We start from the raw sequence: 57,671 nt of genomic DNA, 5'->3' as shown, positions 1-57,671 counted from the left end.
CAAATAACTTATTTGCTTGTGGTTTTTACTGTATTTTCTGTAGGTAAATTATTAAATGGTATTGTACCAATATATCTACAATTAATTTCATAATTACCAATATTAGTTTTATCATCGTAAACAGGAACAACATCAGAAAAAACATCTACACTAGCTCCAAGTTGTTTAGCAAATTCAAATACGGCGGGACGTTCTGGGGCATAACCTTTAATTTTGACATTGGTTTTATCAATTGTAAGTTCGCTAAATACAATCCCTTGAGTAATCCTTAAATCAATTTGTTTTAGAACTGTCCTAACAGTTAATTGCTCTTTGCGAATTTCCCCAATGGTTGCAGTACGATCTTTAATAGCAGTAATTTTACGATTATATTCATCATGCTTAGTACGAATATCAACAAGTTGAGCAGCACGAATTTCTTCTTTAGCTAGTTCTTCAATCAGTTTTTTATTTTCTTGGTAGTTGTTATAAAAGCGATAGCCAAAAAGTCCCACAGCTATGATTAATCCAGCAACTAAAATTTTGCTTTGTTCTAATAATAGAGGAATTGTTTTTTTGACAGTGGCTTTTGTAGTATTAGAAATTATATTAACAAGTGTTTGTTCTATTTCTATAACTCGTTCTAATGGTAATTCTTTACGTAACTCTATATCTGTGTCAGCTAAGTTAAGTCCAACATGTTCAAGGATCATTCCAGCACTAGCAATAGCAACTGCAAGTTGATGGCCTTCTAATTGAGCTTCTTTACGTCTTGCGCCTAGGTTACGGCCAAGTTCAAAAGCTCCATTGCGATAAGGGGACATTAATTCTACTTGGCTAGCAAAATTATTCATTTTTTTAACATCATCAGAATCAAATTCACCAGCAAGAATTAATAAATCATAATGAGAAGCTGCAAGTTTTTCATTTGCAGATTGTAAAAGAGCAGAAATCTCTACATAAGCATCCTCTCTTTTATCCGACGTTAGTTCAATAGAACCTTCCCAAACAGGAAGTTCAGTTTGAGCTACTAAAAGAGAAATAAAGTTTCCGGCCCAATGTAGTATCGCAGTTCTTAGTTCAGGCTGTGGTCGATAGCTACGAAGATAAAGATACATCAGCGCGGCCATAGATTGATTAATAGATATTTGAGGAATACTTGGGAATGTATCTCGAACGCTCTTAAGGACTTCTTGCGCCATATCTTTATGAATAGCAGCAAGTATTGAGCTATGAGAAATTTTGAGAAAATCTGAATATTGAGTATCTACAGAAAGGCCGCGTTTGCGTTTTTCCATCTCCAAATTAAAGCTATTTAAGTCTGCAATAGCAAAACATAAGGTGTGTGCGTCTCCAAGAGATACAGTTATTGCTTCTGGTTTAAAGTTTTGTAAAAAGTTGGTATCGCCGCTTTCTTGTTCTGAGTAATAATCCCAACCTTCTAAGTAATACTTTTCTCCATCTGTGGCAATGAGTACAGCTTTAGTTAATAGATCGTTACTTAGGTCAATTGCTACAACTGAGCGAGATTTGTTAAAAATATTAACCATAATGATAAATCCTCAATAGATGCTAAATATAATTATTTTTATTTATGACTATCTAGCTATTGCTATGCCATAAGATTTTTAAGAAAAAATAAATTACCATTTAGCATAGTAAATTATTGGTTTTATAAGATATTAGTTAAAATATTCCTTTATCAAAATTAGTTTACTTTTTACTTGTATCTGCCAAAAGTGACAATATAAATTCTTGTCAAAGATGACAAGAGTTGCCAGAAATGGCACAAAGCAGTATTTTACATCATGGTGTCTAGATGTAAAGCGTCTTACCTAGCAATTTATTAAAATTAGATTTACTAGTAAAAAAAGTTATTTCAAAACAATACTTTTTAGTTTCTAGCTAATTAATTAAAGTTAAAAAGGAAACTCTATGTATATTAAATTATTGTACTTATTTTTAGTTATTAATATTTTATTAAATTTTACTAGTTGTAAAGCCACTGTAAAATCACCTGATAAGATTTCTAGACTTTCAATGCTTGATAAACAAAAAGTGGATGACAAAGTAGAGTTTACTGTTTGGGTAAGCGAGGTTGGAGGGGATGAAAAACTAGGATTAGAACTTGTTAGTAGTGATGCAGCTAATAGCTATCCTATGGCAATTATTACACTTAAAGATGGTCAAAAAGCTCCTGAAAAAGAAAAACAACTTTGTATTCGTGGTCAAATTGCAAGACGTGATGAAGTATCAGGAAATATAATTTATCGTATCAAGGAAGGGGAAGTTATAGATTGTTACTAGTCTACTAGTTTGTTTAATTTTTTATGTTAAAATGTTTTCTCTACCCGTTTAACCATAATTTTTATTAAAAGTAATTTTAGGAGCAGGACTTATGAAACGCTTACTATTAATAACAACTATTATATTGCTAACATTTTCTACAATAATCAATTTATCTAATGTCAATGCTTTCTCACCTCAACTAAATAGAGACAGATTTTCTATTAACTTAGTTGAACCAGATGGTTTTTTAGGGCTACGTTTAGGTGGTAGTTTTCGTTATGCTGAAGATTTATTTGGTGAACCTAGTGTTGTACGTAATGGAAGTATAGAATGGCGTTTTACTAGTGCTGAATATGATCCATATGAAGGCTTAACCGTTCTAGGAACTAAAAAAAGCATTGATGGTTTTGTTGCTTATTTAAGACCTGGTCGGATTCAATTTAAGGAAATGGATTTATACCCTAAGCAAAATAAACTTGGGGCATTTAGTGCTTCACGTCAATATGTTGTAGGTAGTTATAAAGTTCGTTTAATAGTTGAAGGATTAGACTCAAATTATGTTCGTCGAATTATTATGCAGGCTGAGAAACAATAGCTAAGTTATAGTTTTCTTTGACTTTTCTAGCTAAAAGTGTTACAAGTGGCAAAAACTTATTTCTTAGGTTTAGAAAAATGACATCAGAAGATTTTAATAATATTTGTTGGCAATTGAAAACTGGGACTGAATTGGTACTAAAGCTAAATCATTATGAACATGGTGAAAAGCTAAATGGTTTATTTCTTAATTTTACAGAAGCTGGAAAATATCCTGGGATGATGTCTTTAATCACCAAAACAGGTTCTGTAGCTATCCTTTCTGATTGGATTCAAGAGCTTTATATAATTCCTAAAGGAATGCGGCCAGAAGATGTTATAGGCTAATTATTGATCTAAAAAACATCATTTAAGAATTTAGAAATTATATAAAATTAGCTTTTCTTATCCTCATATCTTATTCTAAATTAACATTTTATCTACTCTTTGGCAGGAAATACTTGTCCCGCTGGTCAAAATATTGTTATCATCCCCGTAAAAATTAATCCGTATTTTGCTAAATGGGGGTTTCTTTAATTATGAGTCGGGAGAGAGAAACATTAGAGCTAGACGTAGTGTTTGTTGGCGCAGGGCCTGCAAATTTAGCAGGGGCATACCATTTAAATAAATTAATCAAAGCTCATGATGAGGCAGCTGCACAAGGAAAGAAAAAAGGGCCTAAGCTTGGAGAAATAACTATAGGCGTTGTTGAAAAAGGACGCGAGATTGGCGCACATATTTTGTCAGGTGCAGTAATGGATCCAAAAGCATTAAAAGAATTAATGCCAGACTTTTTAGAACAAGGCGCGCCTGTAGAATCAGAAGTTACCTATGACAAAGTTTTGTTTTTAACCAAAAAAGGCAACTTTGCTCTTCCTATAACCCCACCACCACTAGTTAATCATGGCAACTACATAGTATCGTTAGGAAAAATTGCTCGTTGGCTAGGCAAAAAAGTAGAAGAAGCCGATGTCAATATTTTTACAGAAACTCCTGCATCAGAAATTTTATTTGATGGTGACAAAGTTATTGGTATACGCACCGGAGATAAAGGTATTGGCAAAGAAGGAAAAAAGAAAGGCAACTATGAACCCGGTGTAGATATTATTGCTAAAGTAACTGTTTTAGGTGAAGGTTCTCATGGTTCATTAACCAAAAAACTAAAACCAAGACTACAACTAGATAAAGACTCTAATCCTCAAGTTTATGCTATTGGAGTAAAAGAAATTTGGGAATTGCCTAAAGGTCGTGTACAAAGTGGACATGTTTACCACACTATGGGCTTTCCACTAGATAATTATACATATGGTGGTGGATGGGTTTACCATATGAAAGATGATTTATTAGATATTGGCCTAGTAGTAGGACTAGATTATAAAAATCCATTTTTAGACCCACACGCACAACTACAAAAATATAAAACACATCCTTACTTAAAAGCCTTGTTAGAAGGTGGAAAACTAGTTGCTTATGGAGCTAAAACTATTCCTGAAGGCGGATTATTTTGTTTTCCACAACTTTATGCTGATGGAGTCTTAATAGTAGGAGATTCAGCAGGATTTCTTAACTCTGCTCGCTTAAAAGGCATTCATTTAGCTATGAAATCTGGGATGCTAGCAGCAGAAACTATTTTTGAATCACTACTAGCAGATAATTTCTCAGCAGAGCAATTAAGTATTTATGATAAGAAGTTTAAGCAAAGCTGGGCATATGAAGAGCTTCATCATTCCCGTAATTTCCACCAAGCTTTTAAGGATGGCAATCTAGTAGCAATGCTACAATATGCTAAAACTACTTAATTTTGATAATCCACAACCAGAAAAACACAATTTTGATGGGAAATTAACTTTTGATAAGCTCACAAATGTTTATTACTCATCAACCAAACATGATGAAGACCAGCCTTGTCACTTAAAGATTTTAGAACCAAATATTTGTGTTGATCGCTGTGTAAAAGAATATGGTAATCCTTGCCAATATTTCTGTCCTGCTAAAGTTTATGAAATGACTGAAGAAGGTGATGGTAAAAAGAAATTACATATTAATTTTGCTAACTGTGTTCATTGTAAGACCTGTGACATTATGGATCCTTATCAAATTATTGATTGGGTGACACCTGAAGGTGGCGGTGGGCCAGCTATACAATTATGTAAGCTTATAAAACAAACTAAAATAGCCCAGATGATCTAGTAAATCTCTGGGCTATTTTAATTTATCTTAACAGAAAACACCTAGGTTATTTTCTACTCATCATGTATTGTACGTAATTTTAACACTTCAAAATGGCGCACTCCTTGAGGAGTTTTTACTTCTATCTCATCTCCTTCACGTTTTCCCATTAAGCTTTTACCTATTGGTGAAGTAGTAGAAATATATCCTTTAGTTAAGTCAGATTCTTCAGCAGTGACTAAACGATAAGTTACTTCTTCATCTTTATCTTGGTCTAATAATGTTAAAGTAGAACCATATGCAGCACGATCTTTAGGTAAAGCATCAATGTTAATTAAGGCTAACTCTGATAACCGCTTACGTAAAGCTCCTACACGCGCTTGCAGATATTCTTGTCTATCTCTAGCTGCTTTATATTCAGCATTTTCCCGTAAATCACCCAAAGCCGCAGCTTTTTGTAATTCCCTGGGTAGTTCTATTTTTAGTTCTGTTTCTAATACTTTTAACTCTTCTTCTAATTTCTTTTTAACATCTGCTGGCATAAACCCTCCAAAATATTATAAATATCATTCTTTGTGAGAGTAATGTACAAAGAAAAAACAGCTAGCTTATCAATAAAAGATGATAAAATACTGTTTGATTTTTAATTTAGTTGATTTTCACCTAACTAGCGACTAAAGCTATATCGGGAGGTTTATCAAAATAGTGCTATTGTTAGGCAATGATAAAATTATTAAAGTAGGGGGAAGTGGATATTTCCCCCTACATAAAAAACTATAATTTTAATTCATCAGGTATCGAATCAGGTTCTTTATACCAATCCGCATTGATTTTTAAGTATTTTTCTTCGTTTTTTGGTAAATCATCTTCACGAAAGATAGCTTGTGGAGGACAAGCAGGCTCGCAAGCCCCACAATCAATACATTCATCTGGATTAATAAAAAGCATTCGATATTTTTCAAACTCTGGTTCATCCTTGCGAGGATGAATACAATCAACCGGACAGGCTTCTACACATGCTGTATCTTTGGTATCAATGCATGGCGAAGCAATAACAAAAACTCCCATGATCCGCTCTCCTTATTTTCAGCACTTAATGCTTCGTCCTTTTGTTTAGCATTAAAATTGTTGAGTTATTTGCTTTTGTAGGAAGCAAATTGCACAGGCATTTTAACATATGTTAAAAAAAAGACTACAAATACCTGCATTTAGCCACCTATAGAAAAAGTTTATTAACCCTTGATTAAAATTAGTTACTAGCAACATTGCTAGTAGTAGTAATTGCAGATTTTTCTGTTGATAGTTTCTTAAATTCTGTTAGCACAATGTCTGGAGTAATTACTTCAGGCAAAATAACTGGGTCTTTTTCCTTTGGATTGTACAGCACATATAAAGGAACTCCACTACGACCAAATTTTTCTAACATTTGAGTAATATTTTCATCTCTAGAAGTCCAATCAGCTTTTACAGGAATAATTCCTTGTTTAACAATCTCGTCTTTTACTGCTTGGCTACTAAAGGTAACTTTTTCATTAACTTTACAGCTTAAACACCATGCAGCAGTAAAATCTAAAAATATTGGTTTACCTTGAGCGCGTAAATCATCAATTAATTTAGGAGAGAAAGCTTGCCAGGCAATGCCATCAGGGCTAGGAAGACCTTGGCTTTGTTGAGGGCTAACGGCTTCATTTTTTGCAGTAGAAATAGCAAAAGTTAGACTACTAGCAACTAAAATAAGCATAACAGCTTGAGCAATCCGACGAGTTCGATTAGCATTCATTAAGTTTCCCCAACGTCCTAAAACCCAAACACCTACACCCATTACTACAAAAGCAAGTAGTAATGTAACAACTACATCTACACCCGCTTGAAGACCTAAAACCCGAATTAACCAAACTACTGTAGCCATGAGTAAAAAGCCCATAAATTGTTTAAATGTTTCCATCCAAAGACCTGGTTTGGGAACGAATTTTAGAAGCGAAGGGATAGAAGCAAGGAGAACATAAGGAAAAGCCATCCCTATTCCAACCGCAGAGAAAATCAACATAGAAGCCCAAATAGGTTGAGTTATAGCAAAACCTAAGGCAGAACCCATAAAAGGCGCGGTGCAAGGTGTAGCAACTAAAGTAGCTAAAACTCCGCTAGCAAAAGAGCCAAAAAAACCAGATTTTCCCATAGCACCTTGACCAACACCCATTAAAGATGTGCCAACTTCAAAAACTCCAAAAAGGTTAAGTCCAAAAAGGAAAAATAATGTTGCTAAACAAACTAAAAATACTGGTGATTGAAGTTGAAAACCCCATCCTAATTTTTCACCTCCAGCACGTAGCAACATCAAGGATCCACCTAATACCCAAAAAGAAATTAATACACCTAGAGTAAAAACAACTCCATGTTGCCAAGTTTTACTTTTATCTTCTTCAGCTTGTTTAACAAAACCTAAAACTTTGATTGATAAAACTGGTAAGACACAAGGCATTAGATTAAGGATTAATCCACCTACAAATGAAAATACAACTGCTAACCAAATACTAGAAAGCTTATTTGGATTATTTGTAACAGTAGTCATATTATTGCTACTGCTATCAGTGCTACTAATATTACCTAGTACAGCAATATCTCCTGCAACTGCAACATTAATAGATACAGCTTTTTCCTTACCACCTGTTTTCCAAGAAGTAGAAGAAACCAGTACCCCTTTTAATTCTTTAGGAACTTCTGTAATTTCTGGTGCGCGTTTAATGGTTAAGGTATAGTCATTACCTGTTTTTTGTAAATTTTGACTTCCAGCGTTTTGAATTACCTCTCCTTCAAGTGGAAAAAATGCTAACTTAGTTATTTCATCCTTAAAATTTACTGGTGGAACAACTTTAATTAAGATTTCATCTTTGTTAGTAGCCGCGCTAAACTGCCATTCATTAGAAGTTATTGGGTGTTTAGTTCGAGTATCAGCAAAGGCTTGTGACCATTTAGTATTTAGTTTTGGGGGTTCATTTTTGACAGGTAAGCTTAATTCTACTTTTGCTCCAGCAGGTAAGCATAATTCTTTACAAATCAACCATTTAGAATTGCCAACTAATTTAACATTACTTCCAGAGATGGTTGAAGGAGGGGTAATTTTTACAAGTAAAAAAACTTCCCCATCATAACCAAAACTTGTAAGAGGTGGGACATCTATTCTTTCTGGATAGGGCCATAGAATAGGATCTGCTGAAAAACCTGTTGGTAGTTCCCATTTAATTGAAGTTGCTAACCCTGAATCGCCAGGGTTTTGCCAGTAAGTATGCCAATGCTCTTCAGCTTTTAAGCGTAGAGCTACCCAAAAAGGTTGTCCTGGTTGAATGGATTCTACTTCTGACACTAATTCAGCTTCAGAATGCTGAGATTGTTGTACTTGTGCTAAAACTGGTAGAGAAAAAGCTGTAAAAAGTAGGCTTAAGATTAATATGGTTTGACAAAAAAAATAACTAAACAATTTAGAACTGAATTTTTTCATAAATTAAACCTTACATAAGTAAAACTTTTGTTAATGGTTGAGATGCTACTTTAACGAACTAAATCAATTAAATTACCAAAATTTCTCCCTAAAAATTATAAAAGTATAATTAATTTCAATCTATTCCAAATAGCTTTAATTTAGCAACTAAATCACTTTGAAAAACAATAAATTAAGTATAATCTTTGGGTAGAGTTTACAAAATGTTTAAGGCAAAAATATATGGCAAAAGAAAAAGCTGAAATACAAGAAAGGGTTATGCTTTCTAAAAGTGAAGAATTAAAAGCTTTGTTAGAAGAACATCGCGGTGAACGGCACATAATTGCAATACAAAATTTTCCTGACCCTGATGCGATTTCTGGTGCTATTGCTCATCAAATGATTTCGGCAGAATTTGGTATTACTACAGATATTGTTTATGATGGGCTAATTTCTCATCAAGAAAATTTAGCACTAGTAAGACTCCTAGATATTGATTTAACTCGCTACCATACTCACATGGATTTATCAGTTTATAAGCACTCAGTATTTATTGACAATCAAGGCACTACAACAACTCTTACTAGTAAATTACGTGATATTGGAATCAAGCCGCTAATTATTGTTGATCACCATGAAAAACAAGCAGTTATTGAAGCTAAATTTACTGATATTCGTAAAATTAATGCTACAGCTACAATTTATACAGAATATATAAAAGATAAATTACTTAATTTAGATAAATCTAATCCTCAACATATTAAACTAGCAACAGCCCTAATGCATGGTTTACGTAGTGAAACAGCAGGATTGATTAGGGCAAAAGAAAAAGATTTTCTTGCTGCTGCTTTCTTAAGTAATTATGTGGAGCAATCTATATTGTCAGAAATTTTAAGTGTCAAACGCTCTCGCAGAGTTATTGATGTTATTCGAGCCGCTCTAGAAAACCGGATGATAAGACATAACTTTTCAATTGCTGGAATTGGATTTTTACGCTATGAAGATAGAGATGCAATTCCACAAACCGCAGACTTTCTATTAACAGAAGAAAATATTCACACAGCCGTAGTTTATGGAATTGTTGGAAAAGATGGGGAAAGAGAAGTAATTATTGGTAGTCTTCGGACATCTAAAGTTACATTAAATCCAGATACATTCTTAAAAAACGCTTTTGGTAAAGATTGGCAAGGAAATTACTATGGCGGCGGAAAATATGAAGCAGGTGGGTTTGAAATCCCCATAGGCTTTCTTTCAGGTAACTTTGATGAAGATTTTATGAAAATGAAGTGGAAAGTTTATGACTCTCAAGTTAAACGCTGTATTTTTGAAGAAATTGGTGTTGAAAAAATAGATCAAGTGGATGAATAAAAATAGTTTTTAGGGGGACATTATGTCATTAAGCTGTAGACAATGTGGACTAATTGGAAGTGTAGTAGATACAATTTGCTCAAGTTGTGGAGCAGTATTAACTAATGGTTCAATGCCGGCTATTAATGATTTTAATTCTTTCAGTGCCTCTAATTTTTACCAAAATAACCCATCTGCACAACAAAACTATAGACAGGAAAATAGAGAGCAACCATGGCAAAATTACCCACAACAAAACGAAGTTTTTCACCAACATCCACAACAAAATAATTTGCCTTGGCAAAACCATCCTCATCAACAGCCTATTTATCAACAGCCTATTTATCAACAACCTATTTACCAACAGCCTATTTATCAACAACCTATTAGTTATCCTAATTACCCTCAACAAAGTTATTTACCTCCTCCTCAACCAGGACTTTCAGAACATTGGCAAAATAACCAAAATAACCAAAATAATCCAGGACAACAAGTATTTGTAATTAATAATGTTCATCCTGCTAATATTTATCAGGAAAAGAAAAACCCCGCTGTGTCGCTGCTACTAAGTGTTTTATTAACAGGTGCAGGACAAGTTTATAATGGTCAAATAGTTAAAGGCTTACTAATGTTAGGCTCTTGTATTGTGCTATGGGGTTTTCTATTAGGTTGGATAATCTCCATCTGGTCAGTTTATGATGCTTATACAACAGCTAAAAAAATCAATGTTGGACAACCAGTATAACTAATGGCAAGTATTTAATTTAGTGAAATAAAACGGCAAGTAATCCTAAAACAGGATATATCAAGCTAATATGATAGCTAAAGTAAATTTTACAGCAGCAATATTACTTAATCAAAGTACCAGTTCTATTCCATCTAATACGAGTAAATAGATCATTTAATAAATTGCCTGAAGTGGTGCTTCCTTCTTCATCTTTAGCTAAATTAACAGAATAATAAACAATCCATGCACGTCCAACTATATAGTTTCTTGGAACAGTACCCCAATATCTACTATCTTGACTATTATCTCGATTATCTCCCATCGCAAAATAATGGTCGGGTGGGATTTGAAATGGTGCGCCAACAGCAAATTTTTGTCCTGCTGAAACTTTTTCTATATCTGGCTCTACTTCATTCTCATCACTTGAGTAATATACCTTATAAGCAGAGTCTGGTTTAGGCTCATCTTGTCCAAGAATTTCTAATGGAGCATTAGAATCATCAAAGGGTTGCTTAGCTAAAACAAACTGTTCTGGCAGTTCTTTACCATTAATAAAAACGCTATTGCCTTTTATTTCAATAGTTTCTCCAGGTAAACCTATAACACGTTTAACATAATTTGTAGCTGGATCATTAGGGTACTTAAAAACTATTACATCCCCTCGTTTAATTTGACGATGTGGAGTAAATTTATCCAACATTAAACCATCTTGACCAAAAACAAATTTATTTACTAGTAAGTGATCTCCTACTAAAATTGTATTAAGCATTGATCCAGTAGGCACTTTTACGGCCTGTACAATAAAAGTCATGCCAAACAGAGCCATAATGACTGTAACAAGTAGCGATTCAAAAGTATCTCGAAAAAATCCTTTTTTTATTGCATTTTGGGAAGAATTTTCATCTTTAGGAGTGGTAGTTATTGGTTGGGTTTGTGGTTCTAATGGTTTTTCTTCCACAGTTGACATTGTTTTAATCCTTATATTTATTAATTAATTAGTTTAATAAGTTTTAATTTAGTTAATGCTTCTCGTGCTGCTTGTTGATGTGCAGCTTTTATTGCAGGCCCTGTTCCTTTAGCAACACATTCCTGACCAAGACGAAGTTCTATTTGAAATATTCTTTCATGCTCAGGGCCAAATGTATCGACGACAACGTATTCCGGGCCAGGTAAGTTCATTGCTTGTAAGTATTCTTGCAAAGCAGATTTATAATCGGTTGCTGAAAGATCGTCAATATCTAGTTTCTTTAAGTCATGATAAAGCTCTCTACGAACAAAACTATTAGCAGCCGTTAAACCACCATCTAAAAAAATAGCTGCAATAATAGCTTCATAAGCATCAGCTAAAAGAGTTCTCTTAAAACGTCCGCCTGTTTTTTCTTCACCTCGGTTTAGGCGTAAAAATTGACCTAGCCCTAAAGCTTCGGCTCGACGTGCTAAAGTACGTGAACTTACTAAATAAGCCTTGATTTTTGATAATCTACCTTCATCTAATTGTGGAAACTGCTCAAAAATCCAAAAGCTAACAATAAAACCTAATACAGAATCTCCTAGAAATTCCAAAGCTTCATTATGTTTAGCATCTTCTGTTGAGTGTTCATTAGCATATGAACGGTGAGTAAGCGCACGTTCTAAAATCTCAGGACTGTTAAATTCATAAGCAACGCGCTTTTCTAGTTCTGTTAAACTAGTAAGTTTACTTTTTTTTTCCATTAAGCAAGATAACAAAAGGCAAAATATTTGATTAAGTTTTAACTATTATTAGCTTACTTTGGACAAAAAACCAAGTGCTTATTTGCAGTTAAGACAAAAAAACCAGCATCATTAAAATGCTGGTTTTTTACTTGCACAATAATAGTTACTAAATTAATTTGATGGAGCAGCAGTAGATGCAGGACACTCTGATTTAAACTTTGCTAAAAAGTCTTGTAACCCGTCTGTTGATTGTTCATGACGGAATTTCCAGAAGTTTTCTGTTGAGCCACTAACAGCCGTACGTAATTTCTCATAAGGAGCTTTGCCTTCTGAAACTGCTAACATTCTGCCATAAGTATCTAAAATTTCGTCAACCACAACATTGATTTTTTCTAAAGCTGCTTTACCTTCATCACCAGTTTTTTGTTCATCAGTTAATGCGTCATATGTTTTACTTAATTCATTATAGGTAGCAAGTTTAATTTCACCTATAAGGTAATGAGTAACTGGATCAGAGCAATCTTGTGTAGCAGACTCTTTAAACATATTTAGTGCATCTGCATCGTTTTTAGCTGCTTTCCAAGCAAAAATACCTAAAGTTTGGTATAAGCTTCCTAAAATTACAGGCTTTTTCTTAGCCCATTCTTCGTCTTTAACACCTTGAGGTTTTTTATCAGCTTTAATTAAGTCAATAGTTTTTTTCAAAGCAGCACCACCTTTTTCAGCATAGGTAGTATCATATTTTTTTGCAAAACGCGCGATGGGATCAGACAAGGCTAATAAGTAGTTTAACTCTAGGTCTGGTAGATCTGTAGATACTTCATTTACGACCTTAAACGCTCCTTCCATATTTTCTGAGCCTGCAGGAGCCATACAAGCTTGAAAATTTTCTCCATGAGATTTTATTATTAATTGCTTAAAATAAACAACATATTGGCTTTTTGGATAAAGTTGTAGTGCTTCTTTGACCATAGAGAGTCGCTTATTGGGGTCTTTTTCTGTATTAGCAGCATTGTAAGCGTCATAAGCCTTTTTTTCGCTAGCTGCATCTGGCTTATCACCTTGTTCTTGAATATTTGTTAAAGAGCTAAAAATATTAGTTTTTGCGAAGGTAATAGTTGGATATAAAGATACTGAACCCACCAAACAGGCAGTTGCTAGTAGGGCGTTTAACTTCTTCATTGAAATTTTCTCCTCCTAAGACTAAACTCGGCTTTTAAGTAAAATAAAATTTTTGGATTAAATAAAGTTTTGCCTGAAGCATAAATTACTAGTATTTGATAAGTAGATAGCAAGAATAAATATAGTTCTTAAAAACACTTGGTTTGATAAAGAATTTTAATTTTCAGTTGCTTGGAAAATTGCTAACTGTAAAAAATACTAGCAATAGATTTTTAATTTGAGAATTTTCCATAGTTTACATCATTAGCTTATTTTGTCAAGTTTCTGTATTTATTTGATAAGCCTGTATTAATAGCCAGGTGAATTAGTAAAAAGATGTATATTATTATAAAATATACGTTTATCTTTACAACTAACTAAATTTAGGAGGATAAAATTTTATGTCTGGCGAAGTAGTTTTTGTTGGTATTGCCCCACATCCCCCGCTACTTGTACCAGCAATAGGAAAAGAAAAAATTGCTCAAGTGCAAGATTCTGTTAATGCCTTAAATAAATTTGCTAGCCAAATTATAAGAACAAATCCTGATACTGTAGTAATTATTTCTCCCCATTCTCCAGCAACTTCTGAAGCTTTTGGAGCTTTTAGTAACAAAACCTTAATAGGTGATTTCCATCAATTTGGTTGTAAACAAGTTTCTTTAAGCTTCCCTAATGACTTAGAGCTTTTAGCTGAGTTAGATAAGACTACAAAAGAAAACCAAATTCCTTTTAACCCATTTTTTAATGAGTATTTACTAGATCATTGTGTACTTGTACCAATGTATTATTTATGGCAAGCTGGATGGCAAGGACAAGTTTTAGCATTAAGTTTTTCTGCTCTTTCTATAGAATCACATATCCAATTTGGAGAAGCTTGCCAGCAGGCAGCTAAAAGCTTAGGACGCAAAATTGCTTTTGTTGCAAGTGCTGACCTTAGCCATTATTTATCATTAAACGGGCCTTATCATTTTGAACCTGTAGCACACTTATTTGATAAACAAATCTGTGAAGCTATTAAGCAAAAAAACTTATCATCAATTATTAATGTTGATCAAAATTTACGTCATAAGGCTGGTGAATGCGGCTATCGTTCTATTTTAGTTGCAATTGGTGTGGCAGGAAAAGAAAATCTTTCAACAAAACTACTTGCCTATGAATGTCCCTTTGGTGTTGGTTATATGACAGCAATCCTTAAGGAGAAAATTACTTAATGTCTAGTCTAAATGCTACAGCAATCACACCTATTTTTTTAGCTAAAATGTCACTAGAATCATATTTAAAAAATCAGATTAGAGTAAAGGCACCTGATAATTTACCTAATTATTTGCAACTTAAAGCAGGTTGTTTTGTCTCATTAAAAACAAAGCAAGGTGACTTACGCGGATGTATCGGAACCTTATTTCCAGTATGCAATAATGTGGCTGAAGAAATTATTCGTAATGCAGTAGAAGCAGCAACACAAGATTATCGTTTTAAGCCTGTTACTTTAGAAGAATTAGATAATTTAACTTATTCTGTTGATATTTTATCGCCTTTAGAACCTATTGAAGACCTAAGAGGTCATGATGTACAAATTTATGGTTTGTTAATAGAAGCAATAGGCGGTAAAAGAGCCGTTTTGCTCCCAGCATTACCAGGCATTGATACAACAGAAGCCCAATTAATAGCCCTACATCATAAAGCTGGAATTTCAGCAGATACGCCAGTAAAAATGAGTCGATTTTCTGTTGATCGTTATGGCGATAAATAAAACTCAAGTAAACAAAATATGGAGTCAAAAGGGCTTGACTCGCTTCTACCCTTTTGTTAGCTTCTTATGTCCATAAGTTTTAGTAACAACAGACAATTAAATAATATAAATTATCCTACCTTTTATAAAAATTTAGAGGAGAGCTTACATGTCCTTTGAAGCACTTGGAATGATTGAAACTAAAGGTTTTGTTGGTGCAGTAGAAGCATCTGATGCAATGGTTAAGGCTGCTAATGTAGTATTAATTGGTAAAGAATATATTTGGGCTGGCTATGTAACAGTATTTGTGCGCGGTGATGTTGGAGCAGTAAAAGCTGCAACAGATGCAGGAGCAGCAGCAGCAAGACGAGTAGGCGAATTAATTAGTGTACACGTAATTCCCCGCCCACATTCAGAGTTAGAGCGAGTTTTATCTGACAATGGAATGAGTTTAGAAAAAGCTCTCCCTCCAGCAGATAAAAAAGCCCTACCTTCTGGAAAAGAAGATAATAAAAAATAGTAAAACCTAATAGCTAAATTTTATTTTATCGCTGTGGAGGAATGATGTCTGTCGATAAATATTTGACCTCAGTACAACAAGCACGTGATTTAGTAACGGCTGCTCATTCAGCACAAAAAATTTTTGCTGCCTTTAGCCAAGAACGTGTTGATGAAATTGTTCAGGCTGCTGCCCTAGCAGCTTTAGCAGACAAAGACCGTTTAGGCCAATTAGCCAATCAAGAAACTGGTTATGGTGTGGCAAAAGATAAGGCAGAAAAAAATCGCTTTGCGGCTGAAGATGTTCATAACTTTTTCCGTAACCTAAAAACGGTTGGCGTTGTCTCTGAAACAGATAATTTAATTGAAGTTGCTGACCCACGTGGTGTAGTAGCAGCAATCATTCCTTCCACAAATCCCACATCTACCGCAATTTTTAAGATCTTAATCTCTCTAAAATCAAGAAATGGGGTGGTTTTAAGCCCTCATCCATCTGCTGTACAATGTATTAGTGAAACTACTCAGATAATGCGTAGTGCTGCGCAAAAAGCTGGCGCACCGGCTGGTTTAATAGGTTGTTTAACAGTTTCTACCCTACAAGGAACTGAAGAACTAATGAAACACAAATTAACATCTGTAATTTTAGCTACAGGTGGAATTGGTCTAGTAAAAGCTGCTTATAGTTCTGGAAAACCCGCTTTTGGTGTTGGCCCTGGTAATGTTCCTGTTTTAATAGAAGCTTCTGCAAATATTGAAAAAGCTGTTGCTGATATACTAACAGGTAAAACTTTTGATTATGGAACAATTTGCGCCTCTGAACAGGCTGTAGTAGTAGAAAATAGCATTAATAAACAAGTGCGCCATGCCTTTATTTCTCAAGGTGCTTATTTTTGCAATGAAACCGAGAAAGCAAAACTAGAAAAAATAGTTGTACTTCCAACCAGAGGACTTAATCCTAAAATTGTTGGTAAATCACCTCAAGTAATTGCTGAAATGGCAGGGTTTTCCGTGCCAGCAGATATTAGAGTTTTGATGGTAGATCTTCAAGGTGTTGGACGTGATCATCCGCTTTCAATGGAAAAACTTTCTCCCATACTAGCTTATTACACGGTTTCTAGCTGGCAAGAAGGTAGTAATTTATGTGAGCAAATTCTACGTTTTGGCGGCATGGGGCATACAATCGGAATACATTCACAGAACCGCGATATCATTCGTCAATTTGCTTTACAACAACCAGCATCAAGAATAATTGTTAATTCTCCTACAACACATGGGGCAATAGGTTTAACTACAGGTCTTGCTCCAAGTATGACTTTAGGCTGTGGCAGTTGGGGAGGTAATGTTACTTCAGATAATATTTCTCCATTGCATTTAATGGATATTAAGCGTGTAGCTTTTGAAACGCGCTCTATAAATCAAAAACAAATGCCTTCAGTCACTAAGTCTAATATTTTCAATCCTGATTTAACTAAAAGTATTGTTGCCCAAGTAGTAGAACAAACTTTAACACGCAATGCAATGCTGCAAGCTACCGCAAAACAAGCTAAATCAGAGTCTAAGCAAGATAACCCAACCCCTAGCAATACTATAAGTAAAACTGAAAATAAAGATTCTTCTCTTAGTGATACAGCCGTAAGTAAAATAGTAGATGAATTTTTAGCTGAACGTAAAAAATCTGGTCGTTTAAAAGCTAAAGAAGAAAAACCATTGCCTAAAGTTGATACTGCAATATTGGAACAAATAGTTGCATTAAAAGTTGCAGAAATCAAAAAAGAGAATAAAGAAATTGCTAAAAGTGAAATAGAAAGTAAAGAAGGCAAAGAAAGTAAAGACCAAAAAGTAGAAAGTTCTGTTGCTAGCCCATCGGCAAAAGTAACCGATTTTGCTCCTACGCCCACAACTACAGAAACCAAACCTAGCCCATGCCCACAGGATTTTGTTTGCGAAGATGATGTAAGACGAGCTTTAGAAGGAAAACAAAAAATTTATATTAGCAAAAAAACTATTATTACTCCTTCTGCTCGTGATTTAGGCGAATCTAATGAGATTTTTGCCCCAATAAATTAAATTATTATTAAAAATTCTTCAAAAAAGCTAAGTTTATTAATTTTTCATAAGCTTTTTAAGTAAAATCTTGTTTGCCCCTTAATACTGCCATAGAATGAAAGCTAAAAGGTTAAAAATAAGTTATGCAAGAAAAAGACACAAAAAAACCATTATTAAATTTAGAAGATCCAACAGACTTAGAAGACCTAGAAGAAGATGAGGTAGCTCAAGCAGTAGAAGGACTTAAGGTTGGTCAAGGTAGCGGCGGCGCACCTCATAGCATTATGCCTGACCCAAAAATGGAAGCTGAAATAAAAGAAATGTTTCAGGATATTGTTTCACAATATATTACTCCTATAGGTAAATCGATTAGGCTAATTTCTAATGGTGATCTTTCTGAGCGTAATTTAGACATTTGTATTGGCGCACTTAAGCCATTAATTTTAGCCTGTGAAGAAATTCATTATAATGACATTTATGATGTCTTAAGGTCTATTGAACAACCTTTAATAGCATTTCGAGAAGGCAAAAAACGTCTACTTTCTAAAAAAGATATTCGCAATATTACTACAGACTATAAAGAATTAACTCGTTTGATTTCGCGTAGTGTTGGTAGTGAAATGGTAGAAACTTCTCCTACAGGTACAATGAGAATTGCCCCAGTAAATGCAAGCTTAATGGATAAACCTATTGAAGAATTACAAATCGCTGATGCTCTATCTTATTTTGAAGGCGTAGATCACAAAGATATACAAAAGCTTTATGCAGGAGGGTTGATTAAACTAGGGCTACTTTCTCAGGCAACTGCTCAAGAAATCTCAGAATCTACCGGCATTACAACCGCTAGTGCAGAACTATTAAAGCAATGTGCGGTTAAAGCTTTACTATCTTTAGCAACAAAAGTTAAAACACCTATTAATATTTCAACTGAAAAACCACCTGCTATTGAGCGCAAAGCCTCAAATAAACTTAGTCATGAAGCTGATGAAGATGATGAAATTGACGAAGATGACAAAACTGGCTCAATGTCATTTGAGGATAAAGAATTTGAAGATGATAAACAGAAATGGTCTTATGCAATAGAATCTATCTTAGGAGAAGCTACTAATTATCTTAACTCCACAGATTCAGTAATAAATGAACTAGCACGCGCTCATCGCTCTTTAGTTAGAATGAGAGTTGCAAAAGAGCGTTTTAATGGTGAGGTAGAATTTTATCAAGATGATTTAGCTAAAATGTTAGAGTCTGAAACTTTTCTTAATGAAGAATTAGGTACAACTAGCAATGCTCAACGCTATTTGCTAAAGCATATCCAAAAAATTATTGACTCCATAAATTCAGCAATGAAAAAGACAGACCTGCTTTATTCACAAATGCATGAAGCAGCAGAAAATTTACAAGATATCGAATCACAAATAATTTCTTTGCGTCGTCGTCGAATACCTAAAAACGCATCTCTAGTGCGTCGGCGTATAAATAGACAAGATAGAGAAGAAGAAACAGAAGAAACTCAAAATTTACCAAAAAGGTTAAATTAAACTTAAAATATGCCACTAAACAGCGAAGAAGCAATCTATACAATCACCCGCATAGTTTATGAACGCTTAGGAGAAAAGGCAGAAAGCTCACTAGTAGAAGCACTTGTAACAGATATTTTTTCTGCCCTTAAACCTAGTTTAGTTACTAAAGAAAAGACTATTTCTCACCCTGTCCAACATTCACATAATCAAAAAAAACCTACCGTAGAATCATCTAGCCCAACTCGCTATATTATTTCTGTATTTGGTTTAGACCAGCCTGGAATTGTTGCTCTAGTTGCAACTCTACTTGGAGATGCCAATTGTAGCATCATTGATATGAATCAAACCGTTGTCCAAGGTAAATTTGCAATGATTATGATTATTGATGCTAGCCGTGCAACTCAAGATATGGGAAAACTCCGAGAAGAATTTAGAACGGCTAGTGATAATTTAGGTGTCCGTATTTATATGCAGCGAGAAGATATTTTTCAAGCTATGCACCGTGTTTAGTCACCCATAAATGGGCGACCTAATATCAAATGCCCCAATGGGGCATAAAGAAATCAAAAAATAACCTTTAATGCCGCATTGCGGCATTTGATATTAGACAAGTCCTTTAGGGCTTGTCTTAAGCGTTAGGTAAGAAATATAATCAAAACCAAACCTAACAATTAAGAAGAAACACATATGAGCAAAATAAGAATAGAAAACAATGTGTTGGACAAAAAAAATTTGCCAACAATGTATGATTTACCAAGTGAGGAAGTAGGAGAAAGCGGATTGCCAGACATATTTCATATATTCCAATCACAGCTTCTTAGAGAAACATTTCAACCCCCTAACTACTCATCAAATGAGGTATTTGTAGCAACAGACCTTAATCTTTATTTTGATGTAAATCATCCAAGCTGGTATAAACGCCCTGATTGGTTTGCTAGCGTTGGTATTCCTAACCTCTATGAAGATAAAGATTTACGCTTAAGCTATGTCGTTTGGCAAGAAGGAGTTACACCGCTTGTTATAGTTGAACTTCTTTCTCCTAGCACTGAAAATGAGGATTTAGGCAAAACTACTAGAATTAAAAAAAGTAGCAGAAAAGGCAAAGAAGAAGAAATCCCGCCCAAATGGGAAGTTTACGAATCTATCCTAAAAGTACCCTATTATTTTACTTATGATCATCTAACAAAAAAAATACTAGCATTTCAGCTAAGTAGTGATGGGTATATTTCTTTTTTACCTAACAGCCAAGGTTTTTACTATTTGCCTGATGTTGAGCTTTATTTAGGCTTATGGACTGGCTACTATGAAAAGGCTTCTACAATCTGGCTTCGTTGGTTTGACCGTCATTTTAATCTTATTCCCACTCCTTTAGAGCGAGCGCAAGCTGAGAAGGAACGCGAGCGCACCGAAAAAGAAGCTTTGGCTTCAAAATTTGCGAGTGCCAATGAGGAAAAAGAGCAAGAACGCGCTGAAAAAGAACGTCTGCTAGCTGAGAAAAGAAGCTTTATTGGCAAAATTAAAAGCACTAGGCATTGATCCTAATAATCTATAAATCAAGGTAGGTTGTTTATGGAAATATTTACTTGGATTTCAGAAGAAAGAATTGCAGAAGCTTTTAGGGAAGGTAAATTTGATGACCTTCCTGGTCAAGGTCAACCTATTGATTTAAGCGATGATGATCATATCCCTCCTGAAATGAGGCTTATTTTTCGCATTATGAAAAATGCTGAGATTACACCTAAAGAGGTTTCTTTACGTAATGAAATAAATAAGCTAAAAGCTGAGTTAAAGACTATTACAATTGCAGAAGAGCGAGCTAGATTGCAAAGAGAACTGCAATGGCTATATTTGAAACTCGTTGAAAAATAAACTAGTTACCTGCTTTGCGTTGTTGTTGATTTAGTTGGTCTAAAACATAGTTAACATAATTTTGAAGGCTAGCATCAAGGTCTGCCCTTTTACTAAATTTTTCTAAAAGCTCTTTAGATGAAGAATCATTTATTTCGCTTAATGCTGTTATAGCAGAGTAATTTAATGCGGTGTTTTTTTCCTCCAATGCTGCTTGAAGATATTCTAAAGCTTGTTTGTTGCCTTTTGCCCTTGCACCCAGCAAAGCAACTGCGTCTGAACGAACATATTTGCTATTACCTGGAGCAGCATATTTTAAGGCTAAAGGTAGGATTCTTTCATCTTGAGCATGACTTAAAGCAATTAAGCTAGACTGCGTTAAGGTTTGTTGCCAAGATGTTTCCTGAGCAAGTGCTAGCAAAGTATCTACAGCCTCTTGAGTGCCTATTAACCCTAGAGATTTTGCTGCTGCTGCAACGGATTTATAGCTAACATCTTCTTTTATTACTTTTTGAAATGCTGAAATCAAATTCTTATCTTTTAATCCACCTAGAATTGTTATTGCTCTTTCTCTTACTTGCCAGCTAGAGTCACTTAAAGCTGATAAAAATGCGCTATGTGCCGTTTCAGTTTCATTTGCTGACAAACTATCTATTGCTTGAAGGCGGACAAGTGAAGATTTATCAGTCTTTGCAGCCTTGGCTAAAGCCTCTATTGCAGACTCATAAACAGAGCCTTTTAGCTCTGCTGCTGCACGAATACGCCCCATTACATCTTCATCTGCACCAAGTTGATAAACTAACTCGTCTGAAGTTCGGGAAAATTTTATGTTTTTTAAGATATGATCTCCACGATCAAAGTTAACTATCAAGGGCTGAGTTTCAGCAAGAAATATTAATGTCTGTTCTCTTTGATCAATTGTGACAGGATAAATTTTTGTTTCTTTCTCTGTCGTGATAGCGACTTCTAGCGGCAAACGATAAATTTCAGCTACTTCAAACCAAGGAAGCTTTGGATCTTTCTTTTGTGTTTGCTTAACTTTTAGCTCTACTTGCTTTTTTTTATCATCATAGACGGAAGTAACTTCTAGTTCTGGTTGGCCTAGTTTATAAATCCATTGCTCAAAAAACCAATCTAAATTTTCCCCCGTAACATCTTCAATAGCTCGTGAAAGGTCTGCTGTAGTTACAAGACCACGATTTTTATTAACAGCAATATAATGATTAATAGATTGCCAAAATGCTTTTTCTCCGAGTAATTGCCTAAGCATATGGATTACAAGCTGAGGTCGAGCATAACTATTTTCATCAAAAAGGTCATCTGGATGATAAAAACGTTTGGTTGAAACAGGCCGACGATTTCCTTGTTTAAAACGTTCAATAACAGACTTTCGCGCTTCTAGGAAATCCCGTAAATATTCTTCTTTGCCCTGTGAATGTTCTAGCCAAACAGCATCCATAAAATTAGCAAAGCCTTCATTTAGCCAAAGTTCGCTCCAATCCCGGCAAGTGACTAAATTACCAAACCATTGGTGAGCTAATTCATGTGCTGATAAAGTGTCATTGTTATCTATTAAAGCTCTTTTATCTTTGACTGCTCCATCTGTCATTGTTGTAGCAGTGATGTTTTCCATTCCACCAGGAAAGTCATAAGCTGTAATTTCTGCATATTTTTTATAAGGGTAAGGATGACCTAATTTATTAGCAAAAAAGCTCATCATTTTTGGCACTGTAGCAAAGCTAACTTTAGCGTTTTCTAGCTGATCTTTATAAACATAGTGAAATATAGGGATTCCATCGGCTTCTTGTCTTAATTCGGCAAATTCACCTACAACTAGAGAAACCAAATAGCTAGAAAAAGGATAATCCATTTTCCAATGATAAGTTTTTTTATTGTTATTTTCTGTTACAGAAATTAGCTCACCATTGGAAATAACATTGTATTTGCTATCTACAGTAACAATTGTTTCTGAAGTAGCACGATCATTAGGCGAATCATAGCAAGGAAACCATTCTCGGTTAGTTTCTGTCTCACCTTGTGACAAAATTTGAAAAGGTCGTGTAGGGTCGGTTTTTGTGGGTTTGATAAAAATTAACCCTAGTTTAGGTTGAGCAGAATATTTAACAGTAAAACTAATTATTTCATTAGGCTTATAAACCCTATCTAAAGTTACTAATATTTTTTGCTCTGTTACTTGATATTTTAAGTTCGTACCACTGCTAAGTTTTACAGAATCTACCTTAAATTTAGTTGCATCAAGCTCAACTGTTTTTAACTCATTGGCAAAAGGTGTTAATTTAAGTGTTGCTTCGCCAAAAACTGTTTCTTTATCCCAATCAAAAGAAAGCTTTAAGCTCATATGCTGCATATCAAATTGATGGCTTCTCGGCCATTGAATAGGGGGTTCAGCCAGCTTATTAACAGTAATTGTTTGCGTGTAAGTTGAGCTAACAAAAAATAGTGATATTACTACTGCTAATAAAATATTTAATAACCTAGAAGGCTTACTCATCTATTGATATGCTCCAAAGTAAAGTTTTACAGTAATATTAACTAAGCTTGTTTTATTAACCGGGCAAAAGCTCGTAGTCCAGTAACTACATCTTGTTGGTCAAAAGCTTTTGATAGTCCTCGCTCTACTTCTGTGGTAAGTAGTTGTAAGCGATTTTGGAAGTTTTTATCAACTCTTTCCAAAGCATAATTAAGATCCTTTATTTCTGCACCTAGATTTTTACTGGTTTCTTCTGTAGCGGTCAAACGATTTTTATCGTCCTCTAAAGATTTTTCCAGATTATTTACGCGCTCTATTAGAAAGCCTAAATCTGACTTTAATTTGACAACATCTTCACGAGGGTAAAGTATTTCCCCTTGAATTTCTCGCAATTTATTAAGTAGGTAAAAGTAAGCTTGCGTAAAAGGACGAAAAAGAGTAGCTAAAACATAAAAGAAAGCAAAATAATAGCCTATCTGTCCGCTATTCCAATAAGTTAAAGCAGCAATAATGGCAGCAGAAACCACATGCGAGCCAATAGCAATTGAGCCTGTAATCCAACGCATTTTTTTTACATAGCGTCGTCTGTCTTCTTTAACAGGAATATTTTTTTCTTCTGAGCGTTTCATTTCAAAAAGCACTCTATGGGTTTTAAAGTAAAGATCCCAAGGCACTTTTAATATAAATAATAACCACAATAAACAAATTGCGCCTGAAACAACATCAAGTATTATTTTTGGTGAAGGTGCGGCAACACTCCAATTAAAAACACTGGAAAGTAAATAAAAAATACCCAATAGAACTAGTAAAATTACAATAATAGCTGCAACTATAAAAAAGAAATTTTTTGACATAATTAAAACCTCTTCTCTTAGATTTTCTTTTCTTAGTTTAGCTAAATGGTTGATTTATTTAACGCTTTGTTGTGACACTTCTATGAGTGTTTAAAACAAATAAGCCTAGCAACTGCTAGGCTATTTCTAAATGTCTTAAAAAAAGAAATTACAATTTATTTTACGCTAGACAGAATATTTACAATTACTGGCTTAAGTCCATCAATAATAAATTGAATGCCTATTGTACAAACAATTAATCCTATGACTCTAGTAATTACTGCTACACCAGATTTTCCAATTAATTTAACAATGTTTGGTGAAACTAACAAGACTAGTGCTGTTAGTACGATTACCAAAATAATAGCTAAAATCAGCACAGCCACATGACTGATTGAGCGATTTTGACCCATTAACACCATTACAGTACTAATAGCCCCAGGGCCACAAATTAGAGGGATGCCTAGAGGAACAATAGCTTGGTCTAAATTTAGAGACTCGTTATTATTTGTGCTACGTTCTTTACCTAGAAGCATTTGCATTGCCATCATAAAAAATAATATTCCGCCAGCAATTCTTAAAGCATCTACAGTGATTCCAAAAATCTTAAAAATTACTCCTCCCCCAATCGCAAAAACCAATAAAATCACTAGTGCCGAAATACAAGCGCGAAAAGCTGTTTGACGGCGTGCAATATTGTCATATTTTTCCGTCATTGTGACAAAAACCGGGGCTGCGGCAATAGGGTCAATTATTGTTAATAAAGAAGTAAAACTAAGCAATCCAAAAGAAAGTACATCACTCATCTGTTTTTCCTCCTACGGGCGATTCTATGGGAATAGCTGTTTCCATTTTTGGAGAAGACAAAACAAAAGTTGTTTTTACCCTAGCAATACCAGCAATGCCAGTTAATCTATGAAGTAGAAAATGTTCATATTCCAACATATCTTTAGTTAAAACTTTTAAGAGAAAATCTTCTTCTCCTGAAATATGATGACACTCCAAAACTTCTTCAAGACTTAGGACTGCATTAACAAAACCTTGATGTGTAATTAATTTATGCTCAGTCATTTGTATAGCCAGATATGCTAGTAGTCCGCGCCCCATTGCTAAAGGGTCAATAACAGCCCTGTAGCCGCGAATTATGCCGCGTTGCTCTAACTTCTTAATGCGTTGAAGCATTGGTGTAGGGGTTAGTCCAACAGCCTCAGCAAGTGCAGCATTTGTCATGCGTCCGTTTTGCTGAAGAAGTCGCAAAATCTCTCGATCCATTTCGTCTATTTCATCTTCCAAAACTTGTTTCATAGCATTTTCACCTGTCAAATATTATATTCTTAGCATAAACTCGCGTCAAGTAGATTGTAACTAAAATAAAATGCTAAAAATCTTATTATAAGAAGAATAAATCATAAAAAATAACCCAGCGATAAATCACTGGGTTATTTTCATATGCTATACGATTATTATCAGACGACTGTTATAAATAAATTAGTTTTTTTGGTTCTGGAGCTAAAAAGCTTAGTAATCTACCTATAGTAACCATAATTGAGCCAAGTATTGGCCCTGCAATTAAACCTCCCATACGTGCTTTTACAGCAGCACCAAGAGGAACTACAGTTCCTTTAGCGACATTTAGCGCGTCCCAATTATTAAAATAGGAATTTTCTATATTTGCTAGATAACTAAGCACTGTGGCAGAAAAAATAATTATTTGTGTGTAAAGTCCTAAAGTTATACCTATTAGAATTGTCCCTAAAAAGCTAAATTTCCCTACTTTCTTAGACAAGGCTCCAAAATAGATGCAACTAAAAATATTTATCATTAATACCGAACTAGCAGCATTACTTCTAATTCCATACTCAACCCCTGCTGGGCCTAGGATAAGACGAATAATTGCTACAATTAAAATTAATGCCATTGGTAATCTAAGAAACTTGATTATATCTAAAAACATTATATTTATCCCTTTCTACTTAATATAAATTAATAGAGCAAATTTTGGGGTGATTGTTTGGTAAAGAAATTTTATTATTAAGACTTTATAAGCTTTTACAAGATAAAATGCTAGACGCTTTAACCTTGGCTATATTATATTTCCAAGGCTTAAACAAAAATTTCTATCCCATTTTTTTCTGATTTTTAAGCTTATGAAAACTAAATCACGTATTTTACAGCTATTTTGTTTAGCAATTATCCTAATTTTTACTGGTTATTTTCCTGGTATACAAGCAGCTAAAACCAAAGTTGTAAAAATAGAAATCTATCATATGAGTGATTATCATAGTCATGCCCTGCCTAGTTATTCAGATGGCGATTATAGCCGGGGTGGGATTTCACGGGCAATAGCAGTACTTAGAGAAGCTAAACAGCGTAGCAAAAACGTTTTGGTCTTAAGTGGTGGCGACACAATCAACTTAAATAACCCTATTTGGTCAGATGTTTATACTTGCACGGAATGGAGTTGGTTTAATGGTATTTTAGATGGGATGGCACTAGGTAATCATGAATTTGATTATGGGCCAGAAGTTTTTGCAAATTGTACAAATAACATTACTTATCCAATTATTAGCAGTGGTTTAGTCTCAAAAGATAGCAGCAAAGCCATTTTGCCAGAATATTATATTTATGAGCGTGGAGGCGTGAAAATAGGCGTTTTTGCTGTTGCTGGGGATGATTTTCCAAGCATTGTTAAAGCTAATTTAATACCAAATAATACTCGTTGGTTAACTGGAAGTGAAAAACTAACTAGAACAAAAGAAATAGTTAAAATACTTCGTGAAAAAGAAAAAGTTGATCTAGTTATTGCGGCTGGACATCAATATATGGCCGAAGACCTAAAAATGGCTCAAGAAGTTGCAGGAATTGACTTAATTTTAGGCACACATGGACATTTTAAAGCCGAATTTACCAAACTATCAGGCACAAACACTTATTTTATTTCACCTTATCAATATCTAAATTACTTAAGCCATGTCACGCTACAAATATCTCAAAGCAAAATAATTAATGCTAAAGGCGAGCTAATTACTATAACTAAAGGTGTTACAGAAGACAAATTTTTAGCAGAAAAAGTTGATTTAATGTATAACAGCTTAAAAGCCAAGCATCCAGAGCGTTTTGAGGTTTTAGGTCAAGCTAGCAGTCTAATAGACAATGCTGGACTAGACTTTGGCGAATCAATGATTGGCAATCTTGTCACTGATTTAGCACGTCAAGCCACTAAAGCAAATGTTTTTTTCCATACAGCTAGCAGTTTTCGTGCAGCAATTCCACCAGGCGAAATCACAAGAGAAAATTTTTTAACTGCACTTCCTTATAATAATATTTTGGTTACTGCCCAAATGTCAGGTGAGCAAATACTTGATTTACTGCAATTTAGCGTTAGTCGCCAAGGCTCAGACTTTTTTTGTCAGACTAGTGGTCTTCGTTACTCAATTAACGCTAAAGATAAAACAGTAAGCGAGGTGGAAATCTTAGAAGACCCTACAAGCTCTAAATATACAAGAATTGATCCCAAGAAAACTTACTTAGTAGCTACAGCAAATTACCTAGCTTTAGTTGCAAATGGATATAAAGAAAAATTTGCTCAAAGCAGTAACTTAACAAAAACAGATATAGAGCTAAATAATTTGGTTATCAATCACATACAAAAAAACAGCCCTATTTCAGCTAACTTAGATGGGCGAGTAAAAATTATTAAATAATTAATTAGCAAGAGTTACTAAACATGACATATATATTATTTTTCCTAGGATTTTTGTTTTTAATTAAAGGAGCAGACCTATTAGTTGATGGGTCGTCTTCAATTGCAAAAAAATTCAATATCTCCAACTTAGTCATAGGTTTAACCGTAGTTGCTTTTGGTACATCTGCGCCAGAACTAGTTGTTAATGTAATTGCGGCACTAGAAGGAAAAACATCTTTAGCAATTGGAAACATCTTAGGCAGTAATATTGCTAATGTTTTATTAATTTTAGGTGTTTCAGCCAGTATTTACCCTTTAACAGTTCATAGAAACACTGTTTGGAAGGAAATCCCTTTTTCTTTATTAGCTGTGGTAGTTGTAGGTTTAATGGCTAATGATGTTTTAATAGACAAAGCTGAGAGCCGTATTATTACAAGATCTGAAGGTTTAGTTTTAATAGGTTTTTTCTTTATTTTCCTTTACTACACTGTAGGAATGGCTAGATCTAACAAATCAGAAGTTGTTGAAGAAGTAGAGCAATACAGCACAGGTAAATCCGTTATTATGGTTATACTTGGCTTTATAGGTTTAGTTTTAGGTGGTGAATGGATTGTTAATGGTGCAGTAAAAATAGCTCTATATTTTGGATTAAGTGAATCTCTAATTGGTTTAACAATAGTTTCCATTGGTACATCCTTACCAGAGTTGGCAGCCTCGGCTGTGGCGGCTTATCGTCAAAAATCAGACATTGCTATAGGTAATGTTATTGGGTCAAATATCTTTAATATTTTCTGGATTCTTTCTATTAGTTCAACAATTACACCAATTCCATTAAAAACAGCCAGTAATTTTGATATTGGAGTATTGATTTCAGCTAACATAATGCTTTTCTTTTCTTTATTTATAGGCAAACGACACACTTTAGACCGTTGGCAAGGAATATTTTTCTTAATTTTCTATGCTTCTTATATAACTTACATAGTATTTAGAGGGTAATTAATTTCTCTATATTTTAGATAAATCTTAGAATACCCTGTTTGCTATCTGAAAAGAGTTAAGCAGGTTGGGCATTTTCTAAAATAGCTGTTAGGTCAACATTACCTGGCAATGTACCAAAGCAGTTGCCCCAATCACCTGCAAGACGGCTAACACAAAAAGCATCGGCTGTAGCTTTATGACCAAAACGAACTAGCAAAGAAGCTTGCAAGGCAAGTGCTAGACGTTCAACTAAACGTCGAGCTTGTGTTTCTAAATTAATTGGATTTTTTGCTAGCTCAAACAAGTCTTTTTCTAGCGATCTGGCATAAGCGTCTAAATAATCATTTCCCCCTTTAGCTAGAGCAATTTCTTTCATTAAAGCTTGCATTGTACTTGGCTCTTTAGCGGCTGCTCGTAAAACGTCCAAACAAATAACATTTCCTGAACCTTCCCAAATCGAATAAAGCGGAGCTTCACGGTAAAGACGAGGCATCATAGATTCTTCAACATAACCATTTCCTCCTAAACATTCTAGTGCTTCATAAATATGGCTAACAGTGCGTTTACAAGTCCAATATTTAGAAATTGCTGTAGCAATTCGTTGAAAAGGTGATTCAAATTCTCTATCGCTACGTTGGTCAAAAGAACGTGCTAGACGCATCATTAAAATAGTTGCGGCTTGAGATTCTACCGCCAAATCTGCTAGCACATTTCGCATTAAAGGTTGGTCAATAAGTTTTTTTCCAAAAGCACTACGATGATTAGTATGATGGATGGCTTGAACAAAAGCTTGTCGCATCAGCCCAGCAGAAGCAATTACACAATCTAGGCGTGTGTGTGTCACCATTTCAATAATTGTTTGCACTCCTTTTCCTTCGGCACCAACACGAACGGCCCAAGCATCCCGAAATTCAACTTCACTTGAAGCATTTGATTTATTGCCAAGTTTAGATTTTAAGCGTTGCAAATGAAAATTATTGCGCTTTCCATCCTCTGTCCATCGTGGCAGTAAAAAGCAAGTTAGCCCATTAGGAGTTTGAGCTAGCACTAAAAAAGCATCGCTCATTGGTGCAGAACAAAACCACTTATGACCAACAATTAAATATTCTCCAGAATTTCCAATAGCAGTTGCCTTAGTTGTGTTTGCTCGTACATCTGAACCGCCTTGTTTTTCTGTCATTGCCATACCCATAATTGCACCTGTTTTTTCTTTAACAGGCCGAAATCTTGGGTCATAACTATTACTTGTAATTTTACTTTCCCAATTAGCTGCAACACTTGGTTCTTTTCTAAGTGCTGGCACTACGGAATAAGTCATAGAAATAGGGCAAAGATGCCCTGCCTCAATTTGACCAATTAGGCTAACAAGTGCTGCTCTAGCAACATGCGCACCTGTTTTTGGTTCTCGCCAAGGCAGACTATGAAGCCCATTTTCTACAGAAATTTTCATTAGCGCGTGCCAGGCTGGATGAAAATCTACTTCATCAACTCTATAACCATAACGGTCATGTGTTCGTAAAACAGGTTGATTGTCATTAGCTTGTACCCCTAAAGTAATAGTTTCTGCTCTACCCATAATTTCACCAAAATTTTTTAGGTGTTCTTCAGCCCAAGCAGCACCTTCCCTACTAAGAGCTTGGACTAAGGTTTTATCACTAGTAAAAAGGTTATAATCTACTAAAGGAAGAGCTTGATTAAAAACTTCATGAGTTTGTTGGCTAGCAAGATGTTTTTCTGGTGTTGACATGGTGATTATCCTTAAGCAATAAAAATTTTGGTGTAGTTTAGCAAAGTTTACCCTAGTATGAGGCAACAAATAAAGAAAATGCTAGCAACTTAATAGAGTAAAAAGATTGTTTTAAAGCTAATTGTAGAGCTAAAATCTGTTTGTAAAGACTTTAACAGGCTAAAGCTTAATTAAACTGAAATTAAACCAAACTAAAATTTAAGGGGAGTGAAGATGTTATACAGGTTATTGACCTGCTTATTAATTGTGTCCCTAGCAGGCATTTACCCGCTAGGTGCTTTTGCAAACAAAAAATCTATGTCTAATTCAGATAATAATTCAACTAATGCTAGTTCTACAGCTAGCAAAATTTTTCCTTTTCCAGTTACTGAAAAAACTTTGCCCAATGGGTTAAAAATTTTAATAGTCCCAACTGGATTTCCTAATTTAGTATCCTTGCAAATTCCAGTGCAAACAGGTTCAAGAAATGAAGTTGAGCCAGGAAAATCTGGCTTTGCACATTTTTTTGAGCATGTAATGTTTCGTGGTACTAAAAATTATCCTTCAAAAGACTATCAAGCAATTTTGACCAAAATTGGTGCCAGACAAAATGCTTATACAACAGACGACTTTACTAACTATCACACTACTTTTGCTAAAGATGACCTAGATATTATGCTTAAGATCGAAGCAGATCGCTTTATGAATTTGGAATATTCTGAGGAAGATTTCAAAACAGAAGCAAGGGCAGTTCTAGGTGAATATAACAAAAATAGTGCTAGCCCAATTAATAAGCTAATTGAAGTTCAACGCGACAATGCTTTTTCTGCTCATACCTATAAACATACAACTATGGGCTTTTTACGAGATATTGAGGATATGCCTAATCAATTTGCTTATTCAAAGCAGTTTTTTGATCGCTGGTATCGTCCTGAATATACAACCATCATTATTGCTGGTGATGTAACACCTGAAAAAGCTGTTGAAATGGTAGAAAAATATTGGGGGAACTGGCAACCTGGCAAATATCGCATTGATATTCCTAGCGAACCACCTGCAAAAGGTGCAGTTTATGCACACGTTCCTTGGGCAACTCCTACACTTCCTTATGTAACAGTAGCTTTTCGCGCTCCTGCTTTTTCAGAAACAGACAAAGAATATGTAGCAATGGATTTACTACTAGATCTTTACTTTGGCCCAACATCCGATATTTACCGAAAATTAGTCCAACAAGAACAAAAAGTTGACCAATTTTTTCCCTATTTACCTTCACATCTTGACCCAACACTTGCAACCGTTGGAGCAAGACTTAAAAAGCCTGAAGATGCAATGTATGTTAGGGATTTAATTATGGAAACTTTTGCTACTGCTCGTGCTAATGCAATATCTCCTCAACTACTTGCAGATGGAAAATCTAATGGGCGTTATTCTTTTGTTAGAGCAATGGATAATACAGAAGCCATTGCTTCAACTCTAGCTCGCTTTGTTCGCTTCCGTCGTTCAGCAGATACACTTAATAATCTTTATGATCTTTATTTACAACTTTCTCCAGCCGATTTACAAGCTGTTGCTAAAAAATATTTTACTGATGAAAATCTAGTAATTACTACTTTAGCTAAAGACTCATTTCCAGCAGAAATTGGTAAGCCTGCTTCAATTGCTACTTATGAAGCAAAAGTAGCACCTAAAGACGCTACAGACTTAAAAATTGTACTGCAAAAAACTGCTAGCCCACAGCTTAATGTAAAACTACTCTTTTCTGTAGGTTCGGCTTATGATCCAAAGGGTAAAGAAGGTCTTTCCGCACTTGCAGCAGCAATGATTAGTGAAGCTGGTAGTAAGGAAAAATCTATTGATGAAATCAATAAAGCTTTCTTCCCGATAGCAGCTAGTTTTGGCGTACAAGTAGATAAAGAAATGACTACATTTACTGGTGTAGTTCATAAAGATAACCTTGCAACATTTTCCAGCATGGCACTTGGGCAGCTACTTAATCCTGGTTTTCGTGAAGAAGACTTTAAGCGTTTGAAAGAACAACAACTTAACGCGCTTAAAGAAGATCTTCGTGCTAGCAATGAAGAAGAACTTGGTAAAGAAAGACTACAACAAAATATTTTTGCTGGTACTCCTTATGGACACCCAGTTTTAGGAACCGTTGCAGGTATTGAGTCAATTACTTTAGATGATGTAAAAAACTTTGTTCGCACTGCTTACACTCGCTCTAATTTAATGGTTGGATTATCGGGTGATGTTCCAGATGAATTTGTTAAAAAACTTGGTCGTGAACTAACAACATTAGCTGCTGGCCCTGCTCCAAGCATTCCTGGTGAAGTTAAAGGTCGTATGCCGCAAGGTATGGAAGTAGAGATTATTGAAAAAGACACCCTAGCAACAGCTATTTCTTTTGGTTTTCCAATAGAAGTAAATCGCTCACATCCAGATTTTGCAGCACTTTGGCTTGCTCGTGCATGGCTAGGTGAGCATCGTTCTTCTGTAAGCCATCTTTATGAACGTATTCGAGAAATTCGCGGCATGAATTATGGCGATTATGCTTATATTGAAGCTTTTCCACGTGGAATGTTTCAATTTTTCCCAGATCCAAACATTGCTCGACGCGCACAAATTTTTGAAATCTGGATTAGACCTGTAGTTCCTTCTAATGCTCATTTTGCACTTCGTATTGCTACACATGAATTAGAAAAACTTGTGGAAAATGGCATGTCACAAGAAAACTTTGAAGCTGTTCGTGAGTATTTGATGAAAAATGTTTTTGTAATGACTGCTACTCAAAATCAACAACTAGGCTATGCTCTTGATAGCAAATGGTATCAAACAGGCGAGTTTACTTCTTATATGAGAGAAAAACTTCAAGCCTTGAGTGCAGCCGACGTTAACAAAGCAATTAAGAAACACTTAAATGCTAAAAATATGCATGTAGTAATGATTACTAAAGATGCTGAGGGCCTACGTAAACAACTAGTGGAAGATGGTTTTTCAGCCATTAAGTACGATGCTAACAAACCTCAAGAATTACTAGAGGAAGATAAACTCATTGGCGCACGTAAACTTAATATCCGTCCAGAAGCTGTTAAAATCACCAAAGTTGATGACGTATTTGCACGCTAGAAACTAAATGTTCTAAGGACAGTACAAATTTACCTTTGTACTGTCCTTTATCAATTTTTAGCAGCTTTACTTCTTATAAACTACTTTACAAAAATTTCCTTACCCTTTAATTCATTAGCAACCCTAGCAACATTTGCCCCATGATGGCGTGCTACCTCAAGCCTATCATCAGCAACGCCAATTTGCTCCATTTTTTCACCAGCCGATCTTGACCAAGGCCCCCATTGAATACCACCTAAGTGATAGCCTGGAGTATTTTTTGGTAATGGGACAATTATCATTCCTAGTTCAGCAATATTAGAGAGCAGTGAAAGTAAAGTTAGCTCTCCCCCTCCGCCAGCATTTCCATAACCGCTACCCGTTGCAAATACGGCTCCAACTTTTCCAGTCATTCCATCTTTCATCCATAAACGGCTACAAACTGTGTCAATAAATTTCTTTATTCTCCAGTCTGGACTGCCCATATGTACAGGTGTTCCAACAATTACAGCATCACTTGATTCTAAGTCTTCTACTGTAGCATCTTCAGCTAATTTTATTTCTACTTCTGTACCATTAACAGATAAAGCACCACTAGCAACAGCTTCAGCAACTTTTTTTGTATTACCATAATCACTAGCGTAAATAATTAAAACTTTTGTCATAGTGTTTTCTCCTTAAAAAATAAGTTTTATTAATATATATTTAACTATTAAACTATTAACTAGTTAACAATTTAATAAAAAATTATTGCTTTCCTAATTTTTCTAGCAAGCCATATAATAGCTTAAGTTCTTCTTCGGAAAGAGGCTGCATAAGTGTTTTTGTAAACTTAATTACTTCTGTTTGAGTATCAGAAAGAAACTTTGCCCCTAGTTTAGTTAAAGAAACTTTTTTTATTCGTCTATCCTGACAACTTAGCCTAGTAACAAACTGTTTCTTTTCAAGTAAATCTATTATTTTAGTAACATTTGCACGTGAAGAAACTAGTCGGTTGCTAATTTCTGTTTGTGCTATTGGCCCATCAGCACCATTTAATATACGAAGCACATTATAATGGCTGTCTGATAGTCCCCATTTAGCAAACCATTCATCAGAAAGTCGCCAAAGTTGATCGCCAACACGCATTAATTTTACCAAAGTTTGCTCAGCTAAAATGTAAGGCACTGTTACTTTCATGCTAGGCATAGTAGTTTTATTTTATAAAATTGTCAACTAGTAAATTATTTCTTTGGAAACAAATTTTATAAAATTTCCAAGATTTTGATCCAAAAATCTAAAGAAAATACAAAATCTTGGAAATAAAAAGTTATTTTTAAGTAGAAAAAAATTTATTTGGATTAACAATTTCTTGATTTATAAGGCTTTATTTTCATTGGCTGGTATATATTTGGTAAGGTCTAAGAGTTGCATGTTTCTAGGGGTTTTGTTTTGGTTTGAATGTGTAAAAGTTACAAACAATTAACAATAAATTGATAAGAATTTAACTTTGTTTTTCTAAGATTACAAACTTTAATAAAACTAATTCTGAATTATACTTAAAACATTACAAACTCTTGCGTGAGAGTAGCATTAAAGATTTTCTAAAATTGGCATAAATAGGTTAAAATAGCTCTCTGCTAATTTCAAAATATCTTACATTATTTACTCTCATAAATCAGGGTTAGTTTACTTAAATTAACTTATTATATTAAACAGGCTTGCTAAGTATAAATACAACTGTTACAAAATTTGTAACAAGAGCAATTGGAGGAAAACGTGAATTTAACCGTACTACGTCGATTTTGGTTATCAATAGCAATAGTTTTATCATTAACAGCAATCGCCATTGCACAACAAGCAACAGGGACAATTGAAGGAATTGTGCGAGATGGTACAGGCGCGGTAATTGCTGGCGCAGAAGTAGCCGTAATTAGTACTGAAACAGGAGCAGTGCGTAATTTCCAAACTAATGCGAGTGGAATATATAAAGTTCCATCCTTACCTGTAGGCAAATATAGTGTCCGAGTAACTGTACAAGGATTTGCCCCTAAAGAATTAACTGAAGTTATTTTACAAGTTGGTTCAATAGCAGAAGTAAATGTAGATTTAGAAGTTGGTAATTCTTCTGGTGAAATCGTCACTGTTACCGCAGAAGCACCACTAGTTGAAACTACACGCACTTATGTTGCTACAACAGTAGATGAACGTTCAATTAAAGACTTACCTGTTAATGGTCGTAACTTCTTAGAATTTGCGTTGCTTACTCCTGGGGTTAACCAAGACCCTCGCGGTGGTGATATTTCTTTTGGTGGGTTACGTGGAACCAACAATAGTTTACAAATAGATGGTTCTGACAACAATAACACATTCTTTGGGCAATCTCTTGGTCGTACTGGTTCGGGTCGCGCACCTTATCAATTTTCCAAAGATGCTGTAAAAGAATTCCAAGTTAACACCAACACCTATTCTGCTGAATATGGCCGCGCTGGTGGTGCAGTTATCAACGCTGTAACCAAATCTGGTACAAATGAATATCATGGCGCAGGATTTTTATTCTTCCGGGATCGTTCATTAAATGCAGAAGAACCATTTGCTAAAGCAAATAATCGTCCTAAAGCTCGTAACCGTTTCTATCAATTTGGTGCAATTTTATCTGGCCCAATCCAAAAAGATAAAGCCTTCTTCTTCTTTAACTATGATGGTCAAAGAAACACTGAACCAAATCCCGTTTTCTTTGGTGCTGCTGTACCAAATGATCCTATTTCACAACAAGTAGCTGCAAGTTTAAGCAGATTCCTAACACCTTATGATAGAGAATTTAAGCAAGATGTTTTCTTAGGTAAAGTGGATTATCAAGTAACCAGCAATAACCGTTTAACTGTACGTTATAACCGTCAAAATTTTGATGGAGTTAACCTAGAAAACTCTGGTAATCAATCTACAGTTGATCATACTGGCAATTCTAATGTAAGAACTGATACTATTACTTCTAATTTAACTACTGTATTAACCCCAAGATTAGTTAATGATATACGCTTCCAATTTGCTCGTGATGACCAACCTGGTCAAGCAAATGGTAGCGCACCAGAAGCAGTAATTCGTTCTGGCGGTGTTACATTCCTATTAATTGGCCGTAATAGCTTTAGCCCACGTTTTACCAATATTAAACGTTACCAAATTATTGACAGTCTTTCCTACACTGCTGGCAGACACTCACTTAAATTTGGTATTGATTTTAACATTGAAAGAATTGAAAACTTCTTCCCAGGCAATTTCTCAGGTGTTTATCAATTTACTAGTTTAGCTGATTTTGCTGATGGTAGACCTGGTGGCGGCTATACCCAAAACTTTGCTGGTGCTGGTACATCCGGCCCACTATCACGCCCAAATAACTTTGAAATTTCCTATTATATTCAAGATGATTGGCGTGCTACTGACCGCTTAAAAATTTACTATGGTATTCGCTATGACTATCAACGTTTAGAAGAGCCACAAATCAGAAATACTGACCCACAATTAGCACAAAGAAGAATTGATACTAGTTTCCTTAATCAAGATCTAAACAACTTTGGCCCACGTGTTGGATTTTCTTATGCGGCTACAAAAGATAATAAGACCGTTGTACGCGCTGGTTATGGAGTGTTTTACTCACGTACACCATCAATTGTTACAGGTACAGTAATTACTAATAATGGTGTCCAAATCCAAAGCTTTTCTTTTACAGGCAACAATACTCCTATTTATCCTAATGTATTTGCTGCTCCTCCATCAGGTGCAGCAGCAGGTCGTCCAAATATTTTCTTCTATGATAAGAATTTTGTTCAACCACTTGTTCAACAAGGCAGTTTTGGTATTGAAAGAGAATTACCAGGCAAAATTAGCTTGTCCCTTTCTTACTTAGTAGTAAAAGGAACTCATTTACTCCGCGCTCGTGACATTAACCTACCATGAGCTACACCAACCCCAATCAGAGTAAATAACACGGTTACTTCATTTGATCGTTTCACTAACCCAAGACCATTTAGCGCATTTGGCCGTGTAATTATGAATGCTAGTGATGCTAATTCTATTTATCATGGTTTATCTGTACAAGCTACCAAACGCTATGCTCAAAATTTCCAATTGCTCTTCTCCTATACCTTCTCTCGTGCTATTGATGATAAACCAGATTCTACTACCGTAGTAGTTGGCACTGATGATGCTAAAATTATTAATAACCAATTACGCCCAGACTTAGATCGCGGCTTGGGTGATAGCCATGTTAAACATCGTGCAGTAGTAAGCGGTGTTTATGACCTTAATTTAAGTAGATTCTCTGGTTCTGATAGCGGGTTTGCTAAAGCTATATTAGATGGTTATACATTTAGTGGTATCTTTACAGGTAGTTCTGGCCGTCCATTTAACAACACCGTTGCTATAGACTTAAACAACGATGGCAATAGCCGTGCAGATCGCGCTCCTGGTGTAGGCCGTAACACTTTAACTGGGCCAAATTTCTATCAATTTGACCTTCGTTTTGCTAAATCCTTTAGACCTACAGAAACCACCAAGATCGAACTCTTAGGCGAAGGCTTTAATATTTTTAACCGTACCAATGTTGCTGGTATCAACACTAACCAATTTAATGTTACTGGTAGTGGTTCAACTCTAGCATTAACACCAAATAGAACTTTCTTAGCTCCAACTTCTAGTACTGGTGCTAACAGAGGTGCTAACCGTCAATTCCAATTAGCACTTAAGTTTGAATTTTAATCTAACCATAAATAAAGTTTGTTAACCCTTTAGCCTTGGTAAGCTATTTCTTACCAAGGCTATTTATATCTAAAAAAATAGTTAAACCTCTGCTTGCCAACAATTTAATTTCCAGTCTTGGCCCTCAACAATAATAGCCCCAATATAGTCTTTAGCTGGTTGTAGCTCTTGTAATGTCCACCTATTAACTTCACTAGGGTTTGTTACTACATTTAATAGCTTTGCTTCTGTATTAGGTGTTAAAGTAACATCAAAATTACTTAATGAATAAGTAAGGCCATCCCCAATAGCTTTAATATAAGCTTCTTTACGTGTCCAACAACGAAAAAAAGCTAATTGTCTTTCTTCTGGTGATAGGCTAAGAAATTCTTTTGACTCTTTAGCTGAGAAAAATCTTTTTGCAATTGCTTCAGCATCTTTTAACTCTCTTAATAAGTATTCAACATCTATACCTATTCCTTTCTGATAAGTTACACCACATAAAGCTAAATCACCAGAATTAGATAAGTTAAAGAAAAATGGGCTGGTTTCTACTTTAGGTTTCCATGACTACCATAACTAAATATTAGTTTTTCTGGAGCGATTTCCAAATAATGGCCTAAAATTTTTCTTAGCATTGCACGTCCAACAATAAAGCGGTTACGATCACGGTCAAAATAAAACCTATCGGCTCGAGTTAGCTCATCTGAAGATAATATTTTTCTTAGTTCTATAATTTTTTCTTGTGTTTGTGCCAAAGAAATTGACCAAACATGTACATAATTTTTAGCAATTATTAGCTCTTTAGGAGCAATTGACCAATTGTTTTCTATCATAAAAAAGTTGGTTTTATTCCTTGCACTTAAGTTATTTACTGACTAGATATACCACTTATGTTAGTATGTTTGACCTAAAGCTTACCATCTCCCATACCTGGCAAAAACAAATCTTTAAGGGAAGACTGTGTAATAAAAAATCTTTTGAAAGGCTGTAAATTTATGAGCATTGACCTTTCGGTTAATTTTACAGGATTAAAATTTGAAAATCCTTTTTTGCTTGCTTCAGCACCACCAACAGAGTCTGAAAGTAATATTTTAAGAGCTTTTGAAGCTGGTTGGGGGGGAGTAGTAACTAAAACTATTGGGCTTCATCCAGTGATTAACGTTCGTGGCCCTAAGACAAAATTCTTACGTGCTTCAGCAGATTCTTGCCAAATTTCTATGAAAAAACGTCCCAATACTGCACTGCATTCTTCTTGGAATTGGGAATTAATTTCTGACAAAGTTTTAGATTGGTGGATTCCTAGAATTAGCAATATAAAAAAACAATATCCTGAAAAAATGTTAATTGCCTCAATTATGGCCGGCTCTGGTAGTGATAAAGAGTTAGCTCATTGGCAAGATCTAGCAAAGTCTTGTCAAGAAGCTGGAGCCGATGGACTAGAGCTAAATCTTTCCTGCCCACATATGGATCGTGAAGATATGGGATCAAATATTGGAAAAAATCAAGAGCTTTGTTCTTATGTTACTCAAGTAGTAAAAGAGGTTGCTAAAGTCCCGGTTTGGGCTAAGTTAACTCCTTCAACAACAGATATTGTTGTAGAAGCTAGGGCAGCTTTCCGCGGCGGAGCAGACGCTATTAGCTCTTCCAATACTTTTCCTTCGCTTCCATTAATAGATCCTGAAACTTTAGAATTTGAAATTCATGTGGATGGTTATGTGTCTTCTGGTGGGTTAGGTGGCCCAGCTATTTTACCTGTATCTTTGGCAAAAATGGCACAAATGACTTTAGCATTCCCTGAAAAAAGTTTTTCTGGTATTGGGGGAATTTCTGATTTTTCCCAAGCTCTAAACTATTTTTTATTAGGTTGTGGTACGGTACAAGTTTGTACTGCCGCAATGTTAGACCATGCTATTGGGCCAAATGTAATTAAAACATTAAAAACAGGTATGAAAGAATTTTTAGAAAAACATACTGATAAGGGTTGGTCTTGTTTAGAAGATTTTCGTGGTATTCGCCGCGAGCGTGTAGTAGCCCAATCACAAATTGCCCGACCCGATGGAGCAGACTATCATGGCGGACATGAAGCAGTAGAGGGTTATTCAGGAAGTAACTAAAATTTTTCAAACACCCCAAAAAAACCTAGTTATGCAAATTAGCTAGGTTTTTTATTGGTCTTTTTCAACTAATAATTCACTTTTCAAAGCTTCAAATTCTAGTTGTAACTCTTTTAATAGTTCTGGAGTATTTTCAATAGAAGCGTTATAACCAGCCTTTTCTAATTGATAACAAATCTTCTGCATACGCTTTGCCCCTAAATTGCTAGCATTACCTTTTAATGCGTGGGCTATATGCTCAATTTGTGAAAAATCCTCTGTTTCTATTGCTTGTTGTAAGTTAAGAAGCTTTTTTGGTGATTCTCCAATAAAAATATCTATTAACTCTGACACTAGATTTGGGTCTGTTTCATCTTGTAGTAGCCTTAAATTTTCTATAGCGGTTTTATCCAGTCTAGTTTCTAAATCAAAATTATGTTCTAAATTACTTGGCTTATTTTCTATAACTTCACTACTTTTATTAGCTTTATTAGTATCTATATTGCTAGTCATTATATTGTTCTCCACCGCTAAATTAGAATCTAAAGTTTTAGACTCACAACGCTCTAATGAAAGTTGTAATTGTTGTACATTAATAGGCTTACTAACATAGTCACTCATACCAACACTTAAACATTTCTCTTTATCACTTTCCATAGCTCCAGCAGTCATTGCAATAATATAGGGGCGTTTATCTTTGGGCCATTTTTGGCAAATTTGACGAGTAGCTTCTAAACCATCCATTTCTGGCATTTGTATATCCATTAACACTAAATCATAAGATTGTCTTTCTAAAGCACTTAAAACTTCTAATCCATTAGCAACTGTATCTGCTCTATAGCCCATTTGTTTAAGAAGTTGTATAGCTACTTTTTGATTTATAGCATTATCTTCTGCTAAAAGTATTCTAAGTGGTTTACGCTCAGCCATATTTTTATCAACATCTAATTTCTGTGGGCGGCGAATCCTGCCTGTATACCTACCAAAAAGTGCCATTAAAGTATCATAAAGATAAGAAATTTTGATTGGCTTGCTTACTAAAACTGCGTTAGTAATATCAGAAAACTTTGCTTGTTGTCCTAAAAAAGTCACTAACACTATAGGTATATTTACTTTATTAATTATTTTATTAAACTCAAAATCAATAATATTTGTAGACTCAATAGTTTGTATATCTAAAATAGCAACATTGAAAGTTTTTGTTAAAGTTAAAAGATCTATTGCATTTTTATAGTCCGTTTCTATTGTAGGTAACATTCCCCAACATTCAGCATAGTATTTCAGTATTTTTTGATTAGTTGGGTTATCTATTAAAATTAAAACTTTTTTATCTAACAACCGTGGTTGTTGTAAAGATAAGTAGGTTTGTAATTTTTCTTTGCTATGTTTAGCCTCAATGGTAAAACAAAAATTAGAGCCTTTTCCCACTTCACTTTCTACCCACATTCGACCACCTAATAGTTCACTTAAACGATGACTAATTGCTAAACCCAGCCCTGTTCCGCCATATTGACGAGTAGTAGAAGAATCAACCTGCGAAAATGATTGAAATAATCTATCAATCCTATCTGCTGGAATTCCAATTCCTGTATCTTTAACAGAAAATTTAATCTCATAATTACCATTACTTAGTAGTATACTATTAACACTAATTAGAACCTCTCCTTGTTTAGTAAACTTAACAGCATTGCTAAGTAGGTTAACTAGTATTTGTCGTAATCGAGTAATATCACTAACTAATTTACTAGGTGTTTCCCAATCAATCATGTAAGCAATAGTAAGATTTTTTTCTATTGCTTTTGGTGCGACCAAATCTATAGATTCTTCAACACAACTATAGAGGTCAAAATCTAAAAATTCTAATTCTAGTTTACCAGACTCAATTTTAGAAAAATCCAAAATATCATTAATTAATGTTAGTAAAGCATCCCCACTAGTACGAATAGTTTCAATATAATCTTGTTGTTCTGCTGTAAGTTTGGTATTTAGAAGTAATCCTGTCATACCAATAACAGCATTCATAGGAGTGCGAATTTCATGGCTCATATTTGCTAAAAAGAGGCTTTTAGCATTTGTGGCTTCTATAGTTTTTGCTTCTGATGCTAAAGCGTTATCTTTTAATTCTAAAGCTTGTTTTTCGGCCTGTTTAAGTTGGTTAATTGTATTTTTTAGCTCTTCAGTTCTTTCTTGTACTCTTGCTTCTAAAAGTAGGCTACGTTGTTTTAACCTACGTTCACTAAATTTCACAAAACCGTATATAGCTAAAATACTCAATAGAAAATAAATAGTATATGCACCCCAAGTCCGCCAAAGAGGTCTATCTACGGTAAAAACATATTTAGCCCCTGTTTCATTCCAAATTCCATCATTATTACAAGCTTTTACTATAAAAGTATAATCTCCAGGTTGTAAATTGCTGTAATTTACAGAACGATCCAAGCTTGCAGTTTTCCAATCAGTATCATAGCCTACTAATTTAATCTTAAATTTTACTTTTTCTACAGCTAGATAACTTAAAGCTGTAAAGCGAAACTCCAAGTCATATTTACCAGGAAATAAACTTAAAGTTTGTTTTGTACCAAAACTTCTACCATTTACCAAAACATCTTCAATAACAACAGGAGGGATTTTTTCATTAAACCTATTTTCGCTTGGGTCAAGAACTACAACACCTTTAATTGTTGGAAACCAAAGTTTTCCACTCTTAGTTTTACATCCAGCAGGTTGTGATGAGCCATTACATTGATTACTGTTCATTCCATCAGATTTATCATAGTTAATAGATTTAACTGTGCTAATTTTACCTTCAGCAAAACTATTTAATTCTGATTTAACTACTTGAAAAATCCCTTTATTACAACTAAACCAAAGGTTATTTCCTTCTTCTAGGATTTGAAAAATATTTCCAGAAAACAACCCTTCTTTTGGGGTGTAATAAACAAATTTGTCTGCCTCAAATCTAGCTAGCCCTTTAGCTGTACCAATCCATAAAACATTGTTTTCATCACAATATAATGAAAATACTTGCTTATTTAGCCCTATATCCTCACTAAAATTGGTAAAACCCTGACCATTAAACCGGCTTAGTCCTTCATTACTTGTTCCAATCCAAAGATTACCTTTTTTGTCTTCTGTTATTACTGTAATATTATTACTAGATAGACCTTCTGCTATAGTAAATTGACGTAAATTATTATCTTGGTAACTAAAAATACCATTTCCATTTGTACCTATCCAAAGACGACCTTGTTTATCTATATGTAAAGCTGTAATGTCATAATTAATTAGTGGACTTGACCATTGCCCATTTTGAAAAGAATTTAATCCAGAAACTGTTCCTACCCAAAGAGTGCCTTGAGAATCCTCTATAATACTGCGAATAGCATTATTTACTAAGCCATCTGATTGAGTATAAGTAGTAAATTTATTATCTTTATAAGAATTTAGTCCGCGTTCTGTACCAATCCAAATATTACCTTTGCTATCTTCATAAACTGTTCTAACAAAATTACTTATTAGTCCTTGATTAGTGCTATAAGAAATTATTTTACTATCTTTCAAACATTTCAAGCCTTCATTTGTACCAATCCATAAAATTCCTTCTCTATCTTCATAAAAACTACGTAAAGATGAATTATAGAGGTTATTTCTTGCCTCATAAGTGAGCATTTTTCCATTTCTAAAACAATTTAGGCCATTATTTGTACCAATCCAAACTATTCCATAACTATCAACATAAAAAGCACGGATAAAACTATCCAATAAACCATCATTAGTAGTGTAATTAGTCCATTTAGAGCCATCAAAATAATCTAAGCCTTCTTTTCCATACACCCAAATATTATGGTTTAAATCCTCAACAATTCCTCTAACACTTTTTACTAGAGTTTTTTCCTTTTCTGGAATGTCTTTAAAAACCTTATTATCAAAAATAATTGTGCCTGCACTATCTGTACCTAACCAAAGTTTTCCTTGTCGATCCTCATAAACTGCTCTAATAAAATTATTAGCTCCCTTTTCTTTGTCTTGGTAAGTAATAATTTTATCATCCTTAAATTTGTTTAAACCTTTGTCTGTACCCACCCAAATAGCTCCATCTATGCTTTCACAAATGGAATAAACTAAATTGCTGGCTAAACCTTCTTTAGTAGAGTAATTAGTAAATTCTTGATTTTGATAACTAGTTAATCCTCCTCCTATTGTAGAAATCCAAAGAGTCCCTTTTTTATCTACTAGTAAGGCCCAAACAGCATTACTTTTAAGTGCAGGTGTATTATTTTGGTCAAAAACCGTAAACTTTATCCCATCAAATCGAACTAAACCCTCATAAGTACCTAACCAAAGATATCCATCTTGAGTTTGAGCAATGGACAAAACACTATTTTGCGGCAATCCTTCTTGCCATTCTTCTAATCTATATTGGTCTAAGTCTTTTTTAGGATCTATTGCTAAAACATAAATAGCAGTAGAAAAAACAATTAAACAACTAATAAACAAACACTTAATATTATAAATAGTATGCTTAAGCATTCTGAAACCTTAGTCAATGGTATTACTAAGAATAATAACTATAAGTTAGAACAAGTATTTCATAAGAGCAATGAAAATTTTGAAGTTTTAAGATAATAACAAATTATTATAAAATTTTGTTAATTTGCTCCTAGCTCTCCAATACAGGTTGCTTTCCTGGAGAGTTGCCTATAATTTATCAAATTAACCTTTTTGACCTTTAACTATTTGAGGAGATTACCTTTGATGTCAACTGAAATACGTGATAATTGGACGCTAGAAGAAATAGAAGTAATTTATACATTACCATTACCAGAATTAACTTATCGTTCGCAAAGCGTTCATCGTATTTATCATTCTAATTCAGAAATACAAGGATGCGCATTATTAAGTATTAAAACGGGTGGCTGCCCTGAAGATTGTGCATATTGCCCACAAGCTGCACGTTATGACACTGATCTAAAAGCAGAACGTCTAATGAGTGTAGCAGAAACTTTAGCTGCTGCACGCAGTGCTAAAGAGCAGGGAGCAACACGTTTTTGTATGGGTGCTGCTTGGCGAAATGCTCCTAACAATTCAGATTTTGATCGTGTTTTAGAAATGGTTAAAGGTGTCCGTGAGTTAAATATGGAAGCTTGTTGTACTTTAGGAATGCTTACAAAAGAACAAGCTCAAGCTTTGGCTGATGCTGGTCTAACTGCTTATAACCATAATTTAGATACATCCCCAGATTTTTATGGTGAAATTATTTCTACTCGAACTTATGAAGATCGTCTCCAAACCTTGGATAGAGTACGCCAAGCAGGTATCTCGGTTTGTTGTGGTGGTATTATAGGCATGGGAGAAAATCGCCTTCATCGCTATAAGTTATTACAACAGCTAGCTAATCAAAATCCTCATCCTGAAAGTGTTCCTATTAATACTTTAGTTAAAGTAACTGGCACACCACTAGCTAATCAAGCTGACACAGATGCTTTAGAACTTGTAAGAATGATTGCAACAGCACGGATTTTAATGCCTAAATCTATGGTGCGTCTAAGTGCTGGACGATTGTCTTTATCTGACGAAGCACAAGCACTATGTTTTATTGCTGGAGCTAATTCTATTTTTATGGGAGAAAAGCTACTTACGACAGCAAACCCAACAAGTGACCGAGACACAGAGCTATTAAATAAACTGGGGATGCGCCTTCGTTCAGAAGAATTTAAAGAAAACAATATGGTGGAAATCGCTGATGGAGCTACTTGCTAATTTAGAACAAAGAGTTCTAAAAGAAATAGCAGAACTAGAAAAAGCAGGTTTACGCCGACAGTTAAACCCTCCAGCAGGGATAGATTTATCCTCTAATGATTATTTGTCGTTCTCAACTCATCCTGCTATTAAAAAAGCTATGGCAGAAGCAGCCCTAAAAGCTGGTTGTGGTGCAACAGCTTCGCGGCTTTTACGTGGCGAAAGAGCCGAATTTGCTTTAGTAGAAAGTAAATTTGCTAGATTTAAGGGGACAAAATCCGCACTTTATTTTGGTAGCGGTTATACAGCTAATATTGGAGTTTTAACCGCTTTCTTAAAACCAAACGATTTAGTTTTTTCCGATCAATTTAATCATGCTAGCTTGATTGATGGCCTTCGTCTTAGTTCAGCCAAAAAAATTATTTTCCCTCATTGTAATTTAAGTATTTTAGAAGAGTTATTAACAAAAGAAACCTGTTCTGGACAAAAGTTTTTGGTGACAGAATCGCTTTTTAGTATGGATGGAGATCAAGCCCCGTTAAAAGAATATGCCAATCTATGTAAAGCAACTAATACAGCACTAATAGTTGATGAAGCTCATGCAATTGGTATTTATGGCCCTCATGGTACAGGTTTAATTGAAAGTGAAGCTGTAGAGGTTTTTCTTTCTATTAATCCAGCAGGAAAAGCTTTAGGTGTTAGCGGTGCTTTTGTTGCCGGGCCAGATTGGGCAATTGATTATTTAATCCAACGCGCTCGTCCTTTTATTTTTTCAACTGCTCCTCCTCCTCCAATTGCGGCAGCACTTTCAACTTCTCTAACTTTAATTGAACAAGAACCAGAACGTAGAAAACAACTTCTTGAACTAGCTATTTACTTACGTGAACTTCTTATATTAAATGATATTGCTATTCTACATGGTAATTCTCATATTATTCCAGTGATGATTGGAGATAATGAAAAGGCAACAAAAATAGCTTTATCTGTGCAAAAGGCTGGTTTTGATGTTCGTGCTATACGACCTCCTACCGTGCCAGTAGGAACAGCACGACTAAGAATTTCCTTAAATATTAACTTAGACGAACCTACTCTACGCCAATTTACTAGCGTACTAAGAAAAGCTATTGATAATGTTTAACTTAGACCTTATAACCAATTTCTGGATATTCTGGCTTATCTAGTATATTGTTAGTTTTAACTGTTTCTAGCATTAAAAAATAAACCATCATAATAGCAAAAAAGATTACTAAGATTATTTTTAGCCATTTCATAACACACCCCCTAGTTAAAGAGTTATTTTTACTGCATTAAGTGTGCCAAAAATAATAAAAGCTAACTGTCTGTAAATAATTGTAAATACTGGAAATTATAATTAATAACCTGCCAGAAAAAATTTAAGTGTGAAATATTACTAATTTTATTTAGCTATATTCCACACTTGAAATTAAGAAAAACATTTATCAGACCTATTTTTTGATTAAAATTCTATTTATTTTCATAAAACAATTCTTGTTTATCACCTTTTCCAGCTAACCAGCCAACTAAAGCACCAACCCCAGCACCAATAGCCCCACCACCTAAAACAAAGGCTGCTGCTGCTGCATCGCCATCATCACCACCAATAGCAGCCATAGTTCCTGCTCCAACTGCAAAACCAGAACCAGCCCCAATTAATACACCTTTAGTAGGTCTTTTTTTAGTTAATTGATAAATTTTACCTATATCATTTTTGGCTATATCTTTGGTCTTTCCTTTTTGATCAATTACTATTGCATTATCAGAAACGGAATTTATTTTTGTCTTTATTGTTTTACCATTTTTTAATTCAATTAATACTTTTTCTTCTTTAACTAAACTATTAACTCTATTCCAATAAACATCATTTGACTCTCTTGGTAGTTGTGCAAATGCACTAATTGAGGTTAAACTTAACATAACTGCTAATAAAGAACTTAATAATAATTTTTTCATTTTTGCTTCTCCATATTATATATAAATTAGTTAGTTTTTGAATAATTTTTTAATTAAATAAATAAATATTATTTAGTAATTTTTTAATATATATTTATTTATTTAATAATCACTCTCTTTGTCATCAAGAATGCAGGGCAAGTAAAACCTTGCATTATTTCCGGCAAATTGGGATACTATTGCAGCAAAAATTTCTGCCCCTACTTTATATAAAACTTTCAAGCAAATTTTCTTTATGAGTTATGGCCTTTTTGTTACAGGAACAGACACCAATATTGGTAAAACTGTAGTGTGTGCAGCGTTAATCCATCGTTATCGCGCAAGTATGCCGCTATGTTATTGGAAGCCTATTCAAACAGGCATAGAAATAGATGATGATACGGCAACAGTAAAACAGTTAGCTGAATGCGATAAAACAGAGATTTTTGATAAAGGTTTTCGTCTGCCTCGTCCCTTGTCCCCTCATTTATCAGCACAACTAGCAGGTAAAAAAATCCGCACATCTCCATTAGTAAATTTAATAATTGTCCGATGTAAAACAGCTTGGATAATTGAAGGGGCCGGTGGTGTGATGGTTCCTATTAATGAAAAACAACTGATGATTGACTTAGCAGTAGGTTTTGATTTACCCGTTTTGGTTGTTGCTCGTTCAACCCTAGGCACTATTAATCATACTTTGCTAACTTTAACCGCCTTACGTGATAGAGGTTTGCAACCTGCTGGTGTAGTAATGGTTGGAGAAAAAAACCCTGACAACCGATTAGCAATTGAGCAATACGGTAAAGTGCCTGTAGTTGCAGAAATGCCCCATTTTTCTAGCCTTACACCTTACACTTTAAGCCAATGGTCACAAAATAATTTTGATTCTGAAAATATTTTAAGACCATATCTAGGCCAAAATCACTAATAAGGGTAATTAGATGAAGGATTTAATAGCTAAAGATCGTGCTTATTTGTGGCATCCATACACACAAATGCTTACAGCACCTTCCCCGCTTCCAATTGTTAGCGCGAAAGGTGTTTATCTTTATACTGCTGATGGACAAAGGCTTTTAGATGGTATTTCTTCCTGGTGGGTAAATATTCATGGTCATAGCCACCCAAAATTAAATGAAGCTTTAGCTACTCAAGCTGCTAAACTAGAGCATGTTATTTTTGCTGGTTGTACTCATCCACCAGCCGTTGAGCTAGCAGAAAAATTATTAGCTGTACTTCCAACTGGGCTAACCAAAGTTTTTTACTCCGATAATGGTTCAACTGCTGTTGAAGTAGCCTTAAAAATGGCATTTCAATATTGGCAAAACCTGGGCGAGAGCAAACGACAAGTTTTTGTTACTCTACATGACGCTTATCATGGTGATACTGTAGGCTCAATGTCACCTAGCGAGTCGTCTATTTTTACTGCTCCTTTTAAGCAACTACTTTTTCCTGTCTCCCGTGCCTTTTCTCCCTATTGTTACCGCTGCCCAGTAGGGTTAAGTCGGGATACTTGTCAAATAGATTGTTTAAGCTCACTAAAAAAAATACTAGAAGAAAACCAGGACAAAATAGCAGCCGTGTTAGTTGAACCAATGCTACAAGGTGCTGGAGGGATGATCATTTGGCCTAAAGAATTTTTAAGCCGTGTTCGCAAGCTCTGTGACCAATATAATACTTTACTAATTGCGGATGAAGTATTTACAGGCTTTGGACGTACAGGAAAAATGTTTGCTTGTGAACATGCTGAAATTACACCCGACATTATTTGCCTCTCTAAAGGCTTAACTGCTGGTTATTTACCTTTAGCAGCAACAGTTGTTAAAGAAAAAATTTATGAAGCTTTTTTAAGCTCTGACAGACAAAAAACCTTTTTCATGGTCATTCCTACACTGCTAACCCTTTGGGATGTGCTGTTGCAATAGCAAGTTTAGAGATTTTTCAAACTGAAAATGTTTTAGCACGTGTGCAGGAGCTAGAAAAATTATTCCTTAAAAAACTAACTCCTTTGGCAGATCTGCCTATTGTTGGAGATGTTAGGGTTATAGGGGGTGTTGGTGTTTTAGAACTCGTTACAGATAAAAAAACTCGTTCGGCTGGTGGATATTTAGCCGACATTGGGCCTAAACTTGCCAAAAAATTCTTGCAACGAGGCTTGTTGATTAGACCTTTGGGAAATGTAGTTTATTTTATGCCTCCCTATGTTATTACAAATGAAGAAGCTAGCTGGGGTTTAGATGAAATTACTGAAGTAATAACAAAATTAGCAAATAGTTGATAATAAATAAAAAACTTTAATTTAGAAAATTTTTACAAGTATTTAAAATAATATTGTCTCTGCCCTACCTTTCAAAGTGCTTTTACAATGGAGTTTTGATGATATTTTTTTATTATCTTACAAACATGAAATTATTTGCCCTCCGTTTTTTACAAAACTTACTTTCAGTAAATTTTATTTTGATTATGTTAGTTTCATACAACCTAGCCAAAGCTCAGGAAAACATATCTGAAGGAAAAATTGAAAAAAAGAAAGAAAATACTCAAACAACAAAACTTGAGATAAATAAAGATATCGAACAAGAAATAACCTACGGCAATAAACACATTTATCAACTACAACTTACTAAGAATCAATATCTACGTATCTCAATAAAACAAAAAGGAGTAAATATAAAATCTACAATTTTTGACCCTGATAAAATTCCAGTTGTTGAATTTGAAGGGTTTGGAAGTAATCAAGGCTTAGAAGAAATTTTCTTAGTTACACAAAAAACAGGTCTTTATAGCTTGGAATTAAACAGTTTAGAAGAACAAGTTATTGGAAAATATAAAATAGGAATATCAAAATTAAGGGAAGCAACTCCACAAGATGTTGAATACTTTAATGGTTTTATTGATGCCTACAAATTTTTCTCGCAAGCTTATCAGCTTAATACAGAACAATCAAAAGACTCTATAGAAAAAGCTATAGAAAATTACATTAAGTCTTTATCTATATATGAAAAAATAGGAAATATTGAAGGACAAGCTAACATAAATGTTTTTCTTGGAATAGCATACACCATAATAGGGAGAAATGATCAGCTTTAGAATGTTTGAACAAAGCACTTGCTAAATGGAAACAGTTAGATAACCCTAGCAGTGAAGCTAATACATTACTGCGCTGGCTCTGACCTTGTATACCTAAATGGGGAATTTCAAAATGATATCAGGCCACAAGTACTTGTGGCCAAAAAGGAAAAATCACTTAACTAACTCAGGCCAAAGTAAAGGTTCAATTGTTGCCCAACAGCTATTGGCGGTAATAAGAAGAGGTATTAAGTAACTTAGGATTAATATCTAAAACAGAATCAAATAAAGGAATTTGAGGAGAATTAAAAGCAGTTTCATAAAGGATAGGACGAGAAATAGATTTAGGGCGAAGTTTGGATTTATCCCATTTGCAAGAGTATTCAACTAATAAAGTAGAATCATATTCAGCACGAAGTTTACCATCCCAATAGCTAACTTGAACTGGAGTTTTGGGTAAACCTTCCTCAATATAAATTTTCCACTTGTTAATACGAGCAAAACCATGCTTGTCAGTTTTTCTTTCCCAACATTTTCTGCTAAAAGCTAGGTGTAAGTCGCTATGGGTAACTGCTCGTCCGCAAGCAGAAGAGAGAACTGCTAAAGGAGATAATTTTCCATCGTTGCGGTGTCGGTGAGCAAAATGAGCAAGAGTGTTGTGATCATGGATAAGTGAATGATGAAGTTCAATAGCTTGCTCCACAGTTTTGCATTTAGACCAAGCATATTCTCCAACACGAGCCTGAATCCCAAATTGAGACTCTATTAAATTCTGCCAAGGATGGCCTTTATCATTTTTGTGGTGATAAATATTTAATCTTTTATTCACTTTCTCAAAAGCTTTAGAGATAAACTGGCCTCCATTATCACTAACCACTACTTCCCAACATCCAAATTCTGACAAAGCTAAATAATAGACTCTTAATAATACTCCAGCATCTTGGCTAGTTGTTAGTGAACCAGCTAATATAGTTCTTGAGTATCCTTCTAATAAAAGGCAGGAGTAAAGCTGTACTCCTTCTGGCTTTGCATCCAGATAACGAAAATCCACAAAAGTATGCTCAAATGCTCTGCCTGATTTTAGTGGCCCTTCTTTACTTTCTTTTACTAGCGTAAGAACTGGACGAGTTGGAGCTAAATTTAGCTGGCGATTTAGCTTCATAATTTTTTTATAGTTGTTTCAGCTAATTTAATCCCATAATCGCGTTCTAAGTAACCTTGGATTCTAAACCAACCAGCATATCCATATTTTTCTTGTAACTCTAAAACGGCTCTTATTGTCCCAAACTAAACTTTTCTGTTGGTGGTTTTGGCTTACTAGAATGGTCAAAGAGCCAAGGCTGAGTATTTTTCTCTCTTAATTGTGCTTTATATCGTCTTATCGATTTATGAACTGTATGTCTAGTGTAACCTAAAAGACAGGCTATAGTTTTTTCGCTAAATCCTTGTTCCATTAGTTTTACCATTTCTAAACGACACAATTGAATTTCTTTTGGAATTGGATACTTAATTTGACTGCTAAATTCTTCATATTTCCAAAAAAAGTATCTTTCCAAAAGAGATTTTACTGTTTTGTGATCTATTTGGTAATTACTGCTTTGGCTTATTACTCTTGCTAATTCTCGGTCTGCTATCTTGGGTACACAACATTTGAAGTACAATAAACTTACTATTATTCTTTCTGGTGTGTAGGGTTGTCTTGAACTTCTTTGTTCTACTAATCCTGCTACACCTTCTTTTCTAAATTTTTCTAGCCATTGTCTTAGTGTTGTATAAAATTGATTCAGATTTTGTGCTTGCTCTTTTATTGTCACTTTTCCTGCTAAAATTGGTGCTATCGCATGATATTTCTCTTGTTCTGAACAACTTATTGGCACTTCATCAAAACTTAGCTTAAGTTGCTCCATTTTTTCAAGCCTCCTACTATTAAGATTGGCTTGATAATTTACATCTGCATACTTTTTTCTTCAATATCTCTGTCTTTCTTAACCCATATCTATCACTGAGCTAATTTTTACCCACTATATTTTGTGGCTTGATATCATTTTGAAATTCCCCATTTAGGTATACAAGGTCAAAACCTGTGCCATCCCTCTACTTATTCCTGATAGCGTTGCTTTTAACAACATTAATCCTTTTAGTGCTTCTCCTATTGCTTTACTCTCGCCTTATTGTTTCTATATCTGCTTTTATTAATATACTTATTGAATACACTTATTTTGGAGGTCAGTCTCTTTTCATTTCTTTCTCCTATGGTTTAGTTTTCCAGGTTTGCTGATTGCCCTTAAAAAAAAGTAACCTCAAAAATCTGTCTACATGAATCAACAAATAGTAGTGGGCCAGCAGATTTAGTATTTCTTTATGGAAGCAATAGAGGTTTTTACCTAAGTAGTTGGAGGATTTTAATGGAGATGGTACTGACACAGTGGTGGTCGATATGAAGTCCCTACATCAATATTTTATTTAAGAAACTCAAAATACAGAAGGTTTTGCTGACTTAATATTTCTTTATGATCACTTTTCAAATAGGGAGGTTTTACCCATAAGTTGGAGATTTTAATGGAGATATTGATACAATAGGTTTATATGGAAAACTTCATTAATATTTTACTTAAGAAACTCAAACACAGAAGGTTTTGGTTGACTTAACATTTCGCTTTCCCAACAGCTTGCTCCTTTGAAGAGAAACATCCAATAGTTGGCAATTGGGCCAGAACTTCGGTAGTTTTAGAGACAGAAAACTAACATATTGCAAAATGCAATACTGAAAGTCTGTTGTTTTGAAACAAGTTTCAAAAATTTATTTTCTAGGTAATACTGAAATAACCGTTCAGTATTACCTTTCACCATTACTAAATTAATTTAATTTCTTCCACATTAAGAATTTAAACAATGCAACAAAATATTGTAGACATCTAAAATAAAACTAAAGCACCTGCAACATATCTACTTAGTGTCATAGTGGTGTAGTATTTGTTAAAAATAAGTATAAAATATAACCAGAAAATAGTAGTAATGACGCAACAGCAATACCGGGGCAAGAAAAGCACTAGAAGCTAGAAAAATATTTAGCACAACGGATAAAACCACAATGGTTAAAACCTCTACTGTGTTATCTTCCTTCATAAAGCTAAAGTCTTTTTTAGATACAAACGCGTAAATCATTAGCCCACCGCAGTGCTCTAGGGCGAAACTCCAGATTGAACAATGGATGCTGATTATTAATAGCTAGAATTGCTAGAAGTGGAAGGTTGAAATATTCCCATTAAAGTAGTAAAGCCAAATAAAGCTAATAGATTAATACCTTTTACTAGCCTAACAGCTTGTGTCCCAATTACAGCACCAATTAAGACAAACAATGAAATCCAATTATGTTCAATAATTGCAATCATTATTGAGGAAAAGAAAATCCTATTCCAACGCTTACCATTGCAAATAAAATTCCGGCAAAAATAGTCCATATACTCATGAATAAAACTTACTCTTTCTGCTAGGGGTGCTGTTGCAGCAGTAGGTTTGCTAGCTACTTCCCAAATTATTTGCACTACCTCAAAGAATTTTGTTTTGGTCTTGTTCTTTGAAAGAAACCTGCTGTTGTTCTCTTCCTTTACCTAACTATTTTGATATCTTCTGTAAGCACCACTATGTTTATGGGTATTTTAGCATTGGCTGAAAAAATATTCCCTAAATTTACATTTTTCTAAAAAAGGTGTTCCATGATACTAGATAGTTTTGCTAGTTTAGAAATTTTAATCAGCCTTTGAACTTAGAGTTTGTCAGCCAGTTTCTCTTTTTCACTCTAGTTTCCTTGGAACAACTTTGAGATGAGGTGCTTTTGGGCAGTCTCTAAAACTAGTTGCTTGTAATTAGGAATCTGCAAATTGTGCCAATTACTGTAACAAGGAAGATTTTTGCCCTTATGATTATCTTTGAAAACAGCCTCTAAATCTGCTGCTAAACGTTTGCAAAAATGGGCGGATAAGGCACCAAAGCTCATATAGTAGTCCCAAATTTCCGCTTCAGGGAACTGAAACATCAAAGTTTGTTGAAGGGATAAACTGGTTTTTGGAAGAAAATTATTAGGAAAAAGTCAGTTATTATCTGCCATATATTATTAATAGCAAGTAAAGATATGTGCAAAACGGGTTTAACTATTAAACGAATACCTTTGAGCTATCAAAATTACAGTCGGCATAACTGATAAAGCAAAGCTTTCGAATTCGAAAATAACACACCCAATCCAGAGCACTCCAAAAGCTTTAATTGAAAGTCGTTTAACAAAATTTAATGATCCTAAAGAGCTTAAAAAGGAGCTTTTAATACCTTTAAGGCTTCGTACTGGCAGAGATTTTTATGTTGGCATAGTCGATGAGTCCAATTAACTTTTGAACTAATGCTTATAAAAACTGATTCTAGGATTTCTTTATTAGAACAATTTCATATGACGAGTGGATTCTGAAAGAAACAGAGTTGTTTGACAAACTTTAAAAGAAGCATCTAGTGTAACCTAACAAAATGACAACACTTATTGGTTTGATGATAGAATGATATTCTTAATCGTCAAAAGGCTGATTGGGAATTGCTGGTTTGATGGGCAGTATAAGTTTTAGAGGTAAAACCCAAGAAAATTTCTTCCTGTTTCTACTTCTTGGAGAACACTTTAAATATATAGGAACATCTACGGCAACGGGTCTTGTATAACAAACATCTGTTTAACTTGTTGGATAAAAACAATATGTTTTATGCTTTCCTAGCCCAGTTACTTTTTTACTACCATCAAAAACTTCGGCAACTTCAATAGTGTTAAGTGCAATCGTGATGAGGACAAGTAGTTACTTGGCTATCAACGGCTAGCTTTTAAAAACATAATACAAGGCAATTCTTTCTAATCATTAAGATGGGAAGTTTCACCCAATGGACAGTCCAAGGATAATCAGTTGGCCCATAAATAGCAACAACAGGTGTTTGCATCACATGGCTATGTGCATTAGTCCACTATCGTTACAAACCAGCAAATCACATTGGTCAACCAAAGAATGGCTTGAGGGATGTTTGTTTCACCTGCGGTAATAATAATATTTCGACAACCTTCTAAAGCTTCCTTAATCTCATTACATATTTCATTTTTGGCCCCTAGCATTACTAAAAAAGCCTTTGGAAATCGCCCAGTTAACTTAATAATCAACTCTCGACAGCGGGCAGGTTGCCAACATTGTTTCCAATGCATTGTTGGAGATGTTCCCATTTGAATCCTAAATTATTAAAGAGTTAGGCTTAATTTGTCGGCTTGTCAAAATTGCCATGCAACAGCCTGATCGCTATCAGCAATACAAAAAGGAGGCTGATTAAGTATAATTTTCATCTACGCCTGTGTTTGAGCAAGATAAAGAAGGATCAACTTCATGTTGGGCCTCTCCACTTTTGTGCCTACTGTAGATAAACCTGCAATGATCCGGGCCAACCCGGACTAAGCGAACATGCTCAACCCGGTATTTAGCACGCCAAAACTTACCATTGTGTTAAGAAATGATGAATTACTATGAAATTTCACTTCAATAATCATATTGCAAGGTTGCTATGTCGAACTTTGAGGGTATTATGCTGAACCAGTCTGATCAGCTTTGATGATTTTTTAGAAAATACTGTAGTTTTTGGGAACATCCTGCACCTTCTGAAATATACTCACAACTCGTGTTATTGCTCTTCGTTTGAGGTGAAATTCAGCATCAGGAAAATGTTTAAGGCGCGGCAATTGTTGAGTATATAAAATAAAATTACCTAAAGTTATATACAAATAAGGATTTTAATTTCTGATGGGTTTGGTTGAGGAGGTTTTCTTAAAAAATAGTACTATAAATGCGTAAGAATTTTTCAAAGTCAGACATCCGAAACAATATTCAAAATTGTGGAAGTACATTTAATTTAGCTACTTTTGTTTTAGTGAGAAAAATTTCAAGGAAAAGAAATACCTGCTTCTTTCCTCAAAATCCTAAATAATTACTTTGGCACTACTTTGCCTTCCATATCTTGTGGAATAACTGATCCATAATGCAAGATCGTGAAGGGCAATGTCTTTAATGTCTAGATTCGTACGATTAACGCCAGTGTCATCTGTTGATGCTGTATTAGAAAGATCTTATGCCAGTCGTGGTTAGTATCGTTCGTTTTGTATCTGTTTTCAAAGTATAAATTTTCATTTAGTCCAATTGAGCTGAGTGAATGCCAGTTTAAGT

General features: G+C 34.6%; 43 protein-coding genes and 4 pseudogenes. 25 read left to right on the top strand and 22 right to left on the bottom strand.

The genetic code is table 11. From position 1 onward, the window contains the following. Nucleotides 1-8: 8 nt before the first annotated feature. Nucleotides 9-1,529 (bottom strand): hypothetical protein, encoded by a 1,521-nt coding sequence (locus IPK14_10655; protein ID MBK7993851.1) that lies wholly within the window; start codon nucleotides 1,527-1,529, stop codon nucleotides 9-11. Between the two features lie 385 nt (nucleotides 1,530-1,914). On the opposite strand from IPK14_10655, the gene IPK14_10650 reads away from it, so the two are divergent. The 4 genes and pseudogenes from IPK14_10650 to IPK14_10635 all read left to right on the top strand — a co-directional run bounded on the left by IPK14_10650 (nucleotide 1,915) and on the right by IPK14_10635 (nucleotide 5,031). After that, nucleotides 1,915-2,286 carry a hypothetical protein gene (locus IPK14_10650; protein MBK7993850.1) on the top strand — a complete coding sequence of 124 codons (372 nt, stop codon included), beginning with the start codon at nucleotides 1,915-1,917 and terminating at the stop codon, nucleotides 2,284-2,286. 91 nt (nucleotides 2,287-2,377) lie between these two features. Further along, nucleotides 2,378-2,863 carry a hypothetical protein gene (locus IPK14_10645; protein ID MBK7993849.1) on the top strand — a complete coding sequence of 162 codons (486 nt, stop codon included), beginning with the start codon at nucleotides 2,378-2,380 and terminating at the stop codon, nucleotides 2,861-2,863. A 77-nt stretch (nucleotides 2,864-2,940) separates the two neighbouring features. Beyond that, entirely contained in the window at nucleotides 2,941-3,189 is a 249-nt protein-coding gene (locus IPK14_10640) for a hypothetical protein (GenBank protein MBK7993848.1), read from the top strand. Nucleotides 3,190-3,380: 191 nt separating this feature from the next. Then, nucleotides 3,381-5,031 (top strand): annotated as a pseudogene (locus tag IPK14_10635) (electron transfer flavoprotein-ubiquinone oxidoreductase). Nucleotides 5,032-5,084: 53 nt separating this feature from the next. On the opposite strand, the gene IPK14_10630 reads toward IPK14_10635, so the two are convergent. The 3 genes from IPK14_10630 to IPK14_10620 form a co-directional block, all read right to left on the bottom strand. Further along, entirely contained in the window at nucleotides 5,085-5,552 is a 468-nt protein-coding gene (locus tag IPK14_10630) for a transcription elongation factor GreA (GenBank protein ID MBK7993847.1), read from the bottom strand. Nucleotides 5,553-5,784: 232 nt separating this feature from the next. Further along, nucleotides 5,785-6,078 (bottom strand): ferredoxin family protein, encoded by a 294-nt coding sequence (locus tag IPK14_10625; GenBank protein MBK7993846.1) that lies wholly within the window; start codon nucleotides 6,076-6,078, stop codon nucleotides 5,785-5,787. A gap of 181 nt (nucleotides 6,079-6,259) precedes the next feature. Further along, the gene (locus IPK14_10620; GenBank protein ID MBK7993845.1) at nucleotides 6,260-8,506 is read right to left on the bottom strand and encodes a thioredoxin family protein; all 2,247 of its coding nucleotides are present in this window, start codon (nucleotides 8,504-8,506) and stop codon (nucleotides 6,260-6,262) included. Between the two features lie 222 nt (nucleotides 8,507-8,728). Between IPK14_10620 and IPK14_10615 the strand changes: the two genes are divergently transcribed. Further along, nucleotides 8,729-9,853 carry a bifunctional oligoribonuclease/PAP phosphatase NrnA gene (locus tag IPK14_10615; GenBank protein ID MBK7993844.1) on the top strand — a complete coding sequence of 375 codons (1,125 nt, stop codon included), beginning with the start codon at nucleotides 8,729-8,731 and terminating at the stop codon, nucleotides 9,851-9,853. Between the two features lie 505 nt (nucleotides 9,854-10,358). Next, nucleotides 10,359-10,577, top strand: a complete 219-nt coding sequence (locus IPK14_10610; GenBank protein MBK7993843.1) for a hypothetical protein — start codon at nucleotides 10,359-10,361, stop codon at nucleotides 10,575-10,577. 103 nt (nucleotides 10,578-10,680) lie between these two features. On the opposite strand, the gene lepB is transcribed toward IPK14_10610, so the two are convergent. The 3 genes from lepB to IPK14_10595 form a co-directional block, all read right to left on the bottom strand. Next, nucleotides 10,681-11,526 carry a signal peptidase I gene (gene lepB / locus IPK14_10605; protein MBK7993842.1) on the bottom strand — a complete coding sequence of 282 codons (846 nt, stop codon included), beginning with the start codon at nucleotides 11,524-11,526 and terminating at the stop codon, nucleotides 10,681-10,683. A 20-nt stretch (nucleotides 11,527-11,546) separates the two neighbouring features. Then, entirely contained in the window at nucleotides 11,547-12,272 is a 726-nt protein-coding gene (gene rnc / locus IPK14_10600; GenBank protein ID MBK7993841.1) for a ribonuclease III, read from the bottom strand. A 153-nt stretch (nucleotides 12,273-12,425) separates the two neighbouring features. Further along, nucleotides 12,426-13,436, bottom strand: coding sequence for a hypothetical protein (locus IPK14_10595; GenBank protein MBK7993840.1), 1,011 nt, complete (start codon nucleotides 13,434-13,436; stop codon nucleotides 12,426-12,428). Nucleotides 13,437-13,816: 380 nt separating this feature from the next. Between IPK14_10595 and amrB the strand changes: the two genes are divergently transcribed. The 8 genes from amrB to IPK14_10555 all read left to right on the top strand — a co-directional run bounded on the left by amrB (nucleotide 13,817) and on the right by IPK14_10555 (nucleotide 21,077). Beyond that, nucleotides 13,817-14,626: an AmmeMemoRadiSam system protein B gene (gene amrB, locus IPK14_10590; protein MBK7993839.1), complete on the top strand. Its 810-nt coding sequence runs from the start codon at nucleotides 13,817-13,819 to the stop codon at nucleotides 14,624-14,626. Further along, a complete protein-coding gene (gene amrA / locus IPK14_10585) occupies nucleotides 14,626-15,165 on the top strand; it encodes an AmmeMemoRadiSam system protein A (protein MBK7993838.1) in 540 nt (179 codons plus the stop codon). The genes amrB and amrA overlap by 1 nt, the downstream gene beginning before the upstream one ends. 148 nt (nucleotides 15,166-15,313) lie before the next feature. Next, the gene (locus IPK14_10580) at nucleotides 15,314-15,664 is read left to right on the top strand and encodes a BMC domain-containing protein (protein ID MBK7993837.1); all 351 of its coding nucleotides are present in this window, start codon (nucleotides 15,314-15,316) and stop codon (nucleotides 15,662-15,664) included. Between the two features lie 44 nt (nucleotides 15,665-15,708). Continuing rightward, nucleotides 15,709-17,709, top strand: a complete 2,001-nt coding sequence (locus IPK14_10575; GenBank protein ID MBK7993836.1) for an aldehyde dehydrogenase family protein — start codon at nucleotides 15,709-15,711, stop codon at nucleotides 17,707-17,709. Between the two features lie 122 nt (nucleotides 17,710-17,831). Then, the gene (locus tag IPK14_10570) at nucleotides 17,832-19,226 is read left to right on the top strand and encodes a hypothetical protein (protein MBK7993835.1); all 1,395 of its coding nucleotides are present in this window, start codon (nucleotides 17,832-17,834) and stop codon (nucleotides 19,224-19,226) included. A gap of 9 nt (nucleotides 19,227-19,235) precedes the next feature. After that, nucleotides 19,236-19,718: an ACT domain-containing protein gene (locus IPK14_10565; GenBank protein MBK7993834.1), complete on the top strand. Its 483-nt coding sequence runs from the start codon at nucleotides 19,236-19,238 to the stop codon at nucleotides 19,716-19,718. Nucleotides 19,719-19,895: 177 nt separating this feature from the next. Further along, on the top strand, nucleotides 19,896-20,744 hold the full coding sequence (locus IPK14_10560; protein MBK7993833.1) for a Uma2 family endonuclease: 849 nt from the start codon (nucleotides 19,896-19,898) through the stop codon (nucleotides 20,742-20,744). Nucleotides 20,745-20,777: 33 nt separating this feature from the next. After that, on the top strand, nucleotides 20,778-21,077 hold the full coding sequence (locus tag IPK14_10555; GenBank protein MBK7993832.1) for a DUF1992 domain-containing protein: 300 nt from the start codon (nucleotides 20,778-20,780) through the stop codon (nucleotides 21,075-21,077). Between the two features lies 1 nt (nucleotide 21,078). Here the strand turns inward: IPK14_10555 and IPK14_10550 are convergent, their stop codons facing one another. From IPK14_10550 to IPK14_10530, 5 genes are all read right to left on the bottom strand, one after another. Then, on the bottom strand, nucleotides 21,079-23,568 hold the full coding sequence (locus tag IPK14_10550; GenBank protein ID MBK7993831.1) for a HEAT repeat domain-containing protein: 2,490 nt from the start codon (nucleotides 23,566-23,568) through the stop codon (nucleotides 21,079-21,081). A 41-nt stretch (nucleotides 23,569-23,609) separates the two neighbouring features. After that, nucleotides 23,610-24,401: a hypothetical protein gene (locus IPK14_10545; GenBank protein ID MBK7993830.1), complete on the bottom strand. Its 792-nt coding sequence runs from the start codon at nucleotides 24,399-24,401 to the stop codon at nucleotides 23,610-23,612. Between the two features lie 155 nt (nucleotides 24,402-24,556). Continuing rightward, on the bottom strand, nucleotides 24,557-25,186 hold the full coding sequence (locus IPK14_10540) for an NAAT family transporter (GenBank protein ID MBK7993829.1): 630 nt from the start codon (nucleotides 25,184-25,186) through the stop codon (nucleotides 24,557-24,559). Continuing rightward, nucleotides 25,179-25,685, bottom strand: coding sequence for an Lrp/AsnC family transcriptional regulator (locus tag IPK14_10535; protein ID MBK7993828.1), 507 nt, complete (start codon nucleotides 25,683-25,685; stop codon nucleotides 25,179-25,181). Before IPK14_10535 ends, IPK14_10540 begins: the two co-directional genes overlap by 8 nt. 172 nt (nucleotides 25,686-25,857) lie before the next feature. Next, on the bottom strand, nucleotides 25,858-26,334 hold the full coding sequence (locus tag IPK14_10530) for a hypothetical protein (protein MBK7993827.1): 477 nt from the start codon (nucleotides 26,332-26,334) through the stop codon (nucleotides 25,858-25,860). Between the two features lie 193 nt (nucleotides 26,335-26,527). Here IPK14_10530 and IPK14_10525 point away from each other — a divergent pair, with 193 nt between their 5' ends. Further along, nucleotides 26,528-28,084, top strand: a complete 1,557-nt coding sequence (locus tag IPK14_10525) for a bifunctional metallophosphatase/5'-nucleotidase (GenBank protein ID MBK7993826.1) — start codon at nucleotides 26,528-26,530, stop codon at nucleotides 28,082-28,084. A gap of 23 nt (nucleotides 28,085-28,107) precedes the next feature. Beyond that, entirely contained in the window at nucleotides 28,108-29,061 is a 954-nt protein-coding gene (locus tag IPK14_10520; GenBank protein MBK7993825.1) for a calcium/sodium antiporter, read from the top strand. 58 nt (nucleotides 29,062-29,119) lie between these two features. Here IPK14_10520 and IPK14_10515 read toward each other — a convergent pair whose 3' ends face one another. Next, the gene (locus IPK14_10515; protein ID MBK7993824.1) at nucleotides 29,120-30,790 is read right to left on the bottom strand and encodes an isovaleryl-CoA dehydrogenase; all 1,671 of its coding nucleotides are present in this window, start codon (nucleotides 30,788-30,790) and stop codon (nucleotides 29,120-29,122) included. A 297-nt stretch (nucleotides 30,791-31,087) separates the two neighbouring features. On the opposite strand from IPK14_10515, the gene IPK14_10510 reads away from it, so the two are divergent. After that, nucleotides 31,088-33,895 carry an insulinase family protein gene (locus IPK14_10510; protein ID MBK7993823.1) on the top strand — a complete coding sequence of 936 codons (2,808 nt, stop codon included), beginning with the start codon at nucleotides 31,088-31,090 and terminating at the stop codon, nucleotides 33,893-33,895. Nucleotides 33,896-33,975: 80 nt separating this feature from the next. Here the strand turns inward: IPK14_10510 and IPK14_10505 are convergent, their stop codons facing one another. Then, on the bottom strand, nucleotides 33,976-34,539 hold the full coding sequence (locus IPK14_10505) for an NAD(P)H-dependent oxidoreductase (GenBank protein ID MBK7993822.1): 564 nt from the start codon (nucleotides 34,537-34,539) through the stop codon (nucleotides 33,976-33,978). An 82-nt stretch (nucleotides 34,540-34,621) separates the two neighbouring features. After that, entirely contained in the window at nucleotides 34,622-35,062 is a 441-nt protein-coding gene (locus IPK14_10500; GenBank protein ID MBK7993821.1) for a MarR family transcriptional regulator, read from the bottom strand. Nucleotides 35,063-35,632: 570 nt separating this feature from the next. On the opposite strand from IPK14_10500, the gene IPK14_10495 reads away from it, so the two are divergent. Further along, on the top strand, nucleotides 35,633-37,807 hold the full coding sequence (locus IPK14_10495; protein MBK7993820.1) for a TonB-dependent receptor: 2,175 nt from the start codon (nucleotides 35,633-35,635) through the stop codon (nucleotides 37,805-37,807). Nucleotides 37,808-37,900: 93 nt separating this feature from the next. Continuing rightward, nucleotides 37,901-38,608, top strand: coding sequence for a hypothetical protein (locus tag IPK14_10490; GenBank protein MBK7993819.1), 708 nt, complete (start codon nucleotides 37,901-37,903; stop codon nucleotides 38,606-38,608). A gap of 81 nt (nucleotides 38,609-38,689) precedes the next feature. On the opposite strand, the pseudogene IPK14_10485 reads toward IPK14_10490, so the two are convergent. Continuing rightward, a pseudogene (locus tag IPK14_10485) lies at nucleotides 38,690-39,423 on the bottom strand (4'-phosphopantetheinyl transferase superfamily protein). Nucleotides 39,424-39,585: 162 nt separating this feature from the next. Here IPK14_10485 and IPK14_10480 point away from each other — a divergent pair. After that, entirely contained in the window at nucleotides 39,586-40,704 is a 1,119-nt protein-coding gene (locus tag IPK14_10480) for an NAD-dependent dihydropyrimidine dehydrogenase subunit PreA (GenBank protein MBK7993818.1), read from the top strand. A 51-nt stretch (nucleotides 40,705-40,755) separates the two neighbouring features. On the opposite strand, the gene IPK14_10475 is transcribed toward IPK14_10480, so the two are convergent. Beyond that, nucleotides 40,756-45,213 (bottom strand): response regulator, encoded by a 4,458-nt coding sequence (locus IPK14_10475; protein MBK7993817.1) that lies wholly within the window; start codon nucleotides 45,211-45,213, stop codon nucleotides 40,756-40,758. A 225-nt stretch (nucleotides 45,214-45,438) separates the two neighbouring features. Between IPK14_10475 and bioB the strand changes: the two genes are divergently transcribed. After that, nucleotides 45,439-46,443: a biotin synthase BioB gene (gene bioB, locus IPK14_10470; protein MBK7993816.1), complete on the top strand. Its 1,005-nt coding sequence runs from the start codon at nucleotides 45,439-45,441 to the stop codon at nucleotides 46,441-46,443. Then, nucleotides 46,427-47,560 (top strand): 8-amino-7-oxononanoate synthase, encoded by a 1,134-nt coding sequence (locus tag IPK14_10465; GenBank protein MBK7993815.1) that lies wholly within the window; start codon nucleotides 46,427-46,429, stop codon nucleotides 47,558-47,560. Before bioB ends, IPK14_10465 begins: the two co-directional genes overlap by 17 nt. Before the next feature lie 347 nt (nucleotides 47,561-47,907). Here the strand turns inward: IPK14_10465 and IPK14_10460 are convergent, their stop codons facing one another. Further along, a complete protein-coding gene (locus tag IPK14_10460; protein ID MBK7993814.1) occupies nucleotides 47,908-48,393 on the bottom strand; it encodes a hypothetical protein in 486 nt (161 codons plus the stop codon). Between the two features lie 235 nt (nucleotides 48,394-48,628). Between IPK14_10460 and bioD the strand changes: the two genes are divergently transcribed. The 3 genes and pseudogenes from bioD to IPK14_10445 all read left to right on the top strand — a co-directional run bounded on the left by bioD (nucleotide 48,629) and on the right by IPK14_10445 (nucleotide 51,459). After that, nucleotides 48,629-49,300 carry a dethiobiotin synthase gene (gene bioD / locus IPK14_10455; GenBank protein ID MBK7993813.1) on the top strand — a complete coding sequence of 224 codons (672 nt, stop codon included), beginning with the start codon at nucleotides 48,629-48,631 and terminating at the stop codon, nucleotides 49,298-49,300. A 13-nt stretch (nucleotides 49,301-49,313) separates the two neighbouring features. Beyond that, nucleotides 49,314-50,647: pseudogene (bioA, locus tag IPK14_10450) on the top strand (adenosylmethionine--8-amino-7-oxononanoate transaminase). A 98-nt stretch (nucleotides 50,648-50,745) separates the two neighbouring features. After that, on the top strand, nucleotides 50,746-51,459 hold the full coding sequence (locus tag IPK14_10445) for a hypothetical protein (protein MBK7993812.1): 714 nt from the start codon (nucleotides 50,746-50,748) through the stop codon (nucleotides 51,457-51,459). A gap of 202 nt (nucleotides 51,460-51,661) precedes the next feature. On the opposite strand, the gene IPK14_10440 is transcribed toward IPK14_10445, so the two are convergent. From IPK14_10440 to IPK14_10425, 4 genes and pseudogenes are all read right to left on the bottom strand, one after another. After that, entirely contained in the window at nucleotides 51,662-52,600 is a 939-nt protein-coding gene (locus tag IPK14_10440; GenBank protein ID MBK7993811.1) for a transposase family protein, read from the bottom strand. Nucleotides 52,601-52,712: 112 nt separating this feature from the next. Beyond that, nucleotides 52,713-53,345 carry a helix-turn-helix domain-containing protein gene (locus IPK14_10435; GenBank protein MBK7993810.1) on the bottom strand — a complete coding sequence of 211 codons (633 nt, stop codon included), beginning with the start codon at nucleotides 53,343-53,345 and terminating at the stop codon, nucleotides 52,713-52,715. A gap of 1,314 nt (nucleotides 53,346-54,659) precedes the next feature. After that, on the bottom strand, nucleotides 54,660-54,983 hold the full coding sequence (locus IPK14_10430) for a hypothetical protein (GenBank protein ID MBK7993809.1): 324 nt from the start codon (nucleotides 54,981-54,983) through the stop codon (nucleotides 54,660-54,662). A gap of 1,425 nt (nucleotides 54,984-56,408) precedes the next feature. Continuing rightward, nucleotides 56,409-56,474 (bottom strand): annotated as a pseudogene (locus IPK14_10425) (hypothetical protein). Between the last annotated feature and the right edge of the window lie 1,197 nt (nucleotides 56,475-57,671).

Source organism: Blastocatellia bacterium (assembly GCA_016713405.1).
Classification (GTDB): Bacteria; Acidobacteriota; Blastocatellia; order Chloracidobacteriales; family JADJPF01; genus JADJPF01.
The sequence above is the reverse complement of the archived record's forward strand: the minus strand, read 5'-3'. Positions and strand labels throughout refer to the sequence as shown.

Excerpts from the sequence above, each read along its gene's own strand:
- IPK14_10655 (MBK7993851.1), bottom strand. The coding sequence starts at position 1,529 with ATGGTTAATATTTTTAACAAATCTCGCTCAGTTGTAGCAATTGACCTA.
- IPK14_10650 (MBK7993850.1), top strand. The coding sequence starts at position 1,915 with ATGTATATTAAATTATTGTACTTATTTTTAGTTATTAATATTTTATTA.
- IPK14_10645 (MBK7993849.1), top strand. The coding sequence starts at position 2,378 with ATGAAACGCTTACTATTAATAACAACTATTATATTGCTAACATTTTCT.
- IPK14_10640 (MBK7993848.1), top strand. The coding sequence starts at position 2,941 with ATGACATCAGAAGATTTTAATAATATTTGTTGGCAATTGAAAACTGGG.
- IPK14_10630 (MBK7993847.1), bottom strand. The coding sequence starts at position 5,552 with ATGCCAGCAGATGTTAAAAAGAAATTAGAAGAAGAGTTAAAAGTATTA.
- IPK14_10625 (MBK7993846.1), bottom strand. The coding sequence starts at position 6,078 with ATGGGAGTTTTTGTTATTGCTTCGCCATGCATTGATACCAAAGATACA.
- IPK14_10620 (MBK7993845.1), bottom strand. The coding sequence starts at position 8,506 with ATGAAAAAATTCAGTTCTAAATTGTTTAGTTATTTTTTTTGTCAAACC.
- IPK14_10615 (MBK7993844.1), top strand. The coding sequence starts at position 8,729 with ATGGCAAAAGAAAAAGCTGAAATACAAGAAAGGGTTATGCTTTCTAAA.
- lepB (MBK7993842.1), bottom strand. The coding sequence starts at position 11,526 with ATGTCAACTGTGGAAGAAAAACCATTAGAACCACAAACCCAACCAATA.
- rnc (MBK7993841.1), bottom strand. The coding sequence starts at position 12,272 with ATGGAAAAAAAAAGTAAACTTACTAGTTTAACAGAACTAGAAAAGCGC.
- IPK14_10595 (MBK7993840.1), bottom strand. The coding sequence starts at position 13,436 with ATGAAGAAGTTAAACGCCCTACTAGCAACTGCCTGTTTGGTGGGTTCA.
- amrB (MBK7993839.1), top strand. The coding sequence starts at position 13,817 with ATGTCTGGCGAAGTAGTTTTTGTTGGTATTGCCCCACATCCCCCGCTA.
- amrA (MBK7993838.1), top strand. The coding sequence starts at position 14,626 with ATGTCTAGTCTAAATGCTACAGCAATCACACCTATTTTTTTAGCTAAA.
- IPK14_10580 (MBK7993837.1), top strand. The coding sequence starts at position 15,314 with ATGTCCTTTGAAGCACTTGGAATGATTGAAACTAAAGGTTTTGTTGGT.
- IPK14_10575 (MBK7993836.1), top strand. The coding sequence starts at position 15,709 with ATGTCTGTCGATAAATATTTGACCTCAGTACAACAAGCACGTGATTTA.
- IPK14_10570 (MBK7993835.1), top strand. The coding sequence starts at position 17,832 with ATGCAAGAAAAAGACACAAAAAAACCATTATTAAATTTAGAAGATCCA.
- IPK14_10565 (MBK7993834.1), top strand. The coding sequence starts at position 19,236 with ATGCCACTAAACAGCGAAGAAGCAATCTATACAATCACCCGCATAGTT.
- IPK14_10560 (MBK7993833.1), top strand. The coding sequence starts at position 19,896 with ATGAGCAAAATAAGAATAGAAAACAATGTGTTGGACAAAAAAAATTTG.
- IPK14_10555 (MBK7993832.1), top strand. The coding sequence starts at position 20,778 with ATGGAAATATTTACTTGGATTTCAGAAGAAAGAATTGCAGAAGCTTTT.
- IPK14_10550 (MBK7993831.1), bottom strand. The coding sequence starts at position 23,568 with ATGAGTAAGCCTTCTAGGTTATTAAATATTTTATTAGCAGTAGTAATA.
- IPK14_10545 (MBK7993830.1), bottom strand. The coding sequence starts at position 24,401 with ATGTCAAAAAATTTCTTTTTTATAGTTGCAGCTATTATTGTAATTTTA.
- IPK14_10540 (MBK7993829.1), bottom strand. The coding sequence starts at position 25,186 with ATGAGTGATGTACTTTCTTTTGGATTGCTTAGTTTTACTTCTTTATTA.
- IPK14_10535 (MBK7993828.1), bottom strand. The coding sequence starts at position 25,685 with ATGAAACAAGTTTTGGAAGATGAAATAGACGAAATGGATCGAGAGATT.
- IPK14_10530 (MBK7993827.1), bottom strand. The coding sequence starts at position 26,334 with ATGTTTTTAGATATAATCAAGTTTCTTAGATTACCAATGGCATTAATT.
- IPK14_10525 (MBK7993826.1), top strand. The coding sequence starts at position 26,528 with ATGAAAACTAAATCACGTATTTTACAGCTATTTTGTTTAGCAATTATC.
- IPK14_10520 (MBK7993825.1), top strand. The coding sequence starts at position 28,108 with ATGACATATATATTATTTTTCCTAGGATTTTTGTTTTTAATTAAAGGA.
- IPK14_10515 (MBK7993824.1), bottom strand. The coding sequence starts at position 30,790 with ATGTCAACACCAGAAAAACATCTTGCTAGCCAACAAACTCATGAAGTT.
- IPK14_10510 (MBK7993823.1), top strand. The coding sequence starts at position 31,088 with ATGTCTAATTCAGATAATAATTCAACTAATGCTAGTTCTACAGCTAGC.
- IPK14_10505 (MBK7993822.1), bottom strand. The coding sequence starts at position 34,539 with ATGACAAAAGTTTTAATTATTTACGCTAGTGATTATGGTAATACAAAA.
- IPK14_10500 (MBK7993821.1), bottom strand. The coding sequence starts at position 35,062 with ATGCCTAGCATGAAAGTAACAGTGCCTTACATTTTAGCTGAGCAAACT.
- IPK14_10490 (MBK7993819.1), top strand. The coding sequence starts at position 37,901 with ATGAATGCTAGTGATGCTAATTCTATTTATCATGGTTTATCTGTACAA.
- IPK14_10480 (MBK7993818.1), top strand. The coding sequence starts at position 39,586 with ATGAGCATTGACCTTTCGGTTAATTTTACAGGATTAAAATTTGAAAAT.
- IPK14_10475 (MBK7993817.1), bottom strand. The coding sequence starts at position 45,213 with ATGCTTAAGCATACTATTTATAATATTAAGTGTTTGTTTATTAGTTGT.
- bioB (MBK7993816.1), top strand. The coding sequence starts at position 45,439 with ATGTCAACTGAAATACGTGATAATTGGACGCTAGAAGAAATAGAAGTA.
- IPK14_10465 (MBK7993815.1), top strand. The coding sequence starts at position 46,427 with ATGGAGCTACTTGCTAATTTAGAACAAAGAGTTCTAAAAGAAATAGCA.
- IPK14_10460 (MBK7993814.1), bottom strand. The coding sequence starts at position 48,393 with ATGAAAAAATTATTATTAAGTTCTTTATTAGCAGTTATGTTAAGTTTA.
- bioD (MBK7993813.1), top strand. The coding sequence starts at position 48,629 with ATGAGTTATGGCCTTTTTGTTACAGGAACAGACACCAATATTGGTAAA.
- IPK14_10445 (MBK7993812.1), top strand. The coding sequence starts at position 50,746 with ATGATATTTTTTTATTATCTTACAAACATGAAATTATTTGCCCTCCGT.
- IPK14_10440 (MBK7993811.1), bottom strand. The coding sequence starts at position 52,600 with ATGAAGCTAAATCGCCAGCTAAATTTAGCTCCAACTCGTCCAGTTCTT.
- IPK14_10435 (MBK7993810.1), bottom strand. The coding sequence starts at position 53,345 with ATGGAGCAACTTAAGCTAAGTTTTGATGAAGTGCCAATAAGTTGTTCA.